The sequence below is a fragment of the Sphingobium sp. genome, assembly GCF_049304695.1.
Taxonomy (GTDB): Bacteria; Pseudomonadota; Alphaproteobacteria; order Sphingomonadales; family Sphingomonadaceae; genus Sphingobium.
Genome location: NZ_JBAQOK010000076.1, coordinates 1 through 57,671, shown reverse-complemented (window position 1 = coordinate 57,671; position 57,671 = coordinate 1). Strand labels below are relative to the sequence as shown.

The 57,671-nt window shown below is 62.8% G+C and carries 48 protein-coding genes and 1 tRNA gene (1 of these 49 running past the window's edge); 34 read left to right on the top strand and 15 right to left on the bottom strand.

Annotated elements, in window-relative coordinates; genetic code table 11:
• Positions 1-1,785, top strand: partial view of a type I DNA topoisomerase gene (topA, locus tag WA070_RS13005; RefSeq protein WP_422634351.1) — the 3' portion only. It extends 804 nt beyond the left edge of the window; the window shows 1,785 of its 2,589 coding nt (coding positions 805-2,589); its start codon lies beyond the left edge, outside the window; the stop codon is at positions 1,783-1,785.
• Positions 1,786-1,975: 190 nt separating this feature from the next.
• On the opposite strand, the gene era is transcribed toward topA, so the two are convergent.
• From era to lepB, 4 genes are all read right to left on the bottom strand, one after another.
• A complete protein-coding gene (era, locus tag WA070_RS13000; protein ID WP_422634350.1) occupies positions 1,976-2,884 on the bottom strand; it encodes a GTPase Era in 909 nt (302 codons plus the stop codon).
• 36 nt (positions 2,885-2,920) lie between these two features.
• A complete protein-coding gene (locus tag WA070_RS12995; protein ID WP_422634349.1) occupies positions 2,921-3,208 on the bottom strand; it encodes a GIY-YIG nuclease family protein in 288 nt (95 codons plus the stop codon).
• Positions 3,209-3,270: 62 nt separating this feature from the next.
• Positions 3,271-3,996, bottom strand: coding sequence for a ribonuclease III (rnc, locus tag WA070_RS12990; RefSeq protein ID WP_422634348.1), 726 nt, complete (start codon positions 3,994-3,996; stop codon positions 3,271-3,273).
• Positions 3,951-4,790 (bottom strand): signal peptidase I, encoded by an 840-nt coding sequence (gene lepB / locus WA070_RS12985; protein WP_422634347.1) that lies wholly within the window; start codon positions 4,788-4,790, stop codon positions 3,951-3,953. The genes rnc and lepB overlap by 46 nt, the downstream gene beginning before the upstream one ends.
• Positions 4,791-4,966: 176 nt before the next feature.
• Here lepB and pgi point away from each other — a divergent pair, with 176 nt between their 5' ends.
• Positions 4,967-6,475 carry a glucose-6-phosphate isomerase gene (pgi, locus tag WA070_RS12980; RefSeq protein WP_422634346.1) on the top strand — a complete coding sequence of 503 codons (1,509 nt, stop codon included), beginning with the start codon at positions 4,967-4,969 and terminating at the stop codon, positions 6,473-6,475.
• 130 nt (positions 6,476-6,605) lie between these two features.
• On the opposite strand, the gene WA070_RS12975 is transcribed toward pgi, so the two are convergent.
• Together WA070_RS12975 and WA070_RS12970 are read right to left on the bottom strand one after the other, a co-directional pair.
• Entirely contained in the window at positions 6,606-7,331 is a 726-nt protein-coding gene (locus tag WA070_RS12975) for a 2OG-Fe dioxygenase family protein (protein ID WP_422634345.1), read from the bottom strand.
• A gap of 76 nt (positions 7,332-7,407) precedes the next feature.
• Positions 7,408-8,823 (bottom strand): helix-turn-helix domain-containing protein, encoded by a 1,416-nt coding sequence (locus tag WA070_RS12970; protein WP_422634344.1) that lies wholly within the window; start codon positions 8,821-8,823, stop codon positions 7,408-7,410.
• Positions 8,824-8,978: 155 nt separating this feature from the next.
• Here WA070_RS12970 and WA070_RS12965 point away from each other — a divergent pair, with 155 nt between their 5' ends.
• The 8 genes from WA070_RS12965 to WA070_RS12930 all read left to right on the top strand — a co-directional run bounded on the left by WA070_RS12965 (position 8,979) and on the right by WA070_RS12930 (position 18,399).
• Complete coding sequence (locus WA070_RS12965) at positions 8,979-10,511, top strand: acyl-CoA carboxylase subunit beta (protein WP_422634343.1); 1,533 nt, start codon at positions 8,979-8,981, stop codon at positions 10,509-10,511.
• 204 nt (positions 10,512-10,715) lie between these two features.
• On the top strand, positions 10,716-11,159 hold the full coding sequence (gene mce, locus WA070_RS12960) for a methylmalonyl-CoA epimerase (protein WP_422634342.1): 444 nt from the start codon (positions 10,716-10,718) through the stop codon (positions 11,157-11,159).
• Between the two features lie 108 nt (positions 11,160-11,267).
• Positions 11,268-13,421, top strand: a complete 2,154-nt coding sequence (gene scpA, locus WA070_RS12955) for a methylmalonyl-CoA mutase (protein WP_422634341.1) — start codon at positions 11,268-11,270, stop codon at positions 13,419-13,421.
• Between the two features lie 124 nt (positions 13,422-13,545).
• Positions 13,546-14,559 (top strand): biotin synthase BioB, encoded by a 1,014-nt coding sequence (gene bioB / locus WA070_RS12950; protein WP_422634340.1) that lies wholly within the window; start codon positions 13,546-13,548, stop codon positions 14,557-14,559.
• Between the two features lie 124 nt (positions 14,560-14,683).
• The gene (locus WA070_RS12945; RefSeq protein ID WP_422634339.1) at positions 14,684-15,049 is read left to right on the top strand and encodes a lysozyme inhibitor LprI family protein; all 366 of its coding nucleotides are present in this window, start codon (positions 14,684-14,686) and stop codon (positions 15,047-15,049) included.
• A gap of 99 nt (positions 15,050-15,148) precedes the next feature.
• Positions 15,149-17,134: a biotin carboxylase N-terminal domain-containing protein gene (locus tag WA070_RS12940; protein ID WP_422634338.1), complete on the top strand. Its 1,986-nt coding sequence runs from the start codon at positions 15,149-15,151 to the stop codon at positions 17,132-17,134.
• A gap of 63 nt (positions 17,135-17,197) precedes the next feature.
• Positions 17,198-18,244 carry an alanine racemase gene (gene alr, locus WA070_RS12935; protein ID WP_422634337.1) on the top strand — a complete coding sequence of 349 codons (1,047 nt, stop codon included), beginning with the start codon at positions 17,198-17,200 and terminating at the stop codon, positions 18,242-18,244.
• 5 nt (positions 18,245-18,249) lie between these two features.
• Positions 18,250-18,399 (top strand): DUF2256 domain-containing protein, encoded by a 150-nt coding sequence (locus tag WA070_RS12930; protein ID WP_422634336.1) that lies wholly within the window; start codon positions 18,250-18,252, stop codon positions 18,397-18,399.
• 54 nt (positions 18,400-18,453) lie between these two features.
• Here WA070_RS12930 and WA070_RS12925 read toward each other — a convergent pair whose 3' ends face one another.
• Together WA070_RS12925 and WA070_RS12920 are read right to left on the bottom strand one after the other, a co-directional pair.
• Positions 18,454-19,626, bottom strand: coding sequence for an acetyl-CoA C-acetyltransferase (locus WA070_RS12925; protein ID WP_422634335.1), 1,173 nt, complete (start codon positions 19,624-19,626; stop codon positions 18,454-18,456).
• Positions 19,627-19,675: 49 nt separating this feature from the next.
• Positions 19,676-20,764: an alpha/beta hydrolase gene (locus WA070_RS12920; protein ID WP_422634334.1), complete on the bottom strand. Its 1,089-nt coding sequence runs from the start codon at positions 20,762-20,764 to the stop codon at positions 19,676-19,678.
• On the opposite strand from WA070_RS12920, the gene phaR reads away from it, so the two are divergent.
• The 3 genes from phaR to WA070_RS12905 all read left to right on the top strand — a co-directional run bounded on the left by phaR (position 20,763) and on the right by WA070_RS12905 (position 23,337).
• Positions 20,763-21,356 (top strand): polyhydroxyalkanoate synthesis repressor PhaR, encoded by a 594-nt coding sequence (gene phaR, locus WA070_RS12915; RefSeq protein ID WP_422634333.1) that lies wholly within the window; start codon positions 20,763-20,765, stop codon positions 21,354-21,356. The genes WA070_RS12920 and phaR overlap by 2 nt on opposite strands.
• 20 nt (positions 21,357-21,376) lie before the next feature.
• Positions 21,377-21,721, top strand: a complete 345-nt coding sequence (locus tag WA070_RS12910) for a hypothetical protein (protein ID WP_422634332.1) — start codon at positions 21,377-21,379, stop codon at positions 21,719-21,721.
• Between the two features lie 89 nt (positions 21,722-21,810).
• Positions 21,811-23,337, top strand: a complete 1,527-nt coding sequence (locus WA070_RS12905) for an aminoacyl--tRNA ligase-related protein (protein WP_422634331.1) — start codon at positions 21,811-21,813, stop codon at positions 23,335-23,337.
• 110 nt (positions 23,338-23,447) lie between these two features.
• Here the strand turns inward: WA070_RS12905 and hslU are convergent, their stop codons facing one another.
• Both hslU and hslV read right to left on the bottom strand, forming a co-directional pair.
• Positions 23,448-24,749: an ATP-dependent protease ATPase subunit HslU gene (gene hslU, locus WA070_RS12900; protein WP_422634330.1), complete on the bottom strand. Its 1,302-nt coding sequence runs from the start codon at positions 24,747-24,749 to the stop codon at positions 23,448-23,450.
• 44 nt (positions 24,750-24,793) lie between these two features.
• Entirely contained in the window at positions 24,794-25,360 is a 567-nt protein-coding gene (hslV, locus tag WA070_RS12895; protein ID WP_422634329.1) for an ATP-dependent protease subunit HslV, read from the bottom strand.
• Between the two features lie 176 nt (positions 25,361-25,536).
• Between hslV and WA070_RS12890 the strand changes: the two genes are divergently transcribed.
• The 8 genes from WA070_RS12890 to WA070_RS12855 all read left to right on the top strand — a co-directional run bounded on the left by WA070_RS12890 (position 25,537) and on the right by WA070_RS12855 (position 33,992).
• The gene (locus tag WA070_RS12890) at positions 25,537-25,725 is read left to right on the top strand and encodes a hypothetical protein (RefSeq protein WP_422634328.1); all 189 of its coding nucleotides are present in this window, start codon (positions 25,537-25,539) and stop codon (positions 25,723-25,725) included.
• A 99-nt stretch (positions 25,726-25,824) separates the two neighbouring features.
• Positions 25,825-25,899: transfer RNA gene (locus WA070_RS12885), tRNA-Val, on the top strand.
• Positions 25,900-26,012: 113 nt separating this feature from the next.
• Positions 26,013-28,238: an alpha/beta fold hydrolase gene (locus tag WA070_RS12880; protein WP_422634327.1), complete on the top strand. Its 2,226-nt coding sequence runs from the start codon at positions 26,013-26,015 to the stop codon at positions 28,236-28,238.
• 123 nt (positions 28,239-28,361) lie between these two features.
• The gene (locus WA070_RS12875; protein WP_422634326.1) at positions 28,362-29,387 is read left to right on the top strand and encodes an aspartate-semialdehyde dehydrogenase; all 1,026 of its coding nucleotides are present in this window, start codon (positions 28,362-28,364) and stop codon (positions 29,385-29,387) included.
• Between the two features lie 8 nt (positions 29,388-29,395).
• Positions 29,396-30,079 (top strand): DUF2238 domain-containing protein, encoded by a 684-nt coding sequence (locus tag WA070_RS12870; RefSeq protein WP_422634325.1) that lies wholly within the window; start codon positions 29,396-29,398, stop codon positions 30,077-30,079.
• A complete protein-coding gene (locus WA070_RS12865) occupies positions 30,076-30,849 on the top strand; it encodes an alpha/beta fold hydrolase (protein WP_422634324.1) in 774 nt (257 codons plus the stop codon). The genes WA070_RS12870 and WA070_RS12865 overlap by 4 nt, the downstream gene beginning before the upstream one ends.
• Positions 30,850-30,907: 58 nt before the next feature.
• Positions 30,908-32,809 carry a M2 family metallopeptidase gene (locus WA070_RS12860; protein ID WP_422634323.1) on the top strand — a complete coding sequence of 634 codons (1,902 nt, stop codon included), beginning with the start codon at positions 30,908-30,910 and terminating at the stop codon, positions 32,807-32,809.
• Between the two features lie 31 nt (positions 32,810-32,840).
• The gene (locus WA070_RS12855; protein ID WP_422634322.1) at positions 32,841-33,992 is read left to right on the top strand and encodes a diguanylate cyclase; all 1,152 of its coding nucleotides are present in this window, start codon (positions 32,841-32,843) and stop codon (positions 33,990-33,992) included.
• Between the two features lie 132 nt (positions 33,993-34,124).
• Here WA070_RS12855 and WA070_RS12850 read toward each other — a convergent pair whose 3' ends face one another.
• Both WA070_RS12850 and WA070_RS12845 read right to left on the bottom strand, forming a co-directional pair.
• Positions 34,125-35,579, bottom strand: coding sequence for an AMP nucleosidase (locus tag WA070_RS12850; RefSeq protein ID WP_422634321.1), 1,455 nt, complete (start codon positions 35,577-35,579; stop codon positions 34,125-34,127).
• A gap of 103 nt (positions 35,580-35,682) precedes the next feature.
• Complete coding sequence (locus WA070_RS12845; protein ID WP_422634320.1) at positions 35,683-36,165, bottom strand: peroxiredoxin; 483 nt, start codon at positions 36,163-36,165, stop codon at positions 35,683-35,685.
• Positions 36,166-36,290: 125 nt separating this feature from the next.
• Between WA070_RS12845 and WA070_RS12840 the strand changes: the two genes are divergently transcribed.
• The 9 genes from WA070_RS12840 to trxA all read left to right on the top strand — a co-directional run bounded on the left by WA070_RS12840 (position 36,291) and on the right by trxA (position 49,803).
• Positions 36,291-36,851 (top strand): YqgE/AlgH family protein, encoded by a 561-nt coding sequence (locus WA070_RS12840; RefSeq protein ID WP_422634319.1) that lies wholly within the window; start codon positions 36,291-36,293, stop codon positions 36,849-36,851.
• A 139-nt stretch (positions 36,852-36,990) separates the two neighbouring features.
• Positions 36,991-38,409, top strand: coding sequence for an adenosylhomocysteinase (gene ahcY, locus WA070_RS12835; protein WP_422634318.1), 1,419 nt, complete (start codon positions 36,991-36,993; stop codon positions 38,407-38,409).
• 203 nt (positions 38,410-38,612) lie between these two features.
• Positions 38,613-40,922, top strand: a complete 2,310-nt coding sequence (locus tag WA070_RS12830; protein ID WP_422634368.1) for a PAS-domain containing protein — start codon at positions 38,613-38,615, stop codon at positions 40,920-40,922.
• A 7-nt stretch (positions 40,923-40,929) separates the two neighbouring features.
• Positions 40,930-41,373 (top strand): tRNA (adenosine(37)-N6)-threonylcarbamoyltransferase complex ATPase subunit type 1 TsaE, encoded by a 444-nt coding sequence (tsaE, locus tag WA070_RS12825; RefSeq protein ID WP_422634367.1) that lies wholly within the window; start codon positions 40,930-40,932, stop codon positions 41,371-41,373.
• Positions 41,370-42,356, top strand: coding sequence for an aminoglycoside phosphotransferase family protein (locus tag WA070_RS12820; protein ID WP_422634366.1), 987 nt, complete (start codon positions 41,370-41,372; stop codon positions 42,354-42,356). The genes tsaE and WA070_RS12820 overlap by 4 nt, the downstream gene beginning before the upstream one ends.
• Positions 42,353-43,063: a nucleotidyltransferase family protein gene (locus WA070_RS12815; protein ID WP_422634317.1), complete on the top strand. Its 711-nt coding sequence runs from the start codon at positions 42,353-42,355 to the stop codon at positions 43,061-43,063. Before WA070_RS12820 ends, WA070_RS12815 begins: the two co-directional genes overlap by 4 nt.
• A gap of 5 nt (positions 43,064-43,068) precedes the next feature.
• A complete protein-coding gene (gene addB, locus WA070_RS12810) occupies positions 43,069-46,038 on the top strand; it encodes a double-strand break repair protein AddB (protein ID WP_422634316.1) in 2,970 nt (989 codons plus the stop codon).
• Positions 46,019-49,456, top strand: coding sequence for a double-strand break repair helicase AddA (addA, locus tag WA070_RS12805; protein WP_422634315.1), 3,438 nt, complete (start codon positions 46,019-46,021; stop codon positions 49,454-49,456). Before addB ends, addA begins: the two co-directional genes overlap by 20 nt.
• Before the next feature lie 26 nt (positions 49,457-49,482).
• Positions 49,483-49,803: a thioredoxin gene (gene trxA, locus WA070_RS12800; RefSeq protein WP_422634314.1), complete on the top strand. Its 321-nt coding sequence runs from the start codon at positions 49,483-49,485 to the stop codon at positions 49,801-49,803.
• 18 nt (positions 49,804-49,821) lie between these two features.
• On the opposite strand, the gene WA070_RS12795 is transcribed toward trxA, so the two are convergent.
• A complete protein-coding gene (locus WA070_RS12795) occupies positions 49,822-50,616 on the bottom strand; it encodes an inositol monophosphatase family protein (protein ID WP_422634313.1) in 795 nt (264 codons plus the stop codon).
• Positions 50,616-51,854 carry a bifunctional glutamate N-acetyltransferase/amino-acid acetyltransferase ArgJ gene (gene argJ, locus WA070_RS12790; RefSeq protein WP_422634312.1) on the bottom strand — a complete coding sequence of 413 codons (1,239 nt, stop codon included), beginning with the start codon at positions 51,852-51,854 and terminating at the stop codon, positions 50,616-50,618. Before argJ ends, WA070_RS12795 begins: the two co-directional genes overlap by 1 nt.
• Positions 51,855-52,023: 169 nt before the next feature.
• On the opposite strand from argJ, the gene secA reads away from it, so the two are divergent.
• Entirely contained in the window at positions 52,024-54,759 is a 2,736-nt protein-coding gene (gene secA, locus WA070_RS12785) for a preprotein translocase subunit SecA (protein WP_422634311.1), read from the top strand.
• 138 nt (positions 54,760-54,897) lie between these two features.
• A complete protein-coding gene (locus WA070_RS12780) occupies positions 54,898-55,224 on the top strand; it encodes a PilZ domain-containing protein (RefSeq protein WP_422634310.1) in 327 nt (108 codons plus the stop codon).
• 76 nt (positions 55,225-55,300) lie between these two features.
• Here WA070_RS12780 and WA070_RS12775 read toward each other — a convergent pair whose 3' ends face one another.
• Positions 55,301-55,882: a TetR/AcrR family transcriptional regulator gene (locus WA070_RS12775; RefSeq protein ID WP_422634309.1), complete on the bottom strand. Its 582-nt coding sequence runs from the start codon at positions 55,880-55,882 to the stop codon at positions 55,301-55,303.
• A gap of 78 nt (positions 55,883-55,960) precedes the next feature.
• Between WA070_RS12775 and WA070_RS12770 the strand changes: the two genes are divergently transcribed.
• Both WA070_RS12770 and mobC read left to right on the top strand, forming a co-directional pair.
• Positions 55,961-56,902, top strand: a complete 942-nt coding sequence (locus tag WA070_RS12770; protein WP_422634308.1) for an SDR family NAD(P)-dependent oxidoreductase — start codon at positions 55,961-55,963, stop codon at positions 56,900-56,902.
• Between the two features lie 289 nt (positions 56,903-57,191).
• On the top strand, positions 57,192-57,626 hold the full coding sequence (gene mobC, locus WA070_RS12765; RefSeq protein ID WP_422634307.1) for a plasmid mobilization relaxosome protein MobC: 435 nt from the start codon (positions 57,192-57,194) through the stop codon (positions 57,624-57,626).
• The last annotated feature ends 45 nt before the right edge of the window (positions 57,627-57,671 follow it).

The following is a 57,671-nucleotide window of genomic DNA, read 5'->3' as shown; positions in this document are numbered from 1 at the left end:
CGCAAGCTGGGCTTTTCGGCGAGCCACACGATGCGGATCGCGCAGCAACTGTATGAAGACGGCGCGATCACCTATATGCGAACCGATGGCGTGCAGATGGATGGCAGCGCCATTTCCGCCGCGCGCAAGGCGATCGCGGAACGCTATGACGGCGGGTATCTGCCCGAAAAGCCGCGCCAGTATCAGACCAAGGCCAAGAATGCGCAGGAAGCGCATGAGGCCATTCGTCCGACAGAGTTTAATCGCGACAAGGCGGGGTCGGGCGACCATGCGCGCCTCTATGATCTGGTGTTCAAGCGGGCGCTGGCGAGCCAGATGGCGTCGGCGCGGCTGGAACGGACGACGATCGACATGGTGGACGGATCGGGCAGCCATACGCTGCGCGCGACGGGGCAGGTTGTGATCTTCCCCGGCTTTCTGGCGCTGTATGAGGAAGGCCGCGACGACAGCGAGGATGACGATTCCAAACTATTGCCGCGCATCGCGCAGGGCGACGCGCCCGCCAAGAAGAAGGTGACGGCGGACCAGCATTTCACGCAGCCACCGCCGCGCTATTCGGAAGCATCGCTGGTCAAGCGGCTGGAGGAACTGGGGATCGGGCGTCCGTCCACCTATGCGTCCACTTTGCAGGTGCTCAAAGACCGCGACTATGTGCGGATCGAGAAGAACCGCTTCTTCGCCGAGGAAAGCGGGCGGTTGGTGACGGCGTTTCTGGAACGCTTCTTTGAACGCTATGTGTCCTATGATTTTACCGCTGGCCTTGAAGACCAGTTGGACGATGTGTCGGGTGGCCGTGCGCAGTGGCAGGCAGTGCTGGAAGCCTTCTGGAAGGATTTCAAGCCCAAGACCGCCGAAGTCATGGAGCAGAAGCCGAGCGACATCACGGCGGCGCTGGACAAGTTTCTGGAACCGATGCTGTTCCCGCCGCGTGCGGACGGCAGCAATCCGCGCGCCTGCCCGCTGTGCGCGGATGGGCAATTGTCGCTGCGTGGGGGGCGGTTTGGCGCGTTCATCGCCTGCTCCAACTATCCTGAGTGCAAATATACCCGCAAGTTCGGACAGCCGGGCGGCGCGGATGGCGGCGCGGATACCGGGCCGGAGGTTTTGGGGCAGCATCCAGAGACCGGACAGGACATCGTCAGGAAATCCGGCCGCTTTGGTCCCTATATCGAAATGGGCGAGGGCAAGGAGGCCAAGCGCGGGTCGATCCCCAAGGATCTGCCGGATGGCGAACTGACACTGGATTGGGGCGTGAAGCTGCTGAGCCTGCCGCGCGAGGTGGGACTGCACCCGGAAACGGGCTTGCCGATCGTGGCGAATATCGGGCGCTTTGGTCCGTACCTGTTGCACGATGGCAAATATGGGCGGCTGGCCAATACGGCGGAGATTTTCGAGGTCGGCATGAATAGCGCGGTCGTGAAGCTGGCCGAGGCGGCGCAGCGCGGGCCACGCAGTGCGGGCCGCGAGCCGTTGAAGGTACTGGGCGCGCATCCGCGTACCGAGCTTGAGATCAAGCTGATGGAGGGGCGCTATGGCGCTTATGTCACCGATGGCACGACCAATGCGACCTTGCCCAAGACGGTGGACAAGGATGCACTGACGCTGGAGGAAGCCGCGCAGTTGATCGACGCGCGGGCGGCGGCGGCGCCTGCCAAGAAGGGCGCGAAGAAGAAGGCCGCGCCCAAGAAGGCGGCGGCGAAGAAGCCTGCGGCCAAAAAAGATGGCGAGACGGTGAAGAAACCGGCGGTTAAGAAAGCGCCTGCGAAGAAGAAAGCGGCGGAGTAGGCTTTTCTATTCGTCATCCCAGCGAAGGCTGGGATCTCTCTTGTGTCGTTGCGCCACGAAGAAGAGAGATGCCAGCCTGCGCTGGCATGACGGGAGTGGGGGAGTAAGGCCGTGCGTGTTCCCGCGTAGGCGGGAATCCAGCTGTGACGTGTGGACTGGGTTCCCGCCTGCGCGGGAACACGGGGTGGCCTTACTCCACCCAGTCCAGGCCGATGTCGCGGTAGATGCCGCGATCGTTTTCCCAGTCTTCCTTCACCTTGACATGCAGGTAGAGGTGGACCTTGACGCCCAGCAGGGTCGCGAGTTCGGCGCGGGCTTTGGAGCCGATTTCTTTGAGGCGCTGCCCGCCTTTGCCCAGCACGATCGCGCGCTGGGTGGGGCGGCCTACCAGAATTTGCTGGTGGATTTCGACCGATCCGTCCGCGCGCTCCTTATATTGTTCGGTATCGACAGCGGCGGCGTAGGGCAGTTCGGCGTGGAGTTGATGATAGAGTTGTTCGCGCGTGATTTCGGCGGCCAGCATCCGGTCTGTCGCGTCTGACACCTGGTCTTCGGGGAAATGCCATGGCCCCGCTGGCATCGCGGCGGCAAAAGCGGCCTTGAGTTCGGGCAGGCCATCGCCGGTCTGGGCAGATACGAAATAGGTTTCGGCGATGTCCAGCTTCTCGGTCAGCCGCTGCGTATGGAGCAGCAGCTTTTCCTTGATGGCGATATCGACCTTATTGAGGATCAGCCACTTGCGCTCGGTGCGATGCTTCAAGGATTCGATGATCGGTTCCAGCTTGGGACCAAGCCCGGCGCGACCGTCCACGACCATTGCGATCAGGTCCGCGCCCTGCGCGCCGCCCCATGCGGCCTGCACCATCGCGCGGTCAAGCCGACGCCGGGGCGCGAAGATGCCGGGCGTATCGACCAGCACCAGCTGCGCGTCCCCCTCGATCGCGACGCCCATGACACGCGTGCGCGTGGTCTGCGCCTTGGCACTGGTGATCGCGACCTTCTGGCCCACGAGCGCATTGACCAGTGTCGATTTGCCCGCATTGGGCGCGCCGACGACGGCGATGACGCCGCAGCGATGGGGACCTGTATCTATCGTCAAATAACACTCCGTTCGCCCTGAGCTTGTCGAAGGGCATTACTTTTCTTTGCGAGATCTCGCCAATGTAGAAATCAACGTCCAGTCCTCGCGGATCAGCGCCAGCTTCTTCGCCCGGCTCCAGCCCTTGATCTGCCGTTCGGCTTCGAGCGCCTCCATACGCGAGCCGAACGATTGGGACCAGACCAGTTTTATCGGCAGGCGCGTTTGGGTGTAGCCAGGGGTTTCGCCTGCTTCATGCTGCGCAATGCGCGTTTCGAGATTGTCGGTGTGGCCGACGTAGAAGCTGCGGTCTGCGCAGTGAAGGAGGTAGGTCCAGAACGACATGAAATATTTTTAAGAACAAGTAAGACCCTTCGACAAGCTCAGGGCGAACGGAGGTGGGGGAGTCACCGCGCCAGCTTTTCCAGCAACGCCGCTGCCGCTGCCGTTTCCGCTTCCTGTTTCGATCCGCCGTCCGCGCTGGCTTCGCCTACGCCCTTGATGGACACGGAGACAATGAAGCGCAGGGCGTGGTGGGGGCCGGAGCGGTCCTTCATTTCATATTCGGGGGGCTTGCGCTTGTTGGCGGCGGCCCATTCCTGCAGCGCGGATTTGGGATGGCGGGGGGCGGCTGTCTGCGTATCGACGCGGTCGGCCCAGAGGCGACGGACGAGCGCGCGCGCTTCGTCCAGCCCAGCCTCCAGATAGAGCGCGCCGATCAGCGCCTCCATGACGTCGCCCAGCACATTGTCGCTGTCCGCCGCGCCGTCGTCCCGCGCCTGTTTGCCCAGCACGAGATGAGTGGGCACGCCCGCCGTGCGGGCGACGGCCGCGCAGGTTTCGCCCGATACCAGCGCGTTGAAGCGCCGGGACAGCTTGCCTTCGGGTTCGCCCGCATAGCGTTCATAGACCCATTCGGCGACGGTCAGGCCCAGCACGCGGTCGCCCAGAAATTCCAGCCGCTCGTAATTGTCGGCCTTCGCGCTGCCATGGGTGAGCGCTTGGGCAAACCGTTCAGGCTGGTGCGGGACGCGACCGATCAGCGCCTTCAGCCAGCCTGCCGTGTCCGGCCTGGGCGCTGCTGCCGTCAAAAACCTTCCCCGATGCGGTTGAAGCGTGCGGCTGAAATCCATGTCCACGGGAGCAACCAGTGCGCGCTGCCGTCAGTCGAGAAGACGGAGATCAGCGCCTTGCCGACAAGATTTTCCTGCGGGACGAGGCCGATGCCGCCGCCTTCGACTGCGGGGAAGCGGCTGTCGGCGCTGCGGTCGCGATTGTCGCCCATCATGAACAGATGGCCTTCAGGCACCAGCACGGTTTCGCGATCGTCCGCCGCGCCGTCCGGCACGAGGTCGAGGACGTTGTAGCTTTTGGCCGGAACATCCTTCGTCGCTGGCAGGGTTTCGCGATACTGGGGATAGCGGCATTGCTTGCCGCCGCCTGCAGCCGGTTCCTCAAAATCAGGACGATAGCAGGGGGAGACCGCGCCTTCCTTGGCGGCGGCGTCGAGCATGTTCTGCGTCACGGGGATGACGAGGTCGGCGACCTTCTGCTTGGGGATCGCCTGACCGTTGAGATAGACGGTGCCTGCGCGCACGGCGATCATGTCGCCGGGCAGGCCGATGACGCGCTTGATATAGTCGTTCTTCTGCGTCGGTGGCGCCTTGAACACCGCCACGTCGCCGCGATGGGGCAGGGTGGAGAAAATGCGACCGGGGATCAGCGGAATGCCGAAGGGCAGCGAATAGCGTGAATAGCCATAGGGCCATTTCGCCACCAGCAGATAGTCGCCGATCAGCAGGCGCGGCTGCATGGATTCGGAAGGAATATTGAAGGGCGATATGATGAAGCTGCGCAGGATGAAGACGAACAGCCCCAGCTTTGCGAGGAACCAGAGGAAGTCCCGCGTTTCCGATTTTGCAGTCATGGGTGTCCGTCACGTCCTTTGAATGTGCCGACAGCGCGGCCGGAGCGGCTTTTGAGGCCTGTCGCCCGGCAGGTCAAGCATGACCTTGACGATGCAAAGCGTCATCATATTGGGTAATGATAGGGAGAATCGACCGGTGCAGCGTCGGTGTCGATCAACTGCAAGAAGGATATACCATGACCAGCCCTGCACTGGCGGCCATCGCCGCGCTTCCCCAGCCGGACCTCAAGTCGATTTTCACCACCGATCCCGATCGGCTGTCCAAGCTGGTGATGACGCAGGGCGCGATCCGTTTCGATTGGTCCAAGACGCATCTGACCGATGCATTGATGGACGCGTTTTTGACGCTGACTGACGAGCAGGGGTTTGCTAGGCGACGCGACGCGCTGTTTGCAGGCGCAGCGGTCAACAATACGGAAGGGCGCGCGGCCGAACATCCCGCCGAGCGGGGCGAGGGCAATGCCGACAGCGTGGCCCATGCCAAGATGCTGCATGCGCGGATGCGCGGCCTGATCGACGCGATCGAGGCCGGGGCGCTGGGCGAAATCCGCCACATCCTGCACATCGGGATTGGCGGGTCGGCGCTTGGTCCCAATCTGATCGTCGATGCGCTGGATGGCGATGGTGTGCGCTATGACGTGGCGATCGTGTCCAATGTCGATGGCACTGCGCTGGAGCGGGCGATGGACGGGTTCGACCCGCAATTTACGCTGATCGCGATCGCGTCGAAGACCTTTACCACCAGCGAGACGATGCTGAACGCGGCGAGTGCGATCAACTGGATGGTCGAGGCCGGGGTGGACGACCCTTATGGCCGCGTCATCGCGCTGACCGCTGCGCCGGACAAGGCGATGGAATGGGGCGTGGATGAAACGCGCATCCTGCCGTTCGCCGAGAGCGTGGGCGGGCGTTATTCGCTCTGGTCCTCGATTGGGTTTCCTGCTGCCATGGCGCTGGGCTGGGATGCGTTCGAGAGCCTGCTGGAAGGCGCAGCCGAGATGGACCGCCATTTCCGTCTGTCGGACCCGCGCGAGAATGCGCCGCTGATCGCAGCTTTCGTGGACCAATATTATACGCGCGTCATGGGATGCCAGACCCGCGCAGTGTTCGCCTATGACGAGCGGCTGGCGCTGCTGCCATCCTACCTTCAGCAGTTGGAGATGGAGAGCAACGGCAAGTCGGTGCAGACCGACGGGTCGCCGGTCGATGGGCCGAGCGCGGCGATCACCTGGGGCGGGGTCGGTACGGATGCACAGCATGCCGTATTCCAGCTGCTGCATCAGGGGACGATCATTACGCCGGTGGAGTTCATCGCGTCGATCGAGCAGGGTCATACGCTGGACCCGGCGCATCACCGCGCGCTGCTGGTCAACTGCTTCGCGCAGGGGGCAGCGTTGATGCAGGGGAAGGCCAATGATGCCGACCCTGCGCGCGCCTATCCGGGCAATCGGCCTTCGACGACGATATTGCTGGAGGACGTGACGCCGCATGTGCTGGGCGCGCTGATCGCTTTCTATGAGCATCGGACCTTTGCCAATGCCGTGCTGATGGGCATCAACCCGTTCGACCAGTTCGGCGTGGAATTGGGCAAGGAGATCGCCAAGTCGATCGAGGCGGATGGGGCCAAGGGCTTCGATCCATCCACCATGGCGCTGATCGAGCTGGCTTTGGGTGAGGGGGAATGACTTTCTAAACCCGTTCGCTTCGAATCCTTCAACTGCCTGCCATGGCAGGCGCTCAGGACAGATCAGGGTCGAGAAGCCGCCAGCACTGGCCTAGGTTTCTCGACTTCGCTCGAAACGAACGGAGGGAGTATTACCCCTCTCCCACGAACGTAACCACCAGCGCGTCGCGCAAGGCGGGCTGGGCTGGGTCTTGCGGGTGAATTTCCGTGACGCCGTGCAGGATGCGATGATCGTCGATCAGCATCGCGTCGCCGGGCGCGGCCAGGGTAAATTCGCCCAGCGCCGTGCCGTCGGGCGCGCCGATGCGGGTGACGCCTTCGCGGACATTGCGCCGTTCCACCAGCATGACGAAGACCCAATCAACGCCATCGCGATGCAGGCCTTCGGGCGTGGGTCGGCCGGCCTCGTCCGGCTTCGCCTCGATCCGGAACTGGTGCATTTCGACATGCCAGCGGCGGTGGGCGGCGGGATCGAACTGATGGGCGCAGAAGGCGAAGATCGCGCGGCTGACCGGATTGTCGATCGTGGCGGCCTCCACGGGAGAGAACCAGCGCTGCACGTCGCCGTTCAGGGCGTTATAGTCGCGGCTTTGATAATGGGGCTGGTCGGGCTTGCGGATGATCGCGCCATGATCGCAGGCAAAGGCGGCGTGGCGGCGGCGGCGATAGCGTCCCCCATCCGCCATGTAGAGATCGGGGCCGAGGTCATTCCAGCTATCGGCGAACGATTGCCACGACGTTGTATCGGCGTTTAGCCGCGCCAGCATCTCTGTGCCGTCGATGCGCGCATAACCATCAGCAGCCATCTTCGCGGACAGGGCGATAGTGGCGGGGGAGATAAGCGCGATGGCGGTCATGAATAGTTCCTATCTGACGACCATGACGTGCGACAGGGCCGCTTTCCGCAAGCTGGCGTCGACGCTGACATGCGCATCATTCGATCCAATAAGGCACGATCTGGCGATTGTCGGGATCGACATGGATGGGGCGGTCGGCAGGTGGAAAGGCGCGCTGGTCGCAGCTTTGCCGTGAACACAGGCGGCAGGTGATGCCGATCGGGGTGGCCGCCCCCTCCACTTCCAGTTGCAGGCCATCGGCATAGACGAAATTGGCGGCGTGCGCGGTTTCGCAACCCAGCACGACGGCGAAGCGTCGGGGCGTGCGGCTGTAGCTGCCCGACGGTTTCACCAGCCCCTTGGCCATCGACACATAGCGCACGCCGTCGGGGGTTTCGCCCAGTTGCACGTTGATCCGGTCGGGAATGGCGACTGCCTCATGGACGTTCCACAGCGGGCATGCGCCGCCGAAACGGGCAAATTGCAGGCGGGTGGCGCTGTGCCTTTTCGTGATGTTGCCTGCCATGTCGACGCGGCAGAAGAAGAAGGGGATGCCGCGCAGGCCGGGCCGCTGGAGCGTGGAGAGGCGATGGCAGGCTTGCTCAAAACTGACGCCGAAGGTTCGCGCGAGCCGATCGATGTCGTGGCGCATCGTGCGGGCGGCTTCGCGGAAGGGGGCGTAGGGCATGAGCAGTGCGCCGGCTGCATAATTGCCGAGGCCCACGGCAAGCAGCCGGTCCGCGCCGACCACGGGCAGGGCGGCCTTGTTCACCACGTCGGCGATCACGGCTTGCCCCTCCAGCATCATGAGCTGATGGGCGAGCATGAACTTGCGGCTTTCGGTGGGTAGCGCAGCGTTGACGAAGAGGCGGCGGTCGGCGGGACTGTACGATCGCAGCGCGCTGTCGGGCGTGTCGGCGATCAGCGTTTCGATGCCGTGCCGACGGGCCAGCGCCTCCACCAGCATGCCCTCGTCCAGCGTCTGCCCGGCGGTGAAATGGGCGGCCATGTCTTCGGCCAGGCAGTCGAGGCTGTGGACATAATTGCCCGCTTCGTGAAACCAGTCGCGCGCCGCTTCCCATGGCAGGCGCGCCTGCACAGTGCTGTCGTTGCCGATCGCTTCCTCAATCATGTTGATGCGTTCGTTGGCGCGCAGATGAGCGTTGTAAAGATCGAGGTAACGGGCGGCAAATTCGGGGAATTGCAGGTGCAGCTTTTCGATCCGTTCCGGTTCCAGCGCGGGGCCGGGCAATTCGGGGTGGCCCAGCGCGAAGGTGAACGCGCCCAGCATCTGCTCATCCTCACGCGCGTCGAAGCTGGCCCAGTCGGTGGGAAAAGCGTTGGCCAGCGCCGCCTTGACCTTCGCGGTCAGGGGGCGGTCGTCATTTTCCATCTGCGACAGGTAGGATACGGAGATGCCCAACGCCTGCGCCATCGTCGCCTGATCCATGCGGTGTTCGAGCCGCAGTTGGCGCAGCCGTGGTCCTGCGAAGATGCGATTGCCGCGTGCCATGATGAAGCTCCTCACGGCGCCAAATGAACCGTCGGACCGTTCCTAATTTGCGAAGTCGTGATTTGCAAATTAGCAAATTCGCATTTGCGAAAAAATGCAAAGATGGGAAGAGGGGCGCTATAAGACGTCCGTGCCACAACCGGAGAGACCTATCTATGTCGAAGCTCGCCATTATCGAACAGCTGGATGCCAAGCGGGAAGCGGCCCGTATGGGTGGCGGACAGAAGCGGATCGACGCGCAGCATGGCAAGGGCAAACTGACCGCGCGCGAGCGGGTCGAGGTGCTGCTGGATGAAGGTAGCTTCGAAGAGCTGGACATGTATGTCGAGCATAATTGCACCGATTTCGGGATGGACGACCAGCATATTCCCGGCGACGGCGTGGTCACCGGATCGGGCACGATCAATGGGCGGCTGGTGTTCCTGTTCAGTCAGGATTTCACCGTTTATGGCGGCGCGGTGTCCGAACGGCACGCGATGAAAATCTGCAAGATCATGGATATGGCGCTGAAGGTCGGTGCGCCGGTGATCGGCCTGAACGATAGTGGCGGCGCGCGGATTCAGGAAGGTGTGGCCAGCCTTGGCGGCTATGCGGAGATTTTCCAGCGCAACGTGCTGGCGTCGGGCGTCGTGCCGCAGATCAGCGTGATTATGGGGCCGTGCGCGGGCGGCGCAGTCTATTCGCCCGCGATGACCGACTTCATCTTCATGGTGAAGGATAGCAGTTTCATGTTCGTGACCGGGCCGGACGTGGTCAAGACGGTGACGAACGAGGTGGTGACGCAGGAGGAACTGGGCGGTGCGGTGACGCACACCACCAAATCCGGTGTGGCCGATGTGGCGTTCGAGAATGACATCGAAGCGCTGCTGGCGGTGCGCGATTTCGTGGACTTCCTGCCCGCGTCCAATAAGGAGCCAGCGCCGGAGCGTCCAAGCGCGGACCCTTGGGACCGGATCGAGCCGAGCCTGGATACGCTGATCCCCGCCAATGCCAACCAGCCCTATGACATGCACGAACTGATCCGCAAGATCGTGGACGAGGGCGACTTCTTTGAAGTGCAGCCAGCCCATGCCGGGAACATATTGTGCGGTTTCGGGCGGGTCGAAGGGCGCACCATCGGTATCGTCGCGAACCAGCCGATGGTGCTGGCGGGCGTGCTGGACATTAATTCGTCCAAGAAGGCGGGGCGCTTCGTGCGTTTCTGCGATGCGTTCGAGATACCGATCGTGACGCTGGTGGATGTGCCGGGCTTTCTGCCGGGGACGGCGCAGGAGCATAATGGCATTATCAAGCATGGCGCGAAACTGCTGTTCGCCTATGCCGAAGCCACCGTGCCGAAAATCACGATCATCACGCGCAAAGCCTATGGCGGGGCGTATGACGTCATGGCCTCCAAGCATTTGCGCGGCGATCTGAACTATGCCTGGCCGACTGCGGAGATCGCGGTGATGGGGGCCAAGGGCGCGGTGGAGATTATTTTTCGCGGCAAGACGGCGGACGAGATTGCCGAGCGGACCGCAGAATATGAGGCGCGCTTTGCGAACCCATTCGTGGCCGCGTCAAAAGGCTTTATCGACGAGGTGATCCAGCCGCACTCTACGCGGCGACGGATCGCGCTGGGCCTGCGGAAGCTGCGTAACAAGGCGCTGGAGAATCCGTGGAAGAAGCATGACAATATTCCGCTTTAACTAAGGTCCGTCATTCCTGCCTTGCGGGAATGACGAAATTTAGGAACGCTAGATGAAACTCGAATATGTTTCTCAATCCTCCCCCTCAGGGGGAGGGGGACCGTTCGCGAAGCGAATGGTGGAGGGGTGTTACGCTCTCGATGGGGGGACACCCCTCCGTCTGGCTTTGCCAGCCACCTCCCCTTGCAGGGGAGGATTGGGGGCATGAAACTCGGTCGGCTCAATCATATCGGGGTTGCCACGCCCAGCCTTGAAAAGAGCATCGCTTATTATCGCGATGTGATGGGCGCGACGAAGATTCATGAACCGTTCGACCTGCCTGCGCAGGGGGTGAAGGTGTGTTTTGTCGATACGCCGGGCGAAGGTGGCACGGCGGGGACGCAGATCGAGTTGATCGAGCCGTTCGATGCGACGTCGCCGATCACTGCGTTCATCGCCAAGAACCCGGCCGGGGGGCAGCATCATATGTGTTATGAAGTGGCTGACATTCTTGAGGCCAAGGCATGGTTCGAGGCCAAGGGCGCGCGGGTGTTGGGTGAGCCGCGGATTGGAGCGCATGGGACGCCGATTTTCTTCGTGCATCCCAAGGATATGAACGGGGTGCTGACCGAAATTATGGAGACGCCGAAGGGCGAAACCGGACATTGATTATGTCGTCATGCCGGAATTGATCCGGCATTCCGCTTCTTATGCGAGCGGGTCGAAGGCAGCGGGACCCCGGATCATGTCCGGGGTGACGATTAGATAGGGACTGGGATGACCGAGAAGCCAACGCTGGACCAATGGGCTGCTGCTGCTGCCAAGGAAGTGAAGGGCAAGGATTTGACGTGGGCGACCCCGGAAGGGATCGACGTCAAGCCGCTCTATACCGCCGAGGACGTGACGGTCGATCCGGGCCTGCCGGGCTTTGCGCCATTCACGCGCGGCGTGCGCGCGTCCATGTATGCGGGGCGTCCGTGGACCGTCCGGCAATATGCGGGCTTTTCGACGGCGGAGGAATCCAACGCTTTCTATCGCCGCAATCTGGCGGCGGGGCAGAAGGGGTTGAGCGTCGCGTTCGATCTGGCCACCCATCGCGGTTATGACAGCGACCATCCGCGCGTCACCGGCGACGTCGGCAAGGCGGGCGTGGCGATCGACACGATCGAGGATATGAAGATTTTGTTCGACGGGATTCCGCTCGACAAGATGTCGGTTTCCATGACGATGAACGGCGCGGTGATCCCGATCCTGGCGTTTTTCATCGTGGCGGGGGAGGAGCAGGGCGTCGATCGCAAGCTGCTCGACGGGACGATCCAGAACGACATCCTCAAGGAGTTCATGGTCCGCAACACCTATATCTACCCGCCCGAACCGTCGATGCGGATCATCAGTGATATTTTCGGCTATACCAGCCGCGAGATGCCCAAGTTCAACAGCATCTCCATTTCCGGCTATCATATGCAGGAAGCAGGCGCGACGCAGGTGCAGGAACTGGCCTTCACCATCGCGGACGGCATGGAATATGTGAAATATGGCGTGGCGAGCGGGCTGGACATCGACAAGTTTGCCGGCCGCCTGAGCTTCTTCTTCGCGATCGGCATGAACTTCTTCATGGAGATCGCCAAACTGCGTGCGGCGCGGGTGTTGTGGCATCGGGCGATGACGACGCTGGGCGCGCAGGATGAGCGGTCCAAGATGTTGCGCACCCATTGCCAGACGTCGGGCGTGTCGCTGACCGAGCAGGACCCCTATAATAACGTCATGCGGACCACGATCGAGGCGATGGCCGCGATGCTGGGCGGCACCCAGTCGCTGCACACCAACGCGCTGGATGAAGCGATCGCGCTGCCCACCGACTTTTCCGCCCGGATCGCGCGCAACACGCAGATCGTGATTCAGGAAGAAACCGGTATGACCAAGGTGGTCGATCCGCTGGGTGGCAGCTATTATGTCGAGGCGCTGACGCAGGAACTGGTCGATGCCGCGCAGGCGATCATCGACAAGGTGCAGGCCGATGGCGGCATGGCCAAGGCCGTCGCCGCAGGATGGCCCAAGGCGATGATCGAAACGGCGGCGGCGGCGCGGCAGGCGCGGGTCGATCGCGGTGACGATGTGATCGTTGGCGTGAACAAATATCGGCTGGCGAGCGAGGATTTCCTCGAAACGCTGGACATCGACAATGCCAAGGTGCGCGAAGGGCAGATCGCGCGGATCAACCGCGTGAAAGCAGAGCGCGACGACGCCGCGTGTCAGGCGGCGTTGCAGGCGCTGCGTGATGGTGCGGCCAAGCCTTCCAGCCTGGACAATAATCTGCTCGCCCTGGCGGTTGAGGCAGCGCGCGCGCGCGCGACGCTGGGCGAAATTTCCTCTGCCATGGAGGAAAGTTTCGATCGTTATGGCACGCAGCCGACGCCGGTGAAGGGCGTCTATGGCGCGCCCTATGCTGGCGACAGCCGGTGGCAACAGGTACTTGACGGCGTGCAGGCCGTCGAGCGGCGCCTCGGTCGCAAACCCAAACTCCTCGTCGCCAAGATGGGGCAGGATGGGCACGATCGGGGCGCCAACATCATCGCGTCGGCTTTCGGCGACATGGGGTTCGATGTCGTGTCGGGACCGCTGTTTCAGACGCCGGACGAAACGGTGGTGCTGGCGTTGCAGAGCGACGTCGATGTGGTGGGCGCTTCGTCTCTGGCCGCTGGCCACAAGACATTGATCCCAGAACTGGTCGCCAAGCTGCGTGAGGCGGGGCGGACGGACATCAAGGTGATCGCAGGCGGGGTCATACCACCGCAGGATTATGACTTCCTTCGTGACGCGGGGGTTCAGGGCATTTATGGACCGGGGTCCAACGTCGTGGAGTGCGCCGCCGATGTGCTGCGCCTGCTCGGCCACAACATGCCCCCTGCGGGGATAGAGGAAGCCGCATGATAATGACTACAAATCCGTTCGCCCTGAGCTTGTCGAAGGGGCCGCCTGAGCTTGTCGAAGGCGTGACGCTTCGCTTCGCTCAGCGGAAGGCTTCGACTTCGCTCAGCCCGAACGGAGGTAGGGAATGAACGCCATGACAATCGCCCGTAACGACTGGACCCGCGCCGAAATCGCCGCTTTGTTCGACCTGTCCTTCAACGATCTGATGTTCGAGGCGCAGTCGATCCACCGTGCGAATTTCCCGCGTAATGAGGTGCAGCTTTCCACGCTGCTGTCGATCAAGACCGGCGGCTGCCCGGAGGATTGCGGTTACTGCAATCAGTCTGCGTCGGCGGAAAGCGGGCTGAAGGCTGAAAAGCTGATGAGCGTACAGGCGGTGATGCAGGCGGCGGCGCAGGCGAAGGACGCAGGGTCTTCGCGTTTCTGCATGGGTGCGGCATGGCGTAACCCCAAGGAGCGGGACATGCCCGCCATCGTCCAGATGGTGCAGGGCGTGCGCCAGATGGGCATGGAAACCTGCATGACGCTGGGGATGCTGGACGAAAAACAGGCCAAGACTTTGGCCGATGCGGGCCTCGATTATTACAACCATAATATCGACACTTCGCCTGAGCATTATGAGAAGGTGATTACCACCCGGACGTTCGACGACCGGCTGGAAACGCTGGAGAATGTCCGCAATTCGGGTATCAACGTCTGTTCCGGTGGGATCGTGGGGATGGGCGAGACGCGCGAAGATCGTGTAGGCTTCCTGCATGCGCTGGCGGTGCTGCCGACCCATCCGCAGAGCGTGCCGATCAACGCGCTGGTCCCGGTCAAGGGCACGGTGCTGGGCGATATGCTGGCCGACACGCCGCTGGCCAAGATTGACGAGATCGAGTTCGTGCGCACTGTCGCGGTAGCGCGGATCGTGATGCCGGAGAGCATGGTGCGATTGAGCGCGGGGCGTGAGAGCATGTCGGATGCGTGTCAGGCGCTGTGCTTCATGGCGGGCGCGAACAGCATCTTCACCGGCGACAAGTTGCTGACGACCGCGAACGCGGGCGACAATGCGGACGCGACGCTGTTCGCCAAGCTGGGCGTCGTGCCGATGCAGGCTGAGGTGAAGGTTACGATGGAGGCTTTGGCGGCGGAATGATCCAGGCGCCCACCCTCGTCACCCTGGACTTGATACGGGGTCCCGCTGTTATTCTGGCGTTGCGCGCGAAAGAACCGGGATGCCGGATCAAGTCCGGTATGACGGGTATGGGTGAGGTTGCGCCATGCTCCTGATCCTGCTCGCCGCAGCGGCAAGCTGCGCCAATGCGCAAACGCAAAGCCAGATGACGCAATGCGCGGCGCAGGCCTATGCCAGCGCCGATGCGGCTATGACGCGGCAGTGGAAGGTCACTCAAGCGGCGATGAAGCGGTTGGATGCGCGTGACACGTCGCGCGGCGGCGGGTTTGGCTATGCGGCTGCGTTGCTGGCAAGCCAGCGGGCGTGGCTGGCCTATCGCGATAGGCAATGCGTGATCGCAGCGGGAGAATTTGCCGGTGGGTCGATGCAGCCGATGGCGGCGGCGCAGTGCAAGGAACGGTTGACGCATGCGCGGACCAAGGAACTCAAAGCGCTGATCTGGCGCAGGTAACCACAATCGTTCGCGATTAGCGAAGTAAAGTTCAGGTGAAGGCTTGGACTTTGCTCAGCCCGAACGGACATAGATATTTGGACTGGGACAGGGAATATAATGGCAATCACCAAGATCCTGATCGCGAACCGTGGCGAAATTGCGTGCCGGGTCATGCGGACCGCGAAGAAGATGGGCATAAAGACCGTTGCGGTCTATTCCGATGCCGATGCGCGTGCGCCCCATGTATTGATGGCGGACGAGGCGGTGCATATCGGCCCGTCGCCCGCTGCCCAGTCCTATCTGATTGCCGACAAGATCATCGCGGCGTGCAAGGCGACCGGCGCGGACGCGGTTCATCCGGGCTATGGTTTCCTGTCGGAGCGGGAGAGTTTCCGTAAGGCGCTGGACGCGGAAGGCATCATCTTCGTCGGCCCGCCCGCCAATGCGATTGCGGCGATGGGCGACAAGATCGAGTCCAAGAAACTGGCGCTGGCCGCTGGGGTCAATGTCGTGCCGGGATTCGTCGGTGTCATCGACGATACCGAACATGCCGTGCGTATCTCCAACGAGATCGGCTATCCGGTGATGATGAAGGCATCGGCGGGCGGCGGCGGCAAGGGGATGCGGCTGGCCTATGACGAGCAGGACGTGCGCGAAGGGTTTGAGGCGACCAAGCGCGAAGGCTTGAACAGCTTTGGCGATGATCGCGTGTTCATCGAGAAGTTCATCGAAAGCCCACGCCATATCGAAATCCAGATATTGGGCGATCAGCACGGCAATATCGTCTATCTGAACGAACGCGAATGTTCGATCCAGCGTCGGCACCAGAAGGTGGTGGAGGAAGCGCCATCACCCTTCGTCACGCCCAAGATGCGCAAGGCTATGGGTGAGCAGTGCGTCGCGCTGGCCCGCGCGGTTGGCTATTTCAGCGCGGGGACGGTCGAACTGATCGTGTCGGGCGCGGACACGACGGGCGAGGGTTTCTATTTCCTCGAAATGAACACCCGGTTGCAGGTTGAGCATCCTGTGACCGAGGAAATCACCGGCGTCGATCTGGTCGAACAGATGATCCGTGTCGCCAATGGGGAGGCCTTGGCCTTCACGCAGGATGAGGTAAAGATCAACGGTTGGTCGATCGAAAACCGTGTCTATGCCGAAGACCCCTATCGCGGTTTCCTGCCATCGACCGGGCGCCTGATCCGTTACAATCCGCCCGAGGCGCTGGACGGCGTGCGGGTAGACGATGGCGTCGAGGAAGGGGGCGAAGTGTCCATCTTCTACGACCCGATGATCGCCAAGCTGATTACCTGGGCGCCCACGCGGCTGGAGGCGATCGACAAGCAGATCGCGGCGCTCGACCGGTTCGAGATTGAGGGGCCGGGGCATAATATCGATTTCGTGTCCGCGCTGATGCAGCATGAGCGGTTCCGGTCAGGCAACATCACGACCGGCTTCATCGCGGAGGAATATCCCGATGGATTTCAGGGCGCGCCTGCTTCGGGCGAGTTGCTTGCCCGGCTGGCCGCGATCGGGGCGTTCGCCGCGATGGCGCAGGCCGACCGCGCGCGACGGATCGATGGGCAATTGGGCAAGCGCCTGCCTCCTCCTACCGACTGGCAGGTGAAAATCGGCGACGTTCTTCATGATGTCGAAATCGATGGCGATGAAGTGACGGTCGACGGGCAGTCGATGGACATGGCGCTGGAATATACGCCCGGCGACCGGTTGATCGAGGCGGAGTTTGGCGAGGACGATCTGGCCGTGCGCATTGCGCCGATCCGGTCCGGCTTTGTGCTGACGGCCCATGGGGCGAGCCACAAGCTGCGCATATTGCCCGCCCATGCCGCGCGCCATGCCAGCCATATGATCGAAAAGATCCCACCGGACCTGTCACGCTTCCTGATCTGTCCGATGCCGGGCCTGCTGATCGCGCTGCACGTTGCAGAGGGCGATAAGGTGGAAGCAGGTCAACCGCTCGCCGTGATCGAAGCGATGAAGATGGAAAATATCCTGCGCGCGCAAAAAGCGGGCGTGGTGAAATCCGTGTCGGCGGCGCAGGGCGAGAGTCTGGCGGTGGACGCGATTATCCTGGAGATGGAATAGGATCGCGCGAAAGGCCTCACCGCCCTCTCGACGCCTGAACCTGTGCAGGCTATCGGCGGGAGGATGACTGCTTATATCGCTCCGCTGCGCCTTGCCCTTGATGGCGATGCGCTCCTGTCCAACTGGCGATGGCTGGCGGGGCAGGGCGGCAGCGCCGCATGTGGGGCGGCGATCAAGGCGGATGGCTATGGTGTCGGTGCGGTCGAGGTCATGCGTCGGCTGACTGGGGCTGGATGCCGGGATTTCTTCGTGTCGAACTGGGCGGAGGCAGCGGTGCTGGAGCCGTTGCTGTCGGATGACGTCAGCCTGTCTGTGCTGCATGGCGTGCGTGCCGAAGATATGGCACGCGCGTTGGCCTCCCGCGCCCGCCCGACCCTGTCCACGCCGCAACAGGTGGCGCGCTGGCGCGAGGCGGGCGGTGGGCCGTGCGACGTGATGGTCGATACCGGCATGAACCGGCTGGGGCTGGATTGGCGCAGCGACGTTGCAGCGACGGCGGACGGGCTGTCGATCGTGACGCTGATGAGCCATCTGGCGTGCGCGGACGAGGACAGTCCGCTCAATGCCGCGCAGCTTGAACGGTTTCAGGGCGCGCGCGCAGCAGTGCAGGCAGATCGCTATAGCCTGGCGAACAGCGCGGGCATTTGCCTGGGGACCGACTATGCGTTCGACCTTACGCGGCCGGGGCTGGCGCTCTACGGCGGGGTTGCGCGGGCGGGGGCGCGGGATCATATCCGTCCCGTCGTCGCGCCGGAGGCACAGATATTGCAGCGGCGGCGCGTGCTGGCAGGCGATACGATCGGCTATAATGCGACGCATCGCGCCAGCATGGACATGGAGATCGCCATCCTGAACATGGGCTATGCCGATGGTTATCTGCGCGGTTTTTCAGGACGGGGCGCAGCGTGGGCGGACGATGTGCGGTTGCCAGTCGTCGGGCGGGTGTCGATGGATTTGATCGCGGTGGATGTTGGCGCGCGACCTGATGTGGCGGAAGGTGACTGGCTGACGATCGACTATGCGTTGCCGGACGCAGCGCGCGTTTCGGGCCTGTCGCAATATGAACTGCTGACCGGCCTTGGCGCGCGGTTCGACCGGGTCTGGCGCTAATTCCGATGCCACGCGGCGTCGCCAAGCGGGATTTGCCGACCAAGACCTGCCCTGTATGCCAGCGACCTTTTGCCTGGCGCAAGAAATGGGAGCGGGACTGGGATCAGGTCGTCTATTGTTCCGACCGATGTCGTGGAGCGGGGCGCAAGACCTGACATGGAAAAGGCCGCCGCTCCGACAAGAGCAGCGGCCTTTTCATCAAATCAAGATCAGCGTTCGATGCACATGGCGACACCCATGCCGCCGCCGATGCACAGGGTGGCAAGACCCTTTTTCGCGTCGCGCTTGGCCATTTCATAGAGCAATGTCGTCAGTACGCGCGCGCCCGAAGCGCCGATCGGATGGCCGATGGCGATCGCGCCGCCATTGACGTTCACCTTTGCCGCGTCCCAGCCCAGTTCCTTGCCGACCGACAGCGCCTGCGCCGCGAAGGCTTCGTTTGCCTCGATCAGGTCGAGGTCAGCGATCGACCAGCCCGCCTTTTCCAGCGCCTTGCGGCTGGCCGGGGCAGGGCCGATGCCCATGATCGAAGGATCGACGCCGCAGGTCGCAAATCCCGCGATTCGGCCAAGGATGGTCGCGCCCCGTCTGGCGGCATTGTCGGCGGTCATCAGCACCAGCGCGGCGGCGCCATCGTTCAGGCCGCTGGCATTCGCTGCGGTGACAGTGCCGTCCTTCTTGAAGGCGGGCTTGAGCTTTTCCATCGCTTCGATGGTCGCGCCTGCGCGGATATATTCGTCCTGATCGACGATGGTGTCGCCCTTGCGGCCCTTGATCGTTATCGGCACGATTTCATCGGCGAAGCGGCCCGACGCACGCGCCGCTTCGGCCTTGTTCTGGCTGGCGACGGCGAAGATGTCCTGCGCTTCACGGCTGATCTGATATTTTTCGGCCAGATTTTCCGCCGTGATACCCATGTGATAATTGTTGAAGGCGTCGGTCAGGCCATCATGGATCATCGTGTCGATGAGGCTGACGTTGCCCATCTTGCTACCCGCGCGAAGATATTGCGCATGGGGGGCGAGCGACATGCTTTCCTGGCCGCCCGCGATCATGATGTTGGCGTCACCGGCGCGGATCGCCTGCGCCGCGAGCGCCACGGCGCGCAGACCCGATCCGCAAAGCTGATTGATGCCGATGGCGGTGCGTTCGACCGGGATTCCCGCGTTGACGGCCGCCTGACGCGCGGGGTTCTGACCCTGCGCGGCGGTCAGAACCTGACCCAATATCACCTCGTCCACTTCGTCGGGCGCGACGCCCGCCTGCGCCAGAGCGGCGATGATCGCCTGACGCCCCAGTTCGTGCGCCGGGGTCGATCCGAACGCACCCATGAAACTGCCCACGGCGGTGCGTTTGGCGGCGGTGATGACGATGTCTGACAAGGGCTTTATCCTCACTTATTGGTACATGTTTTCGCAGGCGCACATAGCATCATCCGCCATGACTGCAAAGCCATTGGGAAAGCGGCGTCCACAGCGTTTCGCGCGCGCGTCCGCTGACGATCATACCGACGTGCCCTAGCGGAAAACGCCAGTCTTCGGCCAGATCGGGGGCGGCGGCAGCGGGAACGATGCGGTCGGTCGTGGAGCGGATCGAGAGGGTTGGGCAGGTGAGTGCGGCGGGATCGACGCCTGTTCCGCCGACCGTCCACATGCCTTGTCCGCTCGCGTTTGCGGCATAAAGTTGTTCGAATAACTCCCGTGCCGCAGCATAGGTCAGCGGCGGACCGGCGTTGGCCCAATCCTCCACCGCCATGAAGGCGCGCGCGGCGTCCGATCCGTCCGCCATATCGGCGAAGGCAGCATATTTGCGTATGGTCCGCGCCGGGTCCATGGCCCAGAAGCCGGACTGCAACACCTCCATGGGCATGTAGCCAAGCCGCTCGCACACGGGCTTTGCCTCCTGCCAGAGTGTGGCGATCTCCGCCCGGTCGGACGTTGCAAAGCCGTCGAACTGCCACGGCGCGGCAATGGTCGCGAGACCCGCGACGGTGCGCAGCATTGCCGCAGCAAGGGATAATGTTCCACCCAGGCAGTAACCAACCAATATGGGCGGCCGGGGCAGGGTGGCGATGAGGGGGATGAGGCGATCGGTCACATGGCCGGACAGGTCCATGTCGGCATTCTGACGCGATGGAGCGCCCCAATCGACCAGCATCGCGTCATGGCCTGCTGCGGCCATATGGCGCAGCATAGAGCTATGTTGCGCGAGGTCCAGTACCTGCGGCGGGTTGATCAGCGACGGGACGAATATGACAGGAGAGCGCTCGTTATCAACGCCATAGCGCAACAGGCGCGCCTGCCCGACCTGCGCGATGGCTGGCGCGGGGGGGGGGGCGGAAGGCCTTTGCGCTTCCTGATAGCGACGCAGGCCGACGAAGGCCCGTCGTCTCAAATCGGGATCATGCGCCGTTTCGCGCCACAATATGCCGAGAAACAGCGGCAAGGGCCGTGGGCCATGTTGCGGTGCGGCAACGCTCTGTGCTAATGCAACAAGATCAGGTGTGGGAGAGGAATCCATGGCCAAGTCCAAGACCGTCAATGAATCGGAACCGGTCATTATCAAGAAGTACGCTAACAGGCGGCTCTATAATACCGAAACTTCCAGCTATATCACTCTCGACCTGCTTTCGCAGATGACGCGTGAGGGGCGCGAGTTCACTGTGGTCGATGCCAAGAGTGGCGAAGATATAACGCATAACGTCCTGACCCAGATCATCATGGAAGAAGAACAGCGTGGCACCAATATGCTGCCCGTCAACTTCCTGCGTCAGTTGATTTCCATGTATGGTGATTCCATGCAGTCGATGGTGCCGCAATATCTGGAATCATCCATGGACGCATTTCGCAAGAACCAGCTTCAGTTTCAGGAAGCGATGAATGGCGCGTTCGGGGGCGGACCGCTGGCGGAAATCGCCAAGCGCAACATGCAGATGTTCGAGGCGGCGACCAGCGCTTTGAAGGGTGCGGGCGGGATCATGCCGGGCGTACCGGGCATGACTGAAAAACCTGCGTCGGCGCAGGGTGCTGCCGATACGCAGAAAGATGACGAAATCGCCGTGCTGAAGGCGCAGCTTGCCGCGCTGAATGCCAAGATCGACAAACTGGCCTGATATGAGGACGCGGTTCGACCATGGCAAAAGCTGACCGGCTTGAACGGCTCGACGTGCGCCGCGCCGAGATGGAGGACGAATATCGCCTCGCCCTGATCGCCGCTCTTAAGGAGACGGCGGCAGGGCGGTGGGGATTGTTCGACCACCAGAAGGACAAGGCGGCGCGCGCACGGACTGCGCCGGTTGTCGCTACACTGTCGGAAATGGCGGACGACATCGACCGGCTGCGCGATCAATTGGGTCTGGAGCCGTTCGACCTGCATCCATCCTTCATGGCGGCGCGTGGACCGGTGGCGTCCGACGCGGTGGGCGAACCCAAACAGGCGCAGGCGTGGCTGGAAAAGATGGGCGCTGCCGACGCCTGAACCTCTGCGCATCGTCAGGGGTGGACGGGGACGGCGTGCCTGGCCTATTGCGCGCCCATCGACGTTCCTAGCATAGGCAAGCCATTCCCGTGAAACACGCCCTTTCCGTCACCCGCGAACAGGATTTTTCCGCCTGGTATCAGGCCGTCATTACGGAGGCCGACCTGGCCGAGGAAAGTGGCGTGCGCGGTTGCATGGTCATCCGGCCATGGGGCTATGGCATATGGGAACGCATCCAGACGTTGCTCGACGCGCGGATCAAGGCGACAGGGCATGAAAATTGCTATTTCCCGCTGTTCATCCCGCTGTCCTATTTCGAAAAGGAAGCCGAGCATGTCGACGGCTTTGCCAAGGAAATGGCGGTCGTCACGCATCACCGGCTGATCCAGAAGGACGGCAAGCTGGTGCCGGACCCCGACGCGAAGCTGGAGGAGCCGCTGGTCGTGCGCCCGACGTCGGAAACGGTGATCGGCGCGGCGTTCAGCCGCTGGGTCCAGTCATGGCGCGACCTGCCCGTCCTCATCAATCAATGGGCCAACGTCGTACGCTGGGAAATGCGCACCCGCATGTTCCTGCGCACCACAGAATTTCTGTGGCAGGAAGGGCATACCGCGCACGCCACCGTCGATGAGGCGATGGAAGAGACGATGAAGATGCTCGAAGTCTATCGCAGCTTCGCGCAGGATTGCGTCGCCATGCCAGTGGTGGCCGGCGAGAAGCCGGAGAATGAACGCTTCCCCGGTGCGGTCGCGACCTATTCGATCGAAGCGATCATGCAGGACGGCAAGGCGTTGCAGGCGGGCACGTCACATTTCCTGGGCACGACCTTTTCGGCGGCGCAGAACATCAAGTTTCAGAATGCGGAAGGGCAACAGGAACTGGCGCAGACGACCAGTTGGGGCATGTCCACGCGGATGATCGGCGGCCTCATCATGGTGCATGGCGACGATGACGGCTTGCGCGTGCCGCCGCGCGTCGCGCCCTATCAGATTGTCGTGGTGCCGATGTTGCGCGACAATGATGAGGATGCCGCGATTCTGGACTATTGCGGCGAACTGGTGGCGTCGCTGAACGACCTGGACGTGTTCCGCGAACCGGTGCGCGCGCTGCTGGACCGTCGTCCGGCCAAGGCGGCAACCAAGCGCTGGGGCTGGGTCAAGAAGGGCGCGCCGATCGTCATCGAAGTGGGCGGGCGCGACGTCGCTGGCGGCAATGTGTCGGTGATCCGCCGCGACCGGCTGTATCGTGCAGACGGCAAGCTGGACAGCGTGGTTGTTGCTAAGGGCGACTTCGTGAGTGGCGCGGCGGCGATGCTGGAGGATATTCAGGCGTCGCTGTTTGCGGACGCCAAGGGGCGACTGGACAGCGCGATCGACCGTTCGATCGGATCGCTGGACGACCTCAAAGCCTATTTCGACGCGAGCGCCAAGCCCGGCTGGGCGGAAGTGCAATGGGCCAAGCCGACTGGCGCGGCGCTGGACAAGGTGGTGCAGTGGCTCAAGGGCGAGAAGCTGACTTTGCGCAACGTGCCGCTGGACGCGGCAGCGGCGGATGGTGTGTGCGTGTTTACGGGTGAGCCTGCAGTAGAGCGGGTGCTGGTGGGGCGGAGTTATTGAGCCTATGACATATGTGCTCCCGCGAAGGCGGGAGCCTAGTTCCGACCATCGTGGCTTAACGCAGTGTCCGGACTGGGTTCCCGCCTTCGCAGCGACACGGCTATTTCGTATTACAAAACATATCTGCTCAAATCCGTATCGCGCGATACCTCACCCAGCTGGCTTTCCACATAAGCCGCGTCGATCAGCAGCGTTTCTCCCTGACGATCCTCCGCGTGGAAGCTGACGTCTTCCAGCAGCTTTTCCATCACCGTCTGCAAACGACGTGCGCCGATATTTTCGACCTGGGCGTTTACTTCGGCGGCGATTTTGGCGACTTTGCCGATGCCGTCGGGGGTCAGGTCTATGGTGACGCCTTCGGTCGCCAGCAGCGCCTTATATTGCATGACGAGGCTGGCTTTTGTGTCGGAGAGGATTGCGACGAAATCTTCTTCGGTCAGCGCCTGTAGTTCCACGCGGATGGGCAGGCGGCCCTGCAGTTCAGGCAGCAGGTCGCTGGGCTTGGCGACGTGGAACGCGCCGCTCGCGATGAAGAGTATGTGGTCGGTTTTGAGCGGGCCATATTTGGTGGACACGGTCGTCCCCTCTATCAGGGGCAGCAGGTCGCGCTGCACACCTTCGCGGCTGACCGAGCCACCGCGCACGTCGCTGACCGCGATCTTGTCGATCTCGTCCAGAAACACGATGCCATTCTGTTCCGCGCTGGTGATGGCGGCGCGGGCGACATCGTCCTGATCCAGCCGCTTGTCCTGCTCTTCCTCGACCAGTTTGTCCCATGCTTCGGCAACCCGCATCTTGCGGCGCTTCTTCTGTTGCTGGCCGAACGCCTTGGACATCATGTCCGACAGGTTGATCATGCCGACCTGACCGCCCATGCCGGGGATTTCCATGGGCATGGAGGGCGTGTCGGCCACTTCGACCTCGACCTCCACTTCGTTCATCTGGTCGTTTTCGATTTTCTGGCGGAACGAAAGCCGGGTCGCTTCGCTCGCATCCTTGCCCGTTAGCGCATCCAGCAGCCGGGCCATGGCGGCTTCGGATGCGGCTTCGCGCACGACGTCGCGGCGGCGGTCCTTTTCCAGACGCACGGCGTCCTCGACCAGATCGCGGACGATCTGTTCGACGTCGCGGCCGACATAGCCGACTTCGGTGAACTTGGTCGCCTCTACCTTGACGAAAGGCGCATCGGCCAGTTTGGCGAGGCGGCGGCTGATCTCCGTCTTTCCGCAGCCTGTCGGCCCGATCATGAGGATATTCTTGGGCGTTACCTCGTCGCGCAGGTCGGCGGACAGGTGCTGGCGACGCCAGCGATTGCGCAGCGCCACGGCGACGGCGCGCTTGGCGTCCTTTTGCCCGATGATATGCGCGTCGAGCGCGGCGACGATGGCTTTGGGGGTCAGATTGTCGTTCATTTCAAGACTCCCCCCTCCCTTTCAAGGGAGGGGCTATTGATTGGTCAGGTTGCGCTATCGAGTGTTTCGATCGTCAACTGGTCGTTCGTGTAGACGCAAATGTCGGCCGCGACGGCCATCGCCTTGCGCGCCAGCGTTTCCGCATCCGCCTCATAATCGACCAGAGCGCGGGCAGCGGCGAGGGCGAAATTACCGCCCGATCCGATCGCCGCGACCCCGCCGACCGGCTCCAGCACATCGCCATTGCCCGTCAGGATCAGCGTCACATCCTTATCCGCGACGATCATCATCGCTTCCAGGTTGCGGAGATATTTGTCGGTGCGCCAGTCCTTGGCCAGTTCAACGGCAGCGCGCATCAACTGGCCATTGAAGCGTTCCAGCTTGGCCTCCAATCGTTCGAACAGGGTGAAGGCGTCTGCCGTGGCCCCGGCGAAACCGCCGATCACTGATCCGTCATGCAGGCGGCGGACTTTGCGGGCATTGGGTTTCATGACTGTCTGGCCCATGGAAACCTGACCGTCGCCCGCGACGACGACCTTTCCATTTTTGCGGACGGACATGATGGTGGTGCCGTGCCAGACCGGCATGTCGTTACGATTTCTGTCGTTCATGACGCGGGATATGGGACGCGCCGTGGCCGGGCGCAAGACACATTGGACACCGCGCCAAAGCGTGTCATTTCAGCGCTATTTTGTTACAGATCGTTCACAAACCAATGTCGATCAATTGACATATTGCAGCGCAGCATCGAATATCTGCTTCCACTTAAATAAGGGGCAGGACGCGCATGACACTCAAAGCCCTGGCACAGGAAAAAGTCGAGCGCGCCGGCATTTCCAACTATTCATTCGATCAGGAAGATCTGATCATGTGCGGCGTGCGCTATACGCTGGAAGCCTGCATGTGTGGCGAAAGCGATTGCGACGGCGTTCGGCTGCGCAAGAATAGCCAGATTGTCCGACGGGTTTTGCAATAACCATAGGGGGCTGCCGCTTCATCGGATTTTCGAACGCCTGCCCTCCCTGTGCTTGACAGCGAAGCGCGCCAATGCCAATGGCGCCTCCTCCTTTTAAAGGGGCGCGTAGCTCAGTGGTAGAGCACACCCTTCACACGGGTGGGGTCGCAGGTTCAATCCCTGCCGCGCCCACCATGATCCCGGCGATCATGGCAGGACAGATTATTTCCCGGCATTGATCTTTTCTTAGTCGTGACGCTAGACTTGCGCGGTGACGCGGCGCGTTCGTGCCGACCGAAAGGATGACCATGCCTGCCTATCTGAAAAGCGGCGCTGCGCTTGGCGCGCTGCTGCTGTGCCTTGCCCCCGCCTATGCCCAGGACAAGCTGACGCTGGAGCGCGTGTTCGCCAGTCCTGATCTGGCCGGGCCGCAGCCGCGCGCGCTCAAACTGTCGCCAGATGGATCGCTCGTCACGCTGTTGAAGCCGCGCCCGGATGAGAAGGAACGGCTCGACCTGTGGGCAATCGACAGCGCGACTGGCGCGCAGCGGATGCTGGTGGATTCCAAAAAGACCGGTAGCGGCGCGGATCTTTCCGAAGCGGAAAAGATGCAGCGGGAGCGGGATCGGTCAGTCGCGGGCAGTAGTGGAATCACCAGCTATGACTGGGCACCCGATGGCAAGAGCATATTGGTGCCGGTCGATGGCGACCTGTATCTGGCCGCATTGGACGGAAAAGTCACGCGGTTGACCGATACGCCCGACGGGGAACTCAACGGCGTGGTCAGTCCAAGGGGCGGCTTCGTGTCGTTCGTTCGGCGCGGCAACCTGTTTGTCCAGCCGGTGGGAGGCAAGGAACGGCAGGTCACGCAGGGAGCGAGCGATACGGTCAATTGGGGTGTAGCGGAGTTTGTCGCGCAGGAGGAAATGGACCGGCGCACCGGCTATTGGTGGTCGCCCGACGACGCGATGATTGCGGTAGCGAGGGTGGACGAAAGCCCGGTCGGTATCGTCACCCGCACGGCGATCGGCGGGGAGGGGACCAAAGTCTATCAACAGCGCTATCCCGCCGCCGGCACGTCCAACGCGATCGTCGATCTCTACGTCATGAAGGCGGATGGATCGGGCCGGGTGAAGGTCGATCTGGGGGCGGATACGAACGTATATCTGGCGCGGGTCGACTGGTCGAAAGACGGGCGGACGCTCTATGTCCAGCGTGAAACGCGCGACCAGAAGCGGCTCGACCTGCTGGCAGTAGACCCCGCCACCGGCAAGGCGCGGGTTGTGCTGAGCGAAACGGCGAAAAGCTGGATCAACCTCAACAACAATTTCCATGCTTTGAAGGACGGCAGCTTTCTGTGGTGGTCGGAACGGACCGGCCATGGCCATCTCTATCATATACGCGGCGGCACATGGACCGCGCTGACGAGCGGCGATTGGGAGGTGCGCGATGTGGTGGGCGTGGATGAGGCACGCGGCCTCGTCTATTTCACCGGCAATCGCGAAACGCCGATCGAACAGCAGCTCTATGTCGCGCCGTTGAACAAGAAGGGCGCGGCTAGGGCGCTGACGGCGGCGGGCTGGTGGAACGACGCGGTGATGGATGGCGCGGCCAGTAAGGTCGTGGTGACGCGGCAGAATAGCGACCAGCCCAAGCAGGTCTATCTGGCCGACAATGGCGGCAAGCGGCTGCAATGGCTGTCGGAAAATGCGCTGAGCGGCGCACATCCTTACGCCCCCTATGTCGCCAGCCATGTGAAAACGACGTTCGGCACGATCAAGGCGTCCGATGGGAGCACGCTCTACACCAAGATCATGACCCCGCCGATCGAACCGGGTAAACGCTATCCAGTGTTCATGATCCATTATGGCGGGCCGGGCGGCGGGCGGCAGGTGACGAACCAGTGGAGCGGCGCGCTCAATCAATATCTGGTGGATCAGGGCTGGATCGTCTTTGCGGTCGACAATCGCGGCACGCCCGATCGCGGCAAGGCGTTCGAGGATCATCTCTATCGCGCCATGGGTACGGTCGAGGTCGAGGATCAGTTGAAGGGCGTCGATTGGCTGAAAGCCCAGCCGTTCGTCGATCCCAAACGCATTGCTACTTATGGCTGGTCCTATGGTGGTTATATGTCGCTCAAGCTGCTGGAGAAAGCGCCCGGCGTTTTCGCCGCCGCGATTGCGGGCGCGCCCGTGACGAAATGGGAACTGTATGACACCCATTATACCGAACGCTATCTGGGCCAGCCGCAGGACAAGTCCAGCGCCTATCCTGCGTCGGATGCGGTGGACGAGGCGGTCAAGATCGCCGATCCGCTGCTGCTGATCCACGGCATGTCCGACGACAATGTCGTGTTCGACAATGCAACCGCACTGATGGCCAAGATGCAGCGGGCGGCGGTGCCGTTCGAGATGATGGCCTATCCCGGCCAGACGCACCGGGTGGGCGGACCGGGGATCAGCGAGCATCTGTGGCGCACGATTGAGGATTTTCTGGCCCGGCATAAGGTGTCGCCGGAAGATGCGGAACGGTAGTAGCGTAACGTCGTGACGCGATAGCTGGGCTTGTCCGCAACAAACGGCTTGCCACTGGACAAAATACGCAACGGCGTTATGGCGCGCACTCCGCAATGCAAGCATCGAGTGGAGTGTTCAGTCATGGGTTACAGGGTCGTCGTCGTTGGTGCCACCGGGAATGTGGGCCGCGAAATGCTGACCATTCTCGCCGAGCGCGAGTTCCCGATTGACGAGATCGCCGCCGTCGCTTCGTCGCGCTCGCAAGGGCTGACCATCGATTTCGGTGACAGTGGCAAGACGATGAAATGCCAGAATATCGAGCATTTCGATTTCACCGGATGGGACATCGCCCTGTTCGCCGTGGGCAGCAGCGCGACGGCGGAATATGCGCCTAAGGCGGCGGCGGCTGGCTGCGTCGTGATCGACAACAGCTCGCTCTATCGCATGGACCCGGACGTGCCATTGATCGTGCCCGAAGTGAACCCGGACGCGATCGATGGGTACAAGCGCAAGAACATCATCGCCAACCCCAATTGCTCGACCGCACAGATGGTCGTGGCGTTGAAGCCGCTGCATGACTTCGCGAAGATCAAGCGCGTCGTCGTCGCAACCTACCAGTCGGTGTCGGGCGCGGGCAAGGCGGGCATGGACGAACTGTTCGAGCAGAGCCGCAACATCTTCGTGGGCGATCCGGCGGAACCTAAGAAGTTCACCAAGCAGATCGCGTTCAACGTGATCCCGCATATCGACAGCTTCCTGGACGACGGTTCGACCAAGGAAGAGTGGAAGATGGTGGCCGAAACCAAGAAGATTTTGGACCCCAAGATCAAGCTGACCGCGACCTGCGTGCGCGTGCCGGTGTTCGTCGGGCACTCCGAAGCCATCAACATCGAGTTCGAGAACGAGATTTCCGCCAAGGAGGCGCAGGACATATTGCGTGAAGCGCCCGGCATCATGCTGGTCGATAAGCGTGAGGACGGCGGATATATCACGCCGATCGAATGTGTCGGCGACTTCGCGACTTTCATCAGCCGCGTGCGCGAAGATTCGACCGTCGACAATGGCATCAACCTGTGGTGCGTCAGCGACAATCTGCGCAAGGGCGCGGCGCTGAACGCCGTGCAGATTGCCGAACTGCTGGGCCGTCGTCACCTCAAGAAGGGCTGAGGCCTTTCATGATTTCCGGCGCTGTTGCTGTGTGGAACGCCGTTCCGCTCGAGCAGCGCCGGATGATCCTGCTGCTGGTCGGCGCGATCGCGATCGCCAATATCGCGCAGCCCTATCCCGATCTCGCCCCGCTTCAGCATGGACCAACGGTGGCGCTGGTCCTTGCCGCGCCATGGGTTTTGCGCCGATGGCCGCTATCGACCGCCGCGGTCGCCTGCATCTGGATATTCCTGTTGCTCCACACATTGGGCGCGCGGTGGATTTACTCCTATGTGCCGTATGACGATTGGGCGCGGGCGATCAGCGGGCATGATGTGTCCAGCCTGCTGGGTGCAACCCGCAACTTCTATGACCGGATCGTCCATTTTGCATTCGGGGCATTGCTGACCCTGCCGATATCGGAAAGCGCACAGCGACGCGGCGGCCTGCGCAAGGGCTGGAGTCTCGCCTTCGCCTTTGCCGCCATCGGCCTTGGCAGCGCGCTCTATGAGATATTCGAATGGCTGCTGACCATCCTCGCCGCTGGCGACACCGCCGATTATTATAATGGCCAACAAGGCGATATCTGGGACGCGCAAAAGGACATGGCGGTCGCGCAGTTGGGCAGCGCAGTCGCAGTGATCGTGCTCTTGCGTCGTCGGGGCCAAGCCCATATCGGCAGTCCGCCCGCGCCAGAGAAGGACCAGCCATGAACGACCTGAAGATCGAACGCCACGACATCGAAGGTCTGGGCGGCCTGCCGATCGCGGTGCATGTCGCGCAGCCGGACGGCGCAGCGACGCGCGATCTGGTGCTGATCCACGGTTATTTTTCCAACGCGCAGACCAACTGGATTCGCTACGGCCATGCGGCAAAGCTGGTGGCGGCTGGCTTTCGCGTCATCATGCCTGACCTGCGCGGCCATGGCGAAAGCGGCAAGCCGCATGACCCGGCGGCCTATCCGCCCGACGCGCTGACCGACGACGGGCTGGCTCTGGTCGAACAGATGGGGCTGACCGACTATGATCTTGGCGGCTATTCGCTCGGCGCACGCACAACCGTCAGGATGCTGGCGCGCGGGGCGACTCCGCGTCGCGTCATTCTGGCAGGGATGGGCTTGCGCGGGCTGGTGCAATCGCTCGACAATGGCGGTTATTACAGGAATGTCCTGACCAACCTCGGCACGTTCGAACGCGGCACGTCGCAATGGATGACCGAAGCGTTCCTGAAAACGACCAAGGGCGATCCGGTGGCTCTGCTGCACATCCTCAACACCTTCGTCGATACGCCGGAAGCAACGATCGCCGCGATCCAGCAGCCCACGGAAATAATTTGCGGTGCGGACGACACGGATAATGGAGTTGCGCAGGAACTGGCGCAAACATTGCCGAACGGGCGTTATGTCGAGGTTCCGGGCAATCATATGAACGCCGTCACACGCAAGGAACTGGGGCAGGCGATGGTCGATTTCCTGACGGCTTGACTGCATCGCACCGCCAAGTCACCTTCCCCCTCATAAGCCTATCCAGAGGGGAAAATTCGTGAAAATCGCTATCTCTTTCGCTGCCATGGCGGTGGCGCTCGTCGCATCGCCTGTGATGGCGCAGCAGACCCCGACCGCAGCGCCGGTCGCGTCAACGCCACCTACCACTGCGGAAGCGGAAGCCTTTCTGGCCAAGGCGGAAAAGGCGATGTTCGATCAATCGCTGATCTCCAATCCAGCCGACTGGATCAACGCCACCTATATCAGCGAAGACAGCGATGCGGTCGCCGCCTATTTCGGGTCGATCCGCACGACCATGAATGTCGATTACGCACTGGAGGCGGCGAAATATGCGACTGCGCCCGGCCTGTCGGCGGAAACCAGACGTCGGCTCGACCTGCTGCGCACCGCGCTGACGCTACCCGCGCCCACGACGCCCGGCGCGGCGCAGGAGTTGAATACCATCTCCACCCGGCTCCAGTCCACCTATGGCAAGGGGAAGGGAACGCTCCACGGCCAGCCGATCAACGGCAGCGACATCGAAGAGAAGATGGGGACCAGCCGCAACCCCGAAGAACTCAAGGAAATGTGGGTTAGCTGGCATGACAATGTCGGCGCACCGATGCGCGGCGACTATACCAAGCTGGTGAGCATCGCCAATGCAGGCGCAAAGGAACTGGGCTTTGCCGATACCGGCGCGATGTGGCGGTCCAAATATGACATGCCTGCCGATGATTTCGCCAAGCTGACCGACAAGATATGGGCAGAGGTAAAGCCGCTTTACGACGAACTCCACTGCTACACCCGCACCAAGCTGAACGAGAAATATGGCGAAGCGGTGCAACCGGCAAGCGGCCCGATCCGCGCCGACCTGCTGGGCAATATGTGGGCGCAGGAATGGGGCAATATCTATGATCTGGTCGCGCCCAAGGGGGCGGGCGATCTGGGCTATGACGTAGGCGATCTGCTCAAGGCCAAGGGCTATGTCGAAACCCGGCCCGGTCAGGTGGATGGCCCGGACACGCCCGAAAAGCAGCGGCGCGGCTATTGGGAAAAGCAGATGTTCAACATCGGCGAGGGCTTTTATTCCTCGCTTGGCCTCGCGCCACTGCCTGCCACTTTCTGGGACCGCACGCAGTTCATCAAGCCGCTGGATCGCGAAGTCGTGTGCCACGCATCCGCCTGGGATCTGGACAATAAGGACGACCTGCGCGTCAAAATGTGTACTAAGGTCAACAGCGACGATTTCGTGACGCTGCATCATGAGCTGGGTCATAATTATTACCAGCGCGCCTATAACAAACATCCTTATCTTTATCTCGACGGCGCGAACGATGGCTTCCACGAAGCGATCGGCGATTTCGTCGCGCTGTCGATCACGCCCGACTATCTGGTGAAGATCGGCCTGCTGGACGCGGCCAAGGTGCCGGGCGCAGACAAGGATATGGGCCTGCTGCTGCGTCAGGCGATGGACAAGGTCGCGTTCCTGCCCTTTGGCCTGCTGATCGACAAATGGCGGTGGGGCGTGTTCGACGGGTCCATCCCGGCCAGCCAGTATGAAAAGGGCTGGACCGACCTGCGCCTGCAATATCAGGGCATCATTCCCCCGGTGTCCCGCGATGAAACGAAATTCGACGCGGGCGGCAAATATCATATCCCCGGCAACACGCCCTATACCCGCTATTTCCTGGCGCGGATCCTGCAATTCCAATTCTATGAAGCCGCATGCAAACAGGCCGGGTGGAAAGGGCCGCTGCATCGCTGTTCCTTCTACGGAAACAAGGATGTAGGCGCGAAACTGAACGCCATGCTGGAAATGGGCGCGTCCAAGCCATGGCCCGATGCGCTGCAAGCCTTTACCGGCACCCGGCAGATTTCGGGCAAGGCGATGACCGCCTATTTCGCGCCATTGCAAAAATGGCTGGTGCAACAGAATAAGGGCAAGTCATGCGGCTGGTAATGCTCAATTAAAAACAGTAGAGGGCCAGTCCGTGAGTCCCGCCGTCATCATCATCGCCCTGCTATTCTTCACCAGCGCCATCATGACTGTGGCGATGGGGATCGCATGGGTGCATTTCGGGCGTCAGCGACATGTGCTCAGCTGGGCTTTGTCCTACAGCGCGGCGATGGTGCAGTGGCTGGCCAATGCGGGCGGCGTGATCTTCAATAGCGGTGTGCTCATGTCGGTGACGGCGGTCTGCATCGTCATCAGCGGCACGCTGGTCCTGGTGGGGGTCCATCAGCGTGCCGGGCGCACCGTGCCCTGGCGCTGGCTGGTCATCGCAGGGTGCATGGCGGCGGCGGGCAGTTCATATGCAGCGATGATCGGCGATCGTCCGGTGCAAGCCATTATCGTGCCCGGTTACGTCGGACTGCTGATGATCCATGCGGCGGCGACCCTGTGGCCGCGCGATCGTCGGTTCAGCGCGCCAGAGGCAGCGCTTTTCGTCATGTTCCTGCTCTTCGCCCTGTTCGAGATGGCTTTGGTCGTCACTGCGGCGAAAGGCATCGGACAAGCGCCAGCGCAAGGACTTGCGGTTTATCGCGCTGTGCTGGGTCTTGGTTTGCCTTCCATCTATGTTGGCATCGGCGTAGCCGCCGTGCTGGTCGTCGCGGGTGACCTGGCGCACCTGCTGGGTCGGCAGATGCGGCACGATCCGCTGACCAACGTGCTGAACCGGCGTGGGCTGGAAGAAGCCGCGCTGAGCGCCATAGCCAGCGCACGCCGCTATAACCGTCCGCTGGCACTGGTGGTGTGCGATCTGGACGGGTTCAAGGCGCTGAACGATGGTCATGGCCACATTGCCGGGGACAGCGCGCTGCGCGGCTTTGCCCAGTTGCTGACCAAGGCGGTGCGGCGGGGCGACATCGTTGCGCGCATGGGCGGTGATGAATTCGGCCTGCTGCTGGCCGAAACAGACGATGCCGCCGCCGCCGATGTGATGGAGCGGGTAAGGGCGGAAATCGCCTGTCTCGTCCTGCCGGGCGCCCCGCATGCCAAACTGAACGCCAGTTTTGGCGTGACTCAGATGACGGCGACCGACGAGCAGTTGGACGACATGGTCGCCCGCGCCGACGCCGCGCTCTACGCCGCCAAGCGTGAGGGCAAGGACCGCGTCGCCATCTGGCGCGCTGCGGCATGAGCATCAGCAATCGGGAAGCATAACCGCTCTACCCACATCCGTTCGCTTCGAGCCTGTCGAGAAGTCGTGGCGCTATGTGCGCGTTTCCCGACAAGCGCGAAATGAACGGGTGTCGGTGGCCGTTCCCGATCTTTACCGGAACGGCGGCTCGTTGAAGGCCCGCAGCTTGCGACTGTGGAGCTTGGCCCCTTCCTCGCGCAACAATTCGCACGCCATCAACCCGACGCGCAAATGGCTGGCAATCGCTTCCTCATAGAAACGGTTCGCCTGCCCCGGCAGTTTCAGTTCGCCATGGATCGGCTTGTCCGACACGCATAGCAATGTGCCATAGGGAACACGGAACCGATAACCCTGCGCCGCGATCGTGGCGGATTCCATGTCGATACCGACGGCGCGCGACAGGCTGAACCGCAGGGCGGAACTGGAATAGCGCAATTCCCAGTTACGGTCGTCGGTCGTCACGACCGTGCCAGTGCGCAGGCGACGCTTGAAATCCTCCGGGTCGCCGCTGCCCAGCACGGCTTCGGCCGCCTGGGCCAGCGCAACCTGCACTTCGGCGATCGCGGGCACCGGAATTTCGGGCGGCAGCATTTCGTCCAGCACATGGTCGTCGCGCAGATAGGCGTGGGCGAGCACATAGTCGCCGATCCGCTGGCTGGGGCGCAATCCGCCGCAATGGCCAATCATCAGCCAGGCCTCGGGACGCACCACCGCGAGATGATCGCAGATCGTCTTGGCGTTGGACGGACCGACGCCGATATTGACCAGCGTGATGCCGCTACGATCCGGGGCTATCAGGTGATAGGCGGGCATCTGGTGCCGCCGCCATGCGCTGTCGGCGATCATGCGCGCAGGATCGGCGGTTTCGGGCGTTACATAGACGCCACCTGCACCGGACAGGGCAGTGAAGCGGCTGCCCTCCTGCTGCAATTCCTTGCAGGCCCAATCCACGAATTCATCGACATAGCGATGATAATTGGTGAACAATATGTAGCGCTGAACATGCTCGGCCGGGGTTCCGGTATAATGTTTCAGGCGCGCGAGGGAAAAGTCGGTGCGCAGCCCGTCGAACAGCGCCAGCGGACGGTCCCCGGCGGGATCGGGCATGAACAGTCCGTCAGCGATCTCGTCCCCGATCTCCGCCAGTTCGGTCGTGGGGAAATGGCGCGCCAGCTCGGTAGGCGGCGTGCCGTCCAGCGCACTCATGTCCAGGCCATCGAGCACGTAAGGGAAGGGGATTTGCTGGTCGCTCAGCCCCGCTTCGACCAATACGCCATAATCGCGCACCAGCAGGTCGATCTGTTCGGACAGATAATCGGCGAACATGGCGGGCCGTGTAATGGTCGTAACGTAACGGCCCGGTTTGGAAAGGCGCGCAAAGGACCGGCCAGGCGGCGGCATGTCACTGTCGCCATGATAGGTGATGCGCAGTTCGGGGTAGCAGAACAACCGTTCAGCCCGCGAATCAGCCGCCGGGACGCTGCCGTCGCGGGCATAGGCGCGCATGGCTTCGCGCAGATTTTCGATGGACGTCAGATAAAGTTGGTCGAGTTGCGCGACCGTCGCCTTGCCGATGCTTTGTGTCATCGCCCCCTGTTACCGCAGATGGATGACGGAAGGAAGACGGCAGTGAAACAATCGCGCGCCGGGCGTGGGCCGGGCGCGCGATCGTCGAACCTCCGCTATTCAGTCAGAGCTGTTCAAGCAGATAGTCGGCGGACGACACTTTGAAATCGCCGGGCGCTTCGACGTTCAACTGCGTCACCACTCCGTCCTCGACCAGCATCGAAAAGCGCTGGCCCCGCTGGCCCAGCCCAAATTTGCTGCCGTCCATGGTCAGTCCCATCGCCTGCGCAAAATCGCCATTGCCGTCGGCCAGCATCGTGACCTTGCCGTCCGCGCCAGCCGATTTGCCCCATGCGCCCATCACGAACGCATCGTTGACAGCGGTGCAGGCGATTTCGTCCACACCCTTTTCCTTCAGTGCAGCGGCCTTGTCGATGTAGCCGGGCAGGTGCTTGGCCGAACAGGTCGGCGTGAATGCACCGGGTACGGAGAAGATCGCAACCTTGCGACCCGCGAAATATTCGTCCGATGCAACGGCTTCGGGGCCGTTTTCGGTCATTTTGGTGAAGTTGCTGCTGGGAACGCGGTCGCCTGTGGAAATGGTCATGGCTTTTTCTCCTGGCCTCTTAACGGGCGGGAGGTCGGCGTTGGCATCCATCCTGTCAAGGGGCCGGACGACCGCAGGGAGATCATCCGCCTTGGCATCGGCCATCGCCACTCTATATTCGCCGCATGGACCAGCCTCTTTTCTTCGGCGGAAATTTTCTGCTCGCGCTCCCCGGCATGGCGGACACCCGATTCGATCATTCGGTGATCGCCCTGTGCGTTCATGACGCGGACGGCGCGCTGGGCATCGCGGTGGGAGAGGAGATGGAGGATGTCAGTCTGCACGATCTGCTGCAGAGTTTCGATATCGAGGTTGGCGATATCGCCAATGCGCCAGTTTTGCGCGGCGGCCCGGTGGAGCCGCGACGCGGCTTTGTGCTTCATTCGCTCGACTGGGGCGGGCAGGGTATGCTGGATGTAAGCGGGCAATGGGGTCTGTCCGGCTCTCTCGACATATTGAAGGCGATTGCGCGCGGGAACGGACCGAGCCGCTATCTGGTTGCGCTGGGCTATGCCGGTTGGGGCGCGGGGCAGCTGGAGCAGGAAATGGCGGGCGACAGTTGGTTCATGGCCAAGGGGCAGGCGGACTTGTTGTTCGATGTGCCCGCGCGGCGGCGATGGACGGCGGCCTATGCGTCGGTTGGCGTGGATTCCAACCATTTGGTCGGCGGCGCGGGTTCCGCCTGACCCGGCTTTCGAACAGCACATAAAGAATTCTTTATATCGTTATTGCCTTGCGCCACGGCGATTGGTAGAGCGCGTGTCATCGTTGCGGCTCGGCATATGTCGGCCCAGCAACCACATTCTAATGATACGGAGAACGCTCTTGGCCACCACCCCCGCCACTCAGGCGCAGGATTATGTGATCGCCGACATGTCCCTTGCCACCTTTGGTCGCAAGGAAATGGACATCGCCGAAACCGAAATGCCCGGCCTGATGGCCCTGCGCAAGGAATTTGGCGCATCGCAGCCATTGAAGGGCGCGCGCATCACCGGTTCGCTGCACATGACGATCCAGACGGCCGTGCTGATCGAAACGCTGGCCGCGCTGGGCGCACAGGTTCGCTGGGCGACCTGCAACATCTATTCGACGCAGGACCATGCCGCCGCCGCGATCGCCGCCTCGGGCGTGCCGGTCTTCGCGATCAAGGGTGAGACGCTTCAGGAATATTGGGACTATGTCGAGCGTATCTTCGACTGGCACACCGATCCGTCGGGCGTCTGCAACATGATCCTGGACGATGGCGGCGATGCCACGATGTTCGCCCTATGGGGCGCGCGCGTGGAAGCGGGCGAAGAACTGTTCACGCCCGACAATGAGGAAGAGGAAATCTTCTGCGCGGTGCTGAAGCGCGTGCTGGCCGAACGTCCCGGCTTCTTGACCAAGACAGTTGCGAGCATCAAGGGCGTTTCGGAAGAAACCACCACCGGCGTCCACCGCCTGTACGAACTGGCCAAGAAGGGCAAGCTGCCCTTCCCCGCCATCAATGTAAACGACAGCGTCACCAAGTCGAAGTTCGACAACCTGTACGGCTGCAAGGAAAGCCTGGTCGATGCGATCCGTCGCGGCACCGATGTCATGCTGGCTGGCAAGGTCGCCTGCGTCGCGGGCTTCGGCGATGTCGGCAAGGGTTCCGCCGCATCGCTGCGCAATGGCGGCGCGCGCGTCATGGTGACCGAAGTCGATCCGATCTGCGCGCTGCAGGCGGCGATGGAAGGCTATGAGGTCGTGACGATGGAAGAAGCCGCGCCGCGCGCCGACATCTTCGTCACCGCAACCGGCAATGCAGGCGTCCTAACCGTCGATCATATGCGTGCGATGAAGAATATGGCGATCGTCTGCAACATCGGTCATTTCGACAGCGAGATTGAGATTGCAGGCCTCAACAACATGAAATGGACCGAGATCAAGCCGCAGGTCGATGAAGTCGAGTTTGCCGACGGCAAGAAGATCATCGTCCTGTCGAAGGGCCGTCTGGTCAATCTGGGCAACGCCACCGGTCACCCCAGCTTCGTCATGTCGGCCAGCTTCACCAACCAGACGCTGGCGCAGATCGAACTGTGGACCAAGAGTGAGCAGTACGGCAACGACGTCTATGTCCTGCCCAAGCATCTCGATGAAAAGGTCGCCGAACTGCATCTGGAAAAGCTGGGCGTGAAACTCACCAAGCTCAGCCAGAAGCAGGCGGACTATATCGGCGTGCCGGTCGAAGGCCCGTTCAAGCCGGACCATTACCGCTACTGATGACGATCCGGGGGAGGGCGCGCTGTGCCTTCCCCCGATTGCCGATCCGCGCATCACGCGGCACAATTTTATGCAGGCCGCTTTCCGCCGTGGCCGACTTGCGATAGTCGGGTCATGATTATGAACAGGGACAGGCAGGGCAGGCCCATGAGGGATCGGACGTCGTGACGACGCTGACCCCGTTCGCCGCCATCACAGCAGGCATGGTTCTGGCCCTATGGCTAGGTGCAGCCATATGGGCGCTGGCCAGCGGTCGACGCATGCGCCGCGAAGGCACGCAGGCGCAGGGCAAGCTGGACAGGCTGGCCACATTGCTGGCGTCCGCGCCCGCAGCGCCGATCATCATCCATCCCGACGGACGACTGGAAGCTGCCGATCGCCTCGCCAAATGGCTGGGCAAGGCGCGCGTGCCATCCTTCGCATCGGAACTGATATCGGCGGACAGCGGACTGGAACCGGAGGATGCCGCCGCACTCGGCACCCAGATCGCCGCTGCGCAGAAAGCAGGCAAGAGTTTCGCGCTGCCCGTGCGTGGCGTGGGATCGTCCCGCCTGCTGTTGGTACGCGGGGCGCCTGCCGGACCGGCGCTGGCGTCGAGCGGCGGCGTGATCCTGTGGATATTCGACGCGACCGACAGCCAGTCGGAAATACAGGGGCTGAAAGGCCAGGTCGATCAGCTGCGTGATGCGCTGGAGGCACTGGCGGGACTGGTCGAGGCTGCACCTTTCCCGATGTGGCACCGTACCCCCGACCTGCGCCTCAGCCTCGTCAACAGCGCCTATGTCCGCGCTGTCGATGCGCCCAGCGCGCGCGAGGTTATCGAGAGCGGCACCGAACTGGTCGAGCCGGTCAGTGGCCTGACCCCACAAGCCGCCGCAGCCGACGCGATGGCGCAGGATGTCGCAATCGAACGCATGGTCCCCGCCACGATCGATGGCGAACGGCGCACGATGCGGGTGGTCGATGTGCCGTTGGGCGACGCGGGCATCGCTGGCTATGCCGTCGATCAGCATGAACTGGAACAGGCGCGGGTCGAACATCGGCGGCTGGAAGCGGCACAGCGCGATCTGCTCGACCGCCTGTCCGCTGGCGTGGCACGCTTTGGTCCCGACCGCGCCATGCGCTTCTGGAACCAGCCTTTCATCAGCCTGTTCGGATTGCAGCAGGAGCAACTGACCGACGCGCCCCTGTTCGAACGCGTGCTGGACCAGATGCGCGACGCCCGCCGCCTGCCTGAACATCGCGATTTTCCAGCCTGGCGCGCGGAACGGCGCGACTGGTTCCTGTCGCCCGACCCGCGTGAGGAAAACTGGCTGTTGCAGGACGGCACTCATTTGCGGGTCTATGCCCAGCCGTTGCCAGACGGCGGCCTGCTGCTGATCTTCGAGGATCGGACCGAGCAAGTGCAATTGTCCAGCGCGCGCGACACGCTGCTGCGCGTGCGGACGGCCACGTTCGACAATCTGTTCGAATCTATCGGCGTGTTTTCGTCCGACGGGCGGCTTCAGATGTGGAACAGCCGTTTCCGCACCATATGGGGCGCGGCGGAGGATATGCTGGCGACGCATCCGCGCATCGACGACCTGATGCGCGCGGTACAATCCCGGCTCGCCAAACCGCAGCAGGCGACGCTGGTGCGCGAACTGGTGCGGGCTGCGACAGTGGAGCGCAAGCAGCGCGTGGGCCATGTCGGCTTTTCCGACGGGCGGATTTTCGAATTTGCCGCCATCCCGTTGCCCGACGGCAATGCGCTGTTCACCATGCTGGACGTCACCGACAGCCGCAGGGTGGAGCAGGTCTTGCGCGATCGCAACGAATCGCTGGAGCAGGCCGATCAGGTCAAGACCGCCTTCGTCACCAACATGAGCTACGAATTGCGCACGCCGCTGACCACCATCGCCGGCTTCGCGGAAATGATGAGCGCTGGCTATGCCGGCGATATGAGTGACGCGGCGAAGGAATATGTCGATGGCATCCTTCAAAGCACCAGCCGCCTGTCCATGCTGATCGACAATGTGCTGGACCTGACGCAGGGCGAAATGGGGACGCTGCCGATTGATCGCGCGCCGGTCGATTTGCCCGACCTGATCCGTGCGGGCAAGGCGCGGGCGCAGGCCGATGCCATGGCGAAGGGTATCGACCTGGCGCTGACCATCGACCCAGAATTGGGGCAGGTGCAGGGTGATGCACGCCGCATCGGGCAGGCGATCGACCATCTGCTCGAAAACGCCATCCGCTATTGCGGCAAGGGTGCGCGGGTGCTGATCCACGGCGACGGCACGGCCGACAAAGCGCGTATCGTCATATCCGACAATGGTCCCGGTATCGCCCCCGCACAGCAGAACGGTCTGTTCGACGCGGCTGCGCGGGCGACGCAGGCACGGGGCGGCGGAAAGGCGGGCATCGGCTTGCCGCTGGCCAGGCAACTCGCGCAGGCGCATGGTGGCACGCTCCAGCTCGTATCCGAACTTCGGCAGGGGACGATGGTCGTGATTGAATTGCCGCGTGGCTGAAATCACCATGGCTGTGGCCGATGAGGCGGCGATGCTCGACCTGGGCCGCCGGATCGCCGGGCAAGCGCGCATCGGCGACGTCATCGCGCTGGAAGGCGGACTGGGTGCTGGCAAAACCACATTGGCGCGCGGCATATTGGAAGCATTGGGCCTGAAAGGTGAAGCGCCAAGTCCCAGCTTCGCCATCGTCCAACCCTATGACGTGCCTGAAGTCCGGTTGCCCGTCGCTCATGTCGATCTGTATCGGCTCGACATGCCGGAGGAGACGGAGGAACTGGCGCTGGGCGAATATCTGATGGACAGCCTGCTCATCATCGAATGGCCCGACCGACTGGGCGATCGGCTTTGGCCCCATGCGCTGCGGCTGACCATTGCAATGACCGAAGACGGCGCTCGGCGCTTGACAGCGGACCTGCCCGACGCTTGGACGGACCGATGGTTGCAGATATGATTCCGCCCGCCGAAGCGCCCGCTTTCCTTGGCCAAGCCGGTTGGGGCAATGCGGCGATCGTTCCACTGGCAGGCGACGCGTCCTTCCGCCGCTATTTCCGCGTGATCGACGGCGGACGGCGCGCGGTGTTGATGGATGCCCCACCACCGCATGAAGATCCGCGCCCATTCATCAGCATCGCCGAACATTTGATCGCCCATGATTTTGCCGCGCCTCAGATATTGGCGCGCGACCTGGAGCAGGGGCTGGTGTTGATCGAGGATTTCGGCGACCTGCGCGTCAAGGAACATCTGGATGCGCAGCCGGATACTGAACTCGCCGTCTATGCCCGCGCCATCGACCTGCTCGCCGACCTGCATCGCCTGCCTGCCGCCGACGTCCCCGCTTATGACCGCGCGGTCTATCAGCGCGAAGTCGGGCTGCTGAGGGAATGGTATTGCCCGGCGATCGGCCTGGCGGTGGATACGGACGCCTATGTCCGGGCTTGGGACGCCGTGCTGCCCTTCGTGGAACAGTCGGCCAGCCCGATCGTCACGGTGCTACGCGATTATCACGCCGAAAACATCATGCTGATCGACCGCGCGTCGTCCCATGGGCTTGGCCTGCTGGACTTTCAGGACGCGCTCGCCGGACATCCCGCCTATGACTTGGTGTCGTTGTTGCAGGATGCACGCCGCGACGTCCCCCCATCGACAGAGGCGGCAATGCTGGCCCATTATCGCGCCGTCGCCAGCCCACCCGCCGATTTTGAAGCGGCCTATGCCGTGCTGGGCGCACAACGTAACGCCAAGATCATCGGTATCTTCACGCGCCTGTGGAAGCGCGACGACAAGCCGCGCTACCTCAGCTATCTGCCGCGCATGTGGGGATTGCTGGAACGCGATCTTGCCCATCCTGCCCTCGCCCCGGTGGCCGATTGGTTCGCCGCCAACATCCCGGCCGACAAGCGGCACAATGGCCTGGCGGAGTTTGTTCCCGCATGATCGACACGGCGATGCTGATGGCGGCTGGCCTTGGCAAACGGATGCGTCCACTCACCGCCACGCGCCCCAAGCCGTTGGTGAAAGTGGCGGGCAAACCGTTGATGGATCATGCGCTCGACCGGCTGGAGGCTGGCGGCGTCCGCAAGGTCGTGGTCAACGTCCATTATCTCGCTGACACGGTGGAGGCGCATCTGCGTGCGCGCAAATGCGGCCTCGACGTCGTGATCTCCGATGAACGCGCCAAATTGCTGGAAACCGGCGGCGGGCTGATCCACGCAAAGGCGCTGCTGGGTGACAAACCCTTCTTTTGCGCCAACAGCGACAATCTGTGGATCGACGGGCCGCAGGAAACGCTGGGCGTGATGCGGCGATTGTGGGATGCGGAGAAAATGGACGCGCTGCTGCTGCTCGTCCCGCTGGCCCGCGCTACCTGCCATAGCGGGCCGGGCGATTTCCACATGGATGCGACCGGGCGGCTGGCCCGGCGAAAGACCGCCCATGTCGCGCCGTTCGTATTTACCGGCGTCCAGATCCTGTCGCCCAAGCTGCTGGTCGATCCACCCGCCGACATGTTTTCCACCAATGTCTTCTGGAACCGTGCGATCGAAGCGGGACGGCTCTATGGCGTATCGCATCAGGGATTATGGTTCGACGTGGGCACGCCGCAGGCGATCCCCGTCGTCGAACAGATGATCGCTCATGGGTAAGCACCTTGGGCGATAAGGCCCGCCCGGCACTCTACACGATCCCCGCGCATCGCGCCTTCGCCGATGCGCTGGTCGCGGGCGTGCTGGCGCGACATGGTGGCGACCGGATGACGCTGGCGCAGGGCATGATCCTGCTGCCCAGCAATCGCGCGGTGCGCGCCGTGAGCGATGCCTTCGTGCGTGCGTCGGGCGGCGGGCTGCTGCTGCCCCGCCTCGTGGCGATCGGCGACCCCGACCTGGGCGAGCAGGTCGGCGGTGCGCTCGATCCGCTGGGGCAGGAGGACGCGATACCGCCCGCGATCGCCCCTATGCGCCGCCAGATGATCCTGGCCCGCATGGTGCAGGCGGTGAAGGGCGACATTGATGGCGCGCAGGCGCTGCAACTGGGGCAGGCGCTGGGCGCGGTGCTGGACCAGATGCAGGTGGAGCGCGTGCCCGCGTCCGCCTTGCGTGGCCTGACCATGTCGGACGATCTGTCGAAACATTGGCAAACGTCGCTGACGATGTTCGAAATCCTCATCGCCCGCTGGCCCGACGAACTGGCGCGACTGGGCTGCATCGACATGGCGGAGCGGCGCAACCGACTGTTCGATCGGCTGGCGCGCCGCTGGACCGATCATCCGCCCGCCGGGTTCGTCGTCTCGGCGGGCATCTCCACCACGGCGCCCGCCGTCGCCGGATTGCTTCGCCGGATCGCGGAAATGCCCAATGGAATGGTCGTCTTCGCCGCGCTCGATCAGCATATGGATGATGACGCGTGGGATGCGATCGGTCCGTTCGCGCCCGATCCCGTCACCGGCATTGCGCCTGCGGGCCATGAAAGCCATCCCCAATATGCCTTCAAGCGCCTGCTGAACGGCATGAGCGCGACGCGGGACGATGTCGCGCAGTGGCGCTGGGGCAGCGAGCATGATGCGCGCGCCGTGCGGGGCCGCAATATCTCCAACGCGATGCTGCCCCCGCGCCTGACCAGCCGCTGGCGCGACCTCAAGACCGCCGTCCGATCGCTCGCTGGCGTCGAGGCGCTGGAGGTCGCGACGCCGGGCGAGGAAGCACAGGCCATCGCCATCGCCCTGCGCGAGGCGCTGGAGACGCCGGAGCGCACCGCCGCTCTTGTCACGCCGGACCGGCAACTTGCCACCCGCGTTTCGGCGCACCTCAAACGCTGGGGCATAGAGGCTGACGATTCGGCGGGCCTGCCCCTGTCGCGCCTGCTGCCCGGCACGCTGCTGATCGCCATGGCCGAAGCGGTGGCGGAACGCTTCGCGCCGGTTCCGTTGCTGACTTTACTCAAACATCCGCTGGTGATGCGGGGTGAGGGGCGTCTGTCCTGGCTGGATGGCGTGCGCGCGCTCGACCTGCTGCTGCGCGGCCCCCGTCCTCAAGCAGGGCTGGAGGGGATCGACCTGCTGCTGCACCCGCGCGCCGACGATCGCCAGCGCATAGTGCGCGAACAGGTGCGCGACTGGTGGCCCGCTGCCCGCGCATTGCTCGCCCCGCTGGAGGATGCCTTTCGCACGGCGACCGGCCTGTCTGACCAGCTCGCCGCACTGCGAGCGCAGGCCAGTGCGCTGACCGCCGACGCCATATGGGCGGGGCATCAGGGGCATGCCGCCGCCGATCTGTTCACGGAAATGGAAGCCGCCGCCGACGAAGGCCCGCGTCAGGCCGACATGCGCGGACTCTCCGCATTGCTCGACATTATGCTGGGCGGCACATCGGTGCGCCCACCGCAGGGCGGCCACCCACGTATATCCATCCTCGGCCTGATCGAGGCGCGCCTGATGCAGGCGGACCTCATGATATTGGGCGGCCTCAACGAAGGCACATGGCCGGGCCTGCCTTCGCCAGACCCATGGCTTGCGCCGCGCATCCGTCGCGAGCTGGGGCTGCCGGGGCAGGAAACGCGCATCGGCCTTTCCGCCCATGATTTCGCCAGCGCATTGGGCGCACCCCACGCCCTCATCACCCGCGCGCGTCGCGGCAGCGGCGGTCCGGCTGTCGCATCGCGCCTGTGGCTACGGTTAAAGGCTATGGCTGGGCCGCAATGGAAGACGGCGGATCGCTATGCTGCGCTCGGGCGTGGTATCGACACCCCCGCCACGCACAGCCCCGCCCTGCGTCCCGCGCCCGTGCCGCCGCTGGCGCTGCGCCCGACGGTCATTCCGGTGACCGATGTGGATCGGCTGAAGGCCGACCCCTATGCCTTCTACGCCCGCCGCGTCTTGCGCCTTGCGCGGTTGGACCCGGTAGATGCCGACGCCGGTCCTGCCTGGCGCGGCACGGCCGTCCACGACATCTTGCAGCAATGGGCAGAGGCCGGGCCGCTGGACCCGGCCGATCTGGAACGCCGCGCCCGTGCCATGTTCGACCAGCCGCAAGTGCATCCGCTGCTCAAGGCGCTGTGGCAACCGCGCCTGATCGAAGCGATCCGCTGGATCGCCGCGCAGGTCGTGCAGGATAAGGCGGAAGGCCGCACCATCCTGGCTGTCGAGCGGGAAGGGCGGGCGGACATCGCCGACGTCACGCTGATGGGGAAGGCCGACCGGATCGACCGGCTGCCTGACGGCACACTGGGCATCATCGATTACAAGACCGGCAAGCCACCCAGCGCACGGCAGGTCCGGGCCGGCTTCGCGCTCCAACTCGGCCTGTTGGGCGTCATCGCCGAACATGGCGGGTTCGACGGGATAGAGGGCAAGCGGCTGGCAGGCGGGTTTGAATATTGGTCGCTGGCCAAGAAAGGCGACCAGTTCGGCTATCGCGAAAGCCCCGTCGACCCACTGGGCAAGCGCGACAAGATCGTCACCGCCGATTTCACCATGGACGTCTATGCCAAGTTTGAACAACTGGCGCAGGATTTCCTGCGCGGCACCGCCCCGTTCCGCGCCGAAATCAATCCCGAAGTCGCCAATTACGGCGATTATGACCAGCTGATGCGGCTGGAGGAATGGTATGGCCGCGACGATGGCTAAGGTCGCCTCACCCCTGCAACGGCTGCTGGGCGATCAGGCGCTGGCCGCCGCGCCCGACGCGCATGTCTGGCTGTCTGCTTCGGCGGGAACGGGCAAAACGCATGTGCTGACCGCGCGCGTGTTCCGCCTGCTGTTGCAAGGTGTACGACCGGAAAATATCCTGTGCCTGACCTTTACGAAGGCGGGGGCGGCGGAAATGGCCGATCGCATCCACGACCGGCTCGCCGCATGGGTGCAGATGGACGACAAGGGGCTGTTCGCGGATCTGGAGGCGCTGGGTGAGGAGTCAGGCCCCGACGCCCGCGACTTTGCTCGCCGCCTGTTCGCCGAAGTGCTGGAATCCACCGGCGGCGGCCTGCGTATTCAGACGATCCACGGATTTTGCCAGCAACTCCTCACCGCCTTCCCGCTGGAGGCTGATTTAACGCCCGGCTTCCGCCCGCTCGACCAGCGCGAACAGGGCAATCTGGCGCGCCAGACGCTTGCTGATCTGGTCGTCACTGCGCAAGAACAGGGTGACAACGCCCTGATGGCGGCGTTGCAGGCGCTCAGCCTGCGCATGGGGGAAGGGGGCGCGGAGCAATATCTGATGCGCTGCGCCGCTCGGCTCGAACCGCTTGATGCACTGCCTCAGGATATTGCGCCGTGGCTCATGACCGAACTGGGCCTGCCTGAAGGCGACATCGACCAATGGCTGGCCGACCAGTGCGAAGACACAGCGTTCGACATGCGCACGCTCGACTGGATCGTGCAGGCCAATGTGCAGTGGGGGACGGGCCGCGCACTCGAACGCTGCGACCGGATCGCCCTGTGGCGCGCGCTCGATCCGGCCAGACGGGCGGCGGGCCTGACCGATCTGCACAAGGCATGGGCTAAGGCCGATGGCGACATCGTCAGCGCCAAAGGCTGGGTGCCGCCCGTCGATGGCTATATCGAGGCGGCGGCACGGCTGCACGAACGCTGTGGCGCGATGATCGCGATGAAGCTGCGCGCCGACTATGCCGCGTTGCTGGCGCAAGCGTTGGCCGCCGGACGCGCCTACGCCCGCGCCTATGCGCAGGCCAAGCGGCTGGCAGGGGCGGTCGATTTCGACGACCTGATCGCCCGCACTGCCGCGCTACTGGAACAGGACGGCATCGCCCAATGGATTCGCTATAAGCTGGACCAGCGCATCGACCATATATTGGTGGATGAAGCGCAGGACACCAACGCCGCCCAATGGCGCATCGTCCGTACGCTGGCAGAGGAATTTTTCGCTGGCGACGGGGCGAAGGGGGACAGGGTCCGCACCATCTTCACCGTGGGCGATTTCAAGCAGGCGATCTTCGGCTTCCAGGGCACGAGTCCCCAGAATTTCGCCGCCGCACAAATCCTGTTCCAGCGGGATGCGGGCGACGCGGGCCATGAATTTCATGACCTGTCACTCGATCGCAGCTTCCGCTCTACCCCCGCCGTGCTGGATGTGGTGGATCGCACCATATCCACCCTGCGCGCCGAACGGATGGGGCTGGACACAGGCGACGTGCGCCACATCAGCGCCAATCGCCATCCCGGCGAAGTGCTGCTGTGGAAGCCAATCGTCGCTGGCCTGTCCGACGAAGCGGAGGGCGAAGAAGATTGGGCCGCCGATCAGGAACGCGTTCTGGCGCAGAAGATCGCCCAGCAGATCAAGCAATGGATCGATGACGGCCTGATCCTCGAAAGCCGGGGACGTCCCGTGCGTGCGGGCGACATCATGATATTGGTCCGCCGCCGCAGCGAACTCGCCCGCCTGATCGTCGCGCGCCTCTATGAAGAAAAAGTCGCGGTCGCCGGCATCGACCGCCTCCGCCTCAACGCACCGCTGGCGGTGCGCGATCTGCTCGCCGCGCTGCGCTTCGCCGTCCAGCCGGAGGATGAACTCAACCTCGCCTCGCTGCTGGTGTCGCCACTCATCGGGTGGAGCCAGGACGACCTCATGCACCGGGCGGGTGGTCGCAGGGTCGGTTTGTGGCGTCATCTTAATCACACGCTCGACGCGCCAGTGCTCCAGCCATTGCGCGATCTGCTGGCGGTGGCGGATTTTACGACGCCCTATCGCTATCTCGAATCTATCCTATCCGGGCCGATGGATGGGCGCCGCCGTCTGGTCGAGCGGCTGGGGACAGAAGCACTCGATCCGATCGAAGAATTGCTGAACGCCGCGCTCGCCTTTGAAAGCGACGATCATCCTTCGCTCCAGCGGTTTATCGACTGGTTTGACCGGGGTGAAGTCGACATCGTGCGCGATGCGGCGGCGCAGGGCGACATGCTGCGCCTGCTGACCGTGCATGGCGCCAAAGGCTTGCAGGCGCCGATCGTCATATTGGCCGACGCCTGCCTGGACCCCGACGCAGGCAATCGCGCCGATTCGCTGCTGTGGAACGGCCTGCCTATCCTGCCCCCGCGCAAGGCGGAAAAGCAGGGACCGATCGGCGACGTCGCGCAAGCCGCCGCCGCCGTCGAGCGTGAGGAGCATTGGCGCTTGCTTTACGTCGCGCTGACGCGGGCTGAGGAACGGCTGGTCGTCGCCGGATCTCTGGGATCACGCGCGCGCGGCGAGGTGAAGCCGGAAAGCTGGTTCGCGGCGGTCGAAACCGCGATGATCTCGCTGGGCGCGGAGTGGGAGGCCGATCCCATCTGGGGCGCAACCCGCCGCTGGCACGGCACCGAAACGCTGGTGGGGCGTCAGGCGGAGCCGGAAACGACCATGGCGCAGGACAAGCCGACCACGCCGGACTGGCTGCGTCGCGCCACCCCCGCCGAGGCTCGTCCGCCGCGCCCGCTCGCGCCGTCCGCTCAAGTCGAGGATGACGTCCCCTATCCGCCACCCGGCCCGGCGATGCGCGCCGCCGCCGAACGGGGACGCTGGCTCCACGCGCTGTTCGAGCGCCTGCCCGATGTAGCGCCCGACCGCCGCCGCGATGCCGCCGACCGCTGGCTGGTCCAGCAGGGCGCTGACGATGCGACACGCGAAGATGTGATCGCACAGGCGCTGCGCGTGATCGAAGCCCCCGACTTCGCCGCTCTGTTCGGCCCCGACGCTCTGGCCGAAGCCCCCATCGCGGCTGTGGTGGGGGAGGCGGTGATCGCTGGCACGGTCGATCGCCTTTGCGTGGGGCAGGACCGCATCCAGTTGGTCGATTTCAAGACCGGGCGGGTCGCGCCCTTGACCGCGCAGGACGTGCCGATCGCCCATGTCCGGCAAATGGCCGCCTATGCCGCTGCCCTCGCCGTAATCTTCCCTGATCGCCCGATAGAGGCGGGCCTGCTCTATACCAGCGCGCCGCGCCTCATCATCCTGCCGCCTGCATTGCTGGCACCGCACAAGCCGGGCTATGTCCCCGCGCAGGAGAATTTGCCGCTTCTGGCCGTTGAGCCGGATGCCTACCCATCCTAGATAGTCTGCAACAAGGAGATTAGACCATGGCCACCAAGGCAGTTACCGACCAGAGCTTCAAGGCAGACGTCATCGATTCCACCGTTCCCGTATTGGTCGATTTCTGGGCCGAATGGTGCGGCCCGTGCAAGATGATCGGCCCGGCGCTGGAAGAAATTTCCGAAGAACTGGGTGACAAGGTGACGATCGCCAAGATCAACATCGACGAAAATCCCGACGCGCCCGGCCAATATGGCGTGCGCGGCATCCCCACGATGATCCTGTTCAAGAACGGCGAAGTGTCCGCGACCAAGGTCGGCGCTGCGCCCAAGAGCGCGCTCAAGGGCTGGATCGAAAGCGTCCTCTGACGTTCGCTGGGCGGCGGGTCAGCTAAACAGCTTGTCCGCCGCCAAGTCCCACAGCCTTGGCGACGATGCGCCCAGCAATCCGCGCTGCGTATCGCCCACGATATAGGGCGACCCGTCAAGCCTCTGGCAACGCCCGCCCGCCTCGTTCAGGAACAGCGTCCCCGCGGCATGATCCCAGGGCAGTGTCCGCGCAAACACCGATATGTCATTCTGCCCCAGTACCAGCCGGGGATATTGCTCTGCGGCGCAACGCGGTATGTCCACCAACGTAAATTGCCCGTCAGACCGGCGCACAATGTCCGCTCGCTCGTCCGGCGTCATTAAATAGACGGACAGCGCCGCAATCGGCAGGACGCCGCCGCTTTCTCGCGCCTGCACCCGTTCCCCGTCAATCCAACTGCCCCCGCCCAGCATCGCATGGCACAACCGCCCGGTCAGCGGGTCGAGTATCCACCCGGCCAGCGTCACGCCGCCATCGACCAGAGCGACCATGATCCCGAAGGGTGGCTTGCCCGCCGCGAAATTGCCGGTGCCGTCGATCGGGTCGATGATCCAGTTCAGCCCGTCCCCCGCCCGGTCCAATATCGCCGGGTCAGCGGCGCAGGCTTCCTCACCGATGATCGCCGCTTCGGGCAGGATCGCCGCCAGCCCTTCGGCCAGCCGGATCTCGCTTTCCTTGTCGGCGATGGTGACGAAATCGTCGGCGGCCTTTTCATTGATCTCGTCGTACGCCAGATTCTGGTAGCGCGGCATCACGATGTCGCGCGCCACATCGCGCATCAACGACACGACCGGATCGTGCAGGTCCAGCATCAGCTGCGATAATCCGCATTGATCGAAATATAGCCATGCGTCAGGTCGCAGGTCCACACCGTTGCGCGTCCCCCGTCGCCATCCTCCGCCAGCCCCAGATCAACGCCGATCACGATTTCCTGACCTTTCAGATGCGCGGCAACGGGCGCTTCGTCATAACCCTCGACCGCCAGCCCGCCGCTCGCCACCTGCGTCGTGCCGAAGCGGATGGACAGGCGATCGCGGTCGGCGGGTTCTCCTGCCTTGCCGACCGCCATGACGACCCGCCCCCAATTGGCGTCCTCACCGGCGATGGCCGTTTTCACGAGCGGCGAGTTGGCTATCGACAGGGCGATGCGATGCGCGCTTTCATCGCTTTCCGCGCCCTCGACCGTGATCTCGATGAACTTGCTCGCGCCTTCGCCATCTCGCACCACCAGATGCGCCAGTTGGCGGCACAGGTCATGGAGCGCCGCATGAAACGCATCCGCACCCCCATCGTCCATCGACGTCAACGGTGCATTGCCCGCCTTACCCGTAGCAAAGGCCAGCACCGTGTCGCTGGTCGACGTATCGCTATCGACCGTGATGCAGGAAAAGGTCCGCTTATTGGCGGCAGACAGCATCGCCTGCAGCAGCGCAGGCTCAATCGCCGCATCGGTAAAGATATAGCCCAGCATCGTCGCCATGTCCGGCGCGATCATGCCCGACCCCTTGATGATGCCGACCAGATCGACGCGCGTATCGCCGATCATCGCCGACACATGCGCGCCCTTGGGATAGGTATCCGTCGTGCCGATGGTGTTGGCCGCATCCTCCCACCCGCATGGCGCGGCGGCAAAGGCCGCTTCCAGCCCCGCCTCCGCCTTGTCGATCGGCAAGGGCACACCGATGACGCCAGTGGACGACACCAGCACATCGGACGGCAGGCAGGACAGGTGATTGGCAACCTTCGCCGCAATTGCCTCCACTGCTGCACGCCCCCGATTGCCGGTAAAGGCGTTGGCGTTGCCCGCATTGACCACAACGGCGCGCGCCGATCCCAGCGGTATGGCGTCCCGGCACCATTCGACTTCGGGCGAAGGGCATTTGCTCTGCGTCGTGACACCCGCCACGACGGTCCCCGCATCCAATTCGGCATAAGTCAGGTCATGCCGCTCCCAAGCCTTATACCCCGCGCGCGCAACGCGCAGGGTCACACCTGCGATGGCAGGCAGGGCAGGAAAGGCAGCGGGGGCGAGGGGGGAGCGATCGGTCATCCCTGCGAAATGGTGCAAAGGAGGTGATCCGTCAATGCAGATGGCATGCCATGGCGCCGTAACCATCCGCGCGTCGATTGACTAAAGGGCGAGCGCTCCCTAAATCGCCGCGCATGTCTGCGTGTGGTCCCTGTTTGGGCCGCGCCTCCCCATGGTGTCAGGAAATTGCATGTTCGGCGCACTCGCCAAGTCCATCTTCGGATCGTCCAATGACCGTTACGTCAAGTCGCTGGACAAGCTGGTCGACCGGATCGCTTCGTTCGAACCCGCGATGCAGGCGCTCAGCGACGAGGATCTGGCCGGGCAGACGGCGAAATTCCGCGAACGGCTGACGGCGGGCGAGACACTGGACGACCTGCTGCCCGAGGCCTTCGCCACCGTGCGCGAAGCGGGCGTGCGCGTATTGGGCATGCGGCATTTCGATGTGCAGATGGTCGGCGGCATCGTCCTGCATCGCGGCGAAATCGCCGAAATGCGCACGGGTGAGGGCAAGACTCTGGTCGCGACGCTCGCCACCTATCTCAACGCGCTGGAGGGGAAGGGCGTTCACGTCGTCACCGTCAACGACTATCTGGCCAGCCGCGATTGCGAATGGATGGGACAGGTCTACCGCTTCCTGGGCCTGACCACCGGCGTCATCGTCCCCAATATCAGCGAGGATCAGCGGCGCGACGCCTATGCCGCCGACATTACCTACGCGACGAACAACGAACTCGGCTTCGACTATCTGCGCGATAATATGAAATATGACCGCGCGTCGATGGTCCAGCGTCCCTTCAACTATGCCATCGTCGATGAAGTCGATTCGATCCTGATCGACGAAGCGCGCACTCCGCTCATCATTTCCGGCCCGACCGACGACAAATCCGAACTCTATGTTTCGGTCGATGCGATCGTGAAGCAGATCACCGAAAATGATTATGAGAAGGACGAGAAGCAGCGCACTGTCACCCTGACCGAAGACGGCACGGAACGGATCGAGCGCCTGCTGGAGGATGCGGGCCTGTTGCAGGGCACCAACCTCTACGATTTCGAAAATACGCAGGTCGTCCACCATGTGAATCAGGCGCTGCGCGCGGTCGTGATGTTCCGCCGCGACATTGATTATATCGTGAAAGACGGCAAGGTCGTCATCATCGACGAATTTACCGGTCGCATGATGGACGGACGCCGCTGGTCGGACGGCCTGCATCAGGCAGTGGAGGCCAAGGAAGGCGTCCAGATCGAGCCGGAAAACCAGACGCTCGCATCCGTCACGTTCCAGAATTATTTCCGCATGTATCCCAAGATTTCGGGCATGACCGGCACCGCTTCGACCGAAGCGACCGAGTTCTACGAAATCTACAAAATGAACGTCGTCACCATCCCCACCAACAAGCCGGTGCAGCGGGTGGACGAGCAGGACAGCTTCTACAAGAATATCGAGGACAAGTTTCGCGGCATCGCCAGGACGATCAAGGAACATGCGGAAAAGGGCCAGCCCGTTCTGGTCGGCACCGTGTCGATCGAAAAATCCGAAATGCTGTCCAATTTCCTCAACGAAGAAGGCGTGCCGCACGCGGTCCTCAACGCCCGTTTCCACGAACGCGAAGCGCATATCGTCGCGCAGGCAGGCCGCAAGGGCGTAGTGACGATCGCCACCAACATGGCCGGTCGCGGCACCGACATTCAGCTGGGCGGCAATCTGGAACTCCGCGCTGAAGACGAACTGCGCGACCTGCCGGAAGGCCCGGAGCGTGACGCCGCGATGGAGCGGATCAAAGCGGAAATCGCCGCCGAAAAGGCCGAAGTGCTGGCCGCTGGTGGTCTGTTCGTCCTCGCCACCGAACGGCATGAAAGCCGCCGCATCGACAACCAGTTGCGCGGTCGTTCGGGGCGTCAGGGCGATCCGGGCCTGTCACGCTTCTATCTCAGCCTCGACGATGACCTGATGCGCATCTTTGGCCCGGACACGATGTTCGCCAAGATGATCCGCTCCAATCTGGAAGATGGCGAGGCACTGCCCCCGTCCAAATGGCTGAGCAAGGCGATCGAGACCGCGCAGAAAAAGGTCGAGGCGCGCAACTACGACATCCGCAAGCAGGTCGTCGAATATGATGACGTGATGAACGATCAGCGCAAGGTCATCTATGAACAGCGCGCCGACATCATGGATGCCGACACGGTCGATGACGTGGTGGTCGATATGCGCCACGAAACCGTCAATGACATTGTCGGCGGCTCCTGCCCCCCCAGCACCTATCCCGAACAGTGGGACATCGCCAAGCTCAAGCAGCGCACCGCCGATATTCTTGGGCTGGAGCCGGACTTTGACGCTTGGCTGACCGAAGATGCCGTCGATCCTGAACTGATCGAGCAGCGCCTCGTTGCCATGGCCGACGAAGCTGTCGCCGAAAAGACGGGTGAAATCGATGCGAGCGACTGGCACATGATAGAAAAGTCGATCCTGCTGCAAAGCCTCGATCATCACTGGAAAGAGCATCTTTCCACGCTCGATGCGCTGCGTCAGGTCGTTCACCTGCGCGCCTATGCGCAAAAGACACCGATCAACGAATATAAGCAGGAAGCCTTTGCCCTGTTCGAGCGGATGCTGGAAAATATCCGCGAGGATGTGACCGGGTCGATCGCCCGCGTGCAGTTCTCCATGGATCAGGCACCCTTGCCCGAATTCGACCTGCCCGTTCTACCCGACTTCATCACCACCCATATCGACCCCTTTTCAGGCGAAGATAACAGTGCGGACATTGATGCGGGCAGCTTCGGCGGCATCACCACCACCATTCCGCGCGCACCGATCGTCGCACCGCAGGATGGCGAATTTTCCAATCTCGACATCAGCCGCAATGCGCTCTGCCCCTGCGGTTCCGGCGAGAAGTACAAGCATTGCCACGGCGCGCTGGCCTGATCGATCATGGGAAGGGGGGGGCAGACGGTAGTGATGACGGTCTGTCCCTCACCGGCGATTAACCGCATCATTTAGCCGTTCGGCAACATCTTCGCTGCACACTCACTGTGATCCTGGGGGGCTACCAGGAGAGCGGCCATGAACAGCGCCCATTTCCGTTCCGACGTAGAACAGCGCCGCGAACCTCGCTTCGTCGCAAACGCCCGCGCGACCATCATCTGGGACGGCGTCAGCGAACAGGTGATGATTCGCAATATCTCCGTCTATGGCGCTTTGATCGAGGGTTTGTACCTGCCGCCGATCGGTGCCCGCCTGACGCTGATCGCCGATCATCTCGAAGTGACGGCGACTACGATCTGGCACGATGAGGACCGCTGCGGCCTGCTGCTTGCCCACGCTGTCGATCCGCTGGCGGTGATAGATGAACCCACGGTGCGCACGATCGAGCCGTCGCCTATCCGCTGACGACAAAGTCGAAAGCCTTTTCATTTCTGGCGGGCCGCGCCCGACGATGATGAGCATTATAACGCTCGCCCAGGAATTATGCGGCTTGGGTTTGCATGCCGAGGATGAGCGCATCGAAGGCGTAGTCATCAATTTCGGATGGTTTCTTGCCGCCTAGCACGTCGGCCTGTCTCAGCGACCAGATTCCGTGAAGCAGACCCCAAAGGGTAACGGCTGCTGCCGGTGCATCGTCTGCGCCGGTCAATGGCTCGATGATCGAGACGACCTTTGGCCATAATAACTCATGATATCGCGGATGGGGCAGCGTTGAAGCCACCGCGCGTTTGGCGCTCAGAAAGGTCCGGTAAAGTATCGGATTGGACTCGGCAAAATGGGAATAGATCCTCAGCAGCTTGCGCACGCGGGCCTCGCTGTCCGCGTCGCCTGGCAGTTCGGCCATGCCCTTTTCGATCGCAAGATAAAGCCGTTGCGCGACGGCATCGGCTGCCGCCGCGATCAGCACATCGCGACTGCTGAAATATCGATAGAGGGCGTTGGCCGTCACTCCGACCTCGTTGCCCAGGCGTCGCAAGGTCAGTGCGTCTTCCCCCTCGCGCTCAAGCAACGCAAGGGCTGCATTCATGATGGCTTGGGAATCGATCTTACTGGGATAGGCCATGATTGCCAACGTACATCTTGACCGGCAGAATGCAAAGATATACGGTGTATATCTTGTCAGCTCATGCAGAGGTACTTCATGTCCCCCACCCATTCGATCATCATCACCGGCGGCAACGCCGGCCTCGGATTCGAGACCGCCAAAGCCATCGCGGGCGACAAGACCGCGATGGTCGTGATCGCCTCCCGCAACCCGCAATTTGGACAGGAGGCGGTTGACCGGTTGAAAGCGCTCGGGGGTCACGCCGCATTTCTGCCGCTCGATCTCGCAAGTCAGGAATCGATCCGCAATTTTGCCAGGATCTGGCGCAATGCTGGCTTCCCGCCACTCAAGGGCCTCATCTGTAACGCGGGAATGCAAAATGTCGCAGCGCCAACCAAATCCGCAGAAGGCTACGAGATGACTTTCGCAGTCAATCATCTTGGGCACTACCTGCTGATACGTCTTTTGCTCGACGACATGGAGCAGGACGGCCGGATCACCTTCATTTCAAGCGGTACGCATGATCCCAAGGAACGGACCGGGATGCCCGCGCCTGTCTACGAGAGCGCGGAAACGGCCGCGCATGATTTTGAGGGGTCCAGAAATGCGGGCTTGCGGCGATATACGACCTCCAAGCTCTGCAACATCTATTGCACCTATGAGCTATCGCGCCGACTCTCTGCGTCAGGCGATCTTCGCCAGTCCTCGATCAAGGTCAACGCCATCGACCCCGGCCTGATGCCCGCCACGGGACTCGCCCGGTCCTGGCCTGCACCACTCCGATGGGTTTCGCGCAACGTGCTGCCATTGCTGCGACTGGTGAACAACAATGTTCATCGGCCTGAAACTTCGGCCAGGCGGGTGGCTGCGATCACGATCGGACAGGATGCCGCTCCGGGCGGACGCTATTTCTCGAACGGCAAGGCAGCTCGTTCGTCTGACGTCTCCTATGATGAGAGCAAGGCCTGTGAACTTTGGGTCGCTAGCGCAAAAATGACCGGTTTGCCTGTCGAAATGGTCGAGCGGACTCAATCTTAGCCGTCGCGACCTTGGGCACTAGCCACGCGAGTGAAGAGTTAAATGGGCGGCCATCGGCGGCAAGTCGTCGTTCTTCAAGCTAGCCAATGTGAGCAAGGTGGCGGACCTGCTGGGAGCAGGTTCGAACCATCTTACCGAAATCTTGAAGGAATGGAATGACGTACTTCGTCATTCCAGCCTCGGTCGCGGACTGGCCCAAAACACCAATGAACGGAAGGATGGAAGCGCCCCGTGCGATAGCCGTCCGGCTGTCGGGCGGAGGCGCAAGATTGCATAAGAGGGGAGCCGGATGGGAATTCGTCCGCCCCCGTTTTCGCTCAGGCTCACCTTTGAGCAACGCGCCCAATTGGAGCAGGAGGCGGGCGATATGTCGCTCGGCGGCTATATCCAGTCCCGTCTTTTCGATTCCGGCAATCCGGCCCCGCGTCGGCGCGGAAAGAATCCGGTCAAGGATCATAAGGCTCTGGCCCAAGCCCTCGGGCTGCTGGGGCAATCGCGGATTTCTTCAAATCTGAATCAGCTCGCCCGTTCGGCGAACACGGGCAGTTTGCCCGTCACGCCGGAAACGGAAGCCGCATTGCTGGAAGCCGTGGCGGAGATTCACGAAATCCGCCGCTTGTTGATCGAAGCCCTGAACCTTGGGGCTGTCAATCGGCGTGCAAACGGGACCCCTTATCGGCGCGCAAAAGGGACCCCCTGTCAGGATGGCGGAGCGTTGATGTGACGGGCTTCCTTGCGCTGCGCGCGGCGTAGGGAGGGCGTAGCCCGA

Bases quoted from the DNA above. Each gene is read 5' to 3' on its own strand.
- WA070_RS12995 (WP_422634349.1), bottom strand. From the start codon at position 3,208: ATGTCGTTCTGGACCTACCTCCTTCACTGCGCAGACCGCAGCTTCTAC.
- rnc (WP_422634348.1), bottom strand. From the start codon at position 3,996: ATGGATTTCAGCCGCACGCTTCAACCGCATCGGGGAAGGTTTTTGACG.
- lepB (WP_422634347.1), bottom strand. From the start codon at position 4,790: ATGACTGCAAAATCGGAAACGCGGGACTTCCTCTGGTTCCTCGCAAAG.
- pgi (WP_422634346.1), top strand. From the start codon at position 4,967: ATGACCAGCCCTGCACTGGCGGCCATCGCCGCGCTTCCCCAGCCGGAC.
- WA070_RS12975 (WP_422634345.1), bottom strand. From the start codon at position 7,331: ATGACCGCCATCGCGCTTATCTCCCCCGCCACTATCGCCCTGTCCGCG.
- WA070_RS12970 (WP_422634344.1), bottom strand. From the start codon at position 8,823: ATGGCACGCGGCAATCGCATCTTCGCAGGACCACGGCTGCGCCAACTG.
- WA070_RS12965 (WP_422634343.1), top strand. From the start codon at position 8,979: ATGTCGAAGCTCGCCATTATCGAACAGCTGGATGCCAAGCGGGAAGCG.
- mce (WP_422634342.1), top strand. From the start codon at position 10,716: ATGAAACTCGGTCGGCTCAATCATATCGGGGTTGCCACGCCCAGCCTT.
- scpA (WP_422634341.1), top strand. From the start codon at position 11,268: ATGACCGAGAAGCCAACGCTGGACCAATGGGCTGCTGCTGCTGCCAAG.
- bioB (WP_422634340.1), top strand. From the start codon at position 13,546: ATGAACGCCATGACAATCGCCCGTAACGACTGGACCCGCGCCGAAATC.
- WA070_RS12945 (WP_422634339.1), top strand. From the start codon at position 14,684: ATGCTCCTGATCCTGCTCGCCGCAGCGGCAAGCTGCGCCAATGCGCAA.
- WA070_RS12940 (WP_422634338.1), top strand. From the start codon at position 15,149: ATGGCAATCACCAAGATCCTGATCGCGAACCGTGGCGAAATTGCGTGC.
- alr (WP_422634337.1), top strand. From the start codon at position 17,198: ATGACTGCTTATATCGCTCCGCTGCGCCTTGCCCTTGATGGCGATGCG.
- WA070_RS12930 (WP_422634336.1), top strand. From the start codon at position 18,250: ATGCCACGCGGCGTCGCCAAGCGGGATTTGCCGACCAAGACCTGCCCT.
- phaR (WP_422634333.1), top strand. From the start codon at position 20,763: ATGGCCAAGTCCAAGACCGTCAATGAATCGGAACCGGTCATTATCAAG.
- WA070_RS12920 (WP_422634334.1), bottom strand. From the start codon at position 20,764: ATGGATTCCTCTCCCACACCTGATCTTGTTGCATTAGCACAGAGCGTT.
- WA070_RS12910 (WP_422634332.1), top strand. From the start codon at position 21,377: ATGGCAAAAGCTGACCGGCTTGAACGGCTCGACGTGCGCCGCGCCGAG.
- hslU (WP_422634330.1), bottom strand. From the start codon at position 24,749: ATGAACGACAATCTGACCCCCAAAGCCATCGTCGCCGCGCTCGACGCG.
- hslV (WP_422634329.1), bottom strand. From the start codon at position 25,360: ATGAACGACAGAAATCGTAACGACATGCCGGTCTGGCACGGCACCACC.
- WA070_RS12890 (WP_422634328.1), top strand. From the start codon at position 25,537: ATGACACTCAAAGCCCTGGCACAGGAAAAAGTCGAGCGCGCCGGCATT.
- WA070_RS12880 (WP_422634327.1), top strand. From the start codon at position 26,013: ATGCCTGCCTATCTGAAAAGCGGCGCTGCGCTTGGCGCGCTGCTGCTG.
- WA070_RS12875 (WP_422634326.1), top strand. From the start codon at position 28,362: ATGGGTTACAGGGTCGTCGTCGTTGGTGCCACCGGGAATGTGGGCCGC.
- WA070_RS12870 (WP_422634325.1), top strand. From the start codon at position 29,396: ATGATTTCCGGCGCTGTTGCTGTGTGGAACGCCGTTCCGCTCGAGCAG.
- WA070_RS12865 (WP_422634324.1), top strand. From the start codon at position 30,076: ATGAACGACCTGAAGATCGAACGCCACGACATCGAAGGTCTGGGCGGC.
- WA070_RS12850 (WP_422634321.1), bottom strand. From the start codon at position 35,579: ATGACACAAAGCATCGGCAAGGCGACGGTCGCGCAACTCGACCAACTT.
- WA070_RS12845 (WP_422634320.1), bottom strand. From the start codon at position 36,165: ATGACCATTTCCACAGGCGACCGCGTTCCCAGCAGCAACTTCACCAAA.
- WA070_RS12840 (WP_422634319.1), top strand. From the start codon at position 36,291: ATGGACCAGCCTCTTTTCTTCGGCGGAAATTTTCTGCTCGCGCTCCCC.
- WA070_RS12830 (WP_422634368.1), top strand. From the start codon at position 38,613: ATGGTTCTGGCCCTATGGCTAGGTGCAGCCATATGGGCGCTGGCCAGC.
- tsaE (WP_422634367.1), top strand. From the start codon at position 40,930: ATGGCTGTGGCCGATGAGGCGGCGATGCTCGACCTGGGCCGCCGGATC.
- WA070_RS12820 (WP_422634366.1), top strand. From the start codon at position 41,370: ATGATTCCGCCCGCCGAAGCGCCCGCTTTCCTTGGCCAAGCCGGTTGG.
- WA070_RS12815 (WP_422634317.1), top strand. From the start codon at position 42,353: ATGATCGACACGGCGATGCTGATGGCGGCTGGCCTTGGCAAACGGATG.
- addA (WP_422634315.1), top strand. From the start codon at position 46,019: ATGGCCGCGACGATGGCTAAGGTCGCCTCACCCCTGCAACGGCTGCTG.
- trxA (WP_422634314.1), top strand. From the start codon at position 49,483: ATGGCCACCAAGGCAGTTACCGACCAGAGCTTCAAGGCAGACGTCATC.
- WA070_RS12795 (WP_422634313.1), bottom strand. From the start codon at position 50,616: ATGCTGGACCTGCACGATCCGGTCGTGTCGTTGATGCGCGATGTGGCG.
- argJ (WP_422634312.1), bottom strand. From the start codon at position 51,854: ATGACCGATCGCTCCCCCCTCGCCCCCGCTGCCTTTCCTGCCCTGCCT.
- secA (WP_422634311.1), top strand. From the start codon at position 52,024: ATGTTCGGCGCACTCGCCAAGTCCATCTTCGGATCGTCCAATGACCGT.
- WA070_RS12780 (WP_422634310.1), top strand. From the start codon at position 54,898: ATGAACAGCGCCCATTTCCGTTCCGACGTAGAACAGCGCCGCGAACCT.
- WA070_RS12775 (WP_422634309.1), bottom strand. From the start codon at position 55,882: ATGGCCTATCCCAGTAAGATCGATTCCCAAGCCATCATGAATGCAGCC.
- WA070_RS12770 (WP_422634308.1), top strand. From the start codon at position 55,961: ATGTCCCCCACCCATTCGATCATCATCACCGGCGGCAACGCCGGCCTC.
- mobC (WP_422634307.1), top strand. From the start codon at position 57,192: ATGGGAATTCGTCCGCCCCCGTTTTCGCTCAGGCTCACCTTTGAGCAA.